Origin of the sequence: Colwellia sp. Bg11-12, assembly GCF_014076955.1 — a bacterium.
Classification (GTDB): domain Bacteria; phylum Pseudomonadota; class Gammaproteobacteria; order Enterobacterales; family Alteromonadaceae; genus Colwellia_A.
This window is the reverse complement of sequence record NZ_JACGUZ010000086.1, coordinates 115,343-173,013: the sequence shown is the minus strand read 5'-3', so window position 1 is coordinate 173,013 and position 57,671 is coordinate 115,343. Positions and strand designations below refer to the sequence as shown.

General features: G+C 37.0%; 58 protein-coding genes (2 of these 58 running past the window's edge). 17 read left to right on the top strand and 41 right to left on the bottom strand.

The annotated features are described in order from the left end of the window. Positions 1-434, bottom strand: partial view of an ATP-dependent zinc metalloprotease FtsH gene (ftsH, locus tag H4J39_RS18790; protein WP_182229848.1) — the beginning only. Its footprint begins 1,528 nt before the window's first position; 434 of the gene's 1,962 nt are visible here — the first part of the coding sequence; it begins with the start codon at positions 432-434; its stop codon lies off the left edge, out of view. A gap of 132 nt (positions 435-566) precedes the next feature. Next, positions 567-1,193 carry a 23S rRNA (uridine(2552)-2'-O)-methyltransferase RlmE gene (gene rlmE, locus H4J39_RS18785; RefSeq protein WP_182229847.1) on the bottom strand — a complete coding sequence of 209 codons (627 nt, stop codon included), beginning with the start codon at positions 1,191-1,193 and terminating at the stop codon, positions 567-569. Positions 1,194-1,310: 117 nt separating this feature from the next. On the opposite strand from rlmE, the gene yhbY reads away from it, so the two are divergent. Together yhbY and H4J39_RS18775 are read left to right on the top strand one after the other, a co-directional pair. Beyond that, entirely contained in the window at positions 1,311-1,607 is a 297-nt protein-coding gene (yhbY, locus tag H4J39_RS18780; protein ID WP_182181342.1) for a ribosome assembly RNA-binding protein YhbY, read from the top strand. Positions 1,608-1,790: 183 nt separating this feature from the next. After that, positions 1,791-2,141, top strand: a complete 351-nt coding sequence (locus H4J39_RS18775; RefSeq protein ID WP_182181343.1) for a rhodanese-like domain-containing protein — start codon at positions 1,791-1,793, stop codon at positions 2,139-2,141. 88 nt (positions 2,142-2,229) lie between these two features. On the opposite strand, the gene H4J39_RS18770 is transcribed toward H4J39_RS18775, so the two are convergent. The 11 genes from H4J39_RS18770 to H4J39_RS18720 all read right to left on the bottom strand — a co-directional run bounded on the left by H4J39_RS18770 (position 2,230) and on the right by H4J39_RS18720 (position 14,200). After that, positions 2,230-2,535, bottom strand: a complete 306-nt coding sequence (locus H4J39_RS18770) for a helix-hairpin-helix domain-containing protein (protein WP_182181344.1) — start codon at positions 2,533-2,535, stop codon at positions 2,230-2,232. 128 nt (positions 2,536-2,663) lie between these two features. After that, on the bottom strand, positions 2,664-3,365 hold the full coding sequence (gene pyrF / locus H4J39_RS18765; protein WP_182181345.1) for an orotidine-5'-phosphate decarboxylase: 702 nt from the start codon (positions 3,363-3,365) through the stop codon (positions 2,664-2,666). A gap of 151 nt (positions 3,366-3,516) precedes the next feature. Then, a complete protein-coding gene (lapB, locus tag H4J39_RS18760) occupies positions 3,517-4,686 on the bottom strand; it encodes a lipopolysaccharide assembly protein LapB (protein WP_182229846.1) in 1,170 nt (389 codons plus the stop codon). Between the two features lie 6 nt (positions 4,687-4,692). Beyond that, positions 4,693-4,935: a lipopolysaccharide assembly protein LapA domain-containing protein gene (locus H4J39_RS18755; RefSeq protein WP_182229845.1), complete on the bottom strand. Its 243-nt coding sequence runs from the start codon at positions 4,933-4,935 to the stop codon at positions 4,693-4,695. 80 nt (positions 4,936-5,015) lie between these two features. Then, positions 5,016-5,321: an integration host factor subunit beta gene (gene ihfB, locus H4J39_RS18750; RefSeq protein WP_310649775.1), complete on the bottom strand. Its 306-nt coding sequence runs from the start codon at positions 5,319-5,321 to the stop codon at positions 5,016-5,018. Between the two features lie 84 nt (positions 5,322-5,405). Next, positions 5,406-7,067: a 30S ribosomal protein S1 gene (rpsA, locus tag H4J39_RS18745; RefSeq protein ID WP_182181349.1), complete on the bottom strand. Its 1,662-nt coding sequence runs from the start codon at positions 7,065-7,067 to the stop codon at positions 5,406-5,408. Positions 7,068-7,189: 122 nt separating this feature from the next. Further along, positions 7,190-7,870: a (d)CMP kinase gene (gene cmk, locus H4J39_RS18740; RefSeq protein ID WP_182229843.1), complete on the bottom strand. Its 681-nt coding sequence runs from the start codon at positions 7,868-7,870 to the stop codon at positions 7,190-7,192. Between the two features lie 47 nt (positions 7,871-7,917). After that, the gene (gene aroA / locus H4J39_RS18735; RefSeq protein WP_259368886.1) at positions 7,918-9,261 is read right to left on the bottom strand and encodes a 3-phosphoshikimate 1-carboxyvinyltransferase; all 1,344 of its coding nucleotides are present in this window, start codon (positions 9,259-9,261) and stop codon (positions 7,918-7,920) included. Between the two features lie 56 nt (positions 9,262-9,317). Continuing rightward, a complete protein-coding gene (serC, locus tag H4J39_RS18730) occupies positions 9,318-10,406 on the bottom strand; it encodes a 3-phosphoserine/phosphohydroxythreonine transaminase (RefSeq protein ID WP_182229841.1) in 1,089 nt (362 codons plus the stop codon). A gap of 323 nt (positions 10,407-10,729) precedes the next feature. Next, positions 10,730-13,444 (bottom strand): DNA topoisomerase (ATP-hydrolyzing) subunit A, encoded by a 2,715-nt coding sequence (gyrA, locus tag H4J39_RS18725; RefSeq protein WP_182229840.1) that lies wholly within the window; start codon positions 13,442-13,444, stop codon positions 10,730-10,732. A gap of 201 nt (positions 13,445-13,645) precedes the next feature. Continuing rightward, a complete protein-coding gene (locus H4J39_RS18720; RefSeq protein ID WP_182229839.1) occupies positions 13,646-14,200 on the bottom strand; it encodes a DUF962 domain-containing protein in 555 nt (184 codons plus the stop codon). Between the two features lie 511 nt (positions 14,201-14,711). Between H4J39_RS18720 and ubiG the strand changes: the two genes are divergently transcribed. Both ubiG and H4J39_RS18710 read left to right on the top strand, forming a co-directional pair. Beyond that, positions 14,712-15,434, top strand: a complete 723-nt coding sequence (ubiG, locus tag H4J39_RS18715) for a bifunctional 2-polyprenyl-6-hydroxyphenol methylase/3-demethylubiquinol 3-O-methyltransferase UbiG (protein ID WP_182229838.1) — start codon at positions 14,712-14,714, stop codon at positions 15,432-15,434. A gap of 16 nt (positions 15,435-15,450) precedes the next feature. Then, the gene (locus tag H4J39_RS18710) at positions 15,451-16,110 is read left to right on the top strand and encodes an HAD family hydrolase (RefSeq protein ID WP_182229837.1); all 660 of its coding nucleotides are present in this window, start codon (positions 15,451-15,453) and stop codon (positions 16,108-16,110) included. A 147-nt stretch (positions 16,111-16,257) separates the two neighbouring features. On the opposite strand, the gene H4J39_RS18705 is transcribed toward H4J39_RS18710, so the two are convergent. From H4J39_RS18705 to H4J39_RS18695, 3 genes are all read right to left on the bottom strand, one after another. Beyond that, positions 16,258-17,301 carry an NADP-dependent oxidoreductase gene (locus H4J39_RS18705; protein ID WP_182229836.1) on the bottom strand — a complete coding sequence of 348 codons (1,044 nt, stop codon included), beginning with the start codon at positions 17,299-17,301 and terminating at the stop codon, positions 16,258-16,260. Positions 17,302-17,433: 132 nt separating this feature from the next. Next, positions 17,434-18,591: an iron-containing alcohol dehydrogenase gene (locus H4J39_RS18700; protein WP_182229835.1), complete on the bottom strand. Its 1,158-nt coding sequence runs from the start codon at positions 18,589-18,591 to the stop codon at positions 17,434-17,436. A 76-nt stretch (positions 18,592-18,667) separates the two neighbouring features. Then, positions 18,668-19,354 carry a type 1 glutamine amidotransferase domain-containing protein gene (locus H4J39_RS18695; protein WP_182223807.1) on the bottom strand — a complete coding sequence of 229 codons (687 nt, stop codon included), beginning with the start codon at positions 19,352-19,354 and terminating at the stop codon, positions 18,668-18,670. A 185-nt stretch (positions 19,355-19,539) separates the two neighbouring features. Here H4J39_RS18695 and H4J39_RS18690 point away from each other — a divergent pair, with 185 nt between their 5' ends. From H4J39_RS18690 to yfaE, 4 genes are all read left to right on the top strand, one after another. After that, the gene (locus H4J39_RS18690) at positions 19,540-20,451 is read left to right on the top strand and encodes a LysR family transcriptional regulator (RefSeq protein WP_182229834.1); all 912 of its coding nucleotides are present in this window, start codon (positions 19,540-19,542) and stop codon (positions 20,449-20,451) included. Positions 20,452-21,067: 616 nt separating this feature from the next. Beyond that, the gene (gene nrdA, locus H4J39_RS18685; protein WP_182229833.1) at positions 21,068-23,338 is read left to right on the top strand and encodes a class 1a ribonucleoside-diphosphate reductase subunit alpha; all 2,271 of its coding nucleotides are present in this window, start codon (positions 21,068-21,070) and stop codon (positions 23,336-23,338) included. A 135-nt stretch (positions 23,339-23,473) separates the two neighbouring features. Next, entirely contained in the window at positions 23,474-24,604 is a 1,131-nt protein-coding gene (nrdB, locus tag H4J39_RS18680) for a class Ia ribonucleoside-diphosphate reductase subunit beta (protein ID WP_182229832.1), read from the top strand. 83 nt (positions 24,605-24,687) lie between these two features. Then, entirely contained in the window at positions 24,688-24,999 is a 312-nt protein-coding gene (gene yfaE / locus H4J39_RS18675; protein ID WP_182229831.1) for a class I ribonucleotide reductase maintenance protein YfaE, read from the top strand. An 89-nt stretch (positions 25,000-25,088) separates the two neighbouring features. Here yfaE and H4J39_RS18670 read toward each other — a convergent pair whose 3' ends face one another. From H4J39_RS18670 to H4J39_RS18595, 16 genes are all read right to left on the bottom strand, one after another. Next, the gene (locus H4J39_RS18670) at positions 25,089-26,402 is read right to left on the bottom strand and encodes a diguanylate cyclase (RefSeq protein WP_182229830.1); all 1,314 of its coding nucleotides are present in this window, start codon (positions 26,400-26,402) and stop codon (positions 25,089-25,091) included. 354 nt (positions 26,403-26,756) lie between these two features. Further along, positions 26,757-29,342, bottom strand: coding sequence for an ATP-binding protein (locus tag H4J39_RS18665; protein ID WP_182229829.1), 2,586 nt, complete (start codon positions 29,340-29,342; stop codon positions 26,757-26,759). Next, positions 29,339-30,499 (bottom strand): response regulator, encoded by a 1,161-nt coding sequence (locus H4J39_RS18660; RefSeq protein ID WP_182229828.1) that lies wholly within the window; start codon positions 30,497-30,499, stop codon positions 29,339-29,341. The genes H4J39_RS18665 and H4J39_RS18660 overlap by 4 nt, the downstream gene beginning before the upstream one ends. 45 nt (positions 30,500-30,544) lie before the next feature. After that, positions 30,545-31,468, bottom strand: a complete 924-nt coding sequence (locus H4J39_RS18655) for a diguanylate cyclase (RefSeq protein WP_182229827.1) — start codon at positions 31,466-31,468, stop codon at positions 30,545-30,547. Between the two features lie 58 nt (positions 31,469-31,526). After that, a complete protein-coding gene (locus H4J39_RS18650) occupies positions 31,527-33,254 on the bottom strand; it encodes a SpoIIE family protein phosphatase (protein WP_310649774.1) in 1,728 nt (575 codons plus the stop codon). Positions 33,255-33,263: 9 nt separating this feature from the next. Then, entirely contained in the window at positions 33,264-33,572 is a 309-nt protein-coding gene (locus H4J39_RS18645; protein ID WP_182229825.1) for an STAS domain-containing protein, read from the bottom strand. Between the two features lie 23 nt (positions 33,573-33,595). Beyond that, positions 33,596-34,783, bottom strand: coding sequence for a methyl-accepting chemotaxis protein (locus tag H4J39_RS18640; protein ID WP_182229824.1), 1,188 nt, complete (start codon positions 34,781-34,783; stop codon positions 33,596-33,598). Next, the gene (locus tag H4J39_RS18635; protein ID WP_182229823.1) at positions 34,773-35,858 is read right to left on the bottom strand and encodes a chemotaxis response regulator protein-glutamate methylesterase; all 1,086 of its coding nucleotides are present in this window, start codon (positions 35,856-35,858) and stop codon (positions 34,773-34,775) included. The genes H4J39_RS18640 and H4J39_RS18635 overlap by 11 nt, the downstream gene beginning before the upstream one ends. A 31-nt stretch (positions 35,859-35,889) precedes the next feature. Continuing rightward, positions 35,890-36,555: a chemoreceptor glutamine deamidase CheD gene (gene cheD, locus H4J39_RS18630; protein WP_182229822.1), complete on the bottom strand. Its 666-nt coding sequence runs from the start codon at positions 36,553-36,555 to the stop codon at positions 35,890-35,892. 27 nt (positions 36,556-36,582) lie between these two features. Continuing rightward, the gene (locus H4J39_RS18625) at positions 36,583-37,425 is read right to left on the bottom strand and encodes a protein-glutamate O-methyltransferase CheR (RefSeq protein WP_182229821.1); all 843 of its coding nucleotides are present in this window, start codon (positions 37,423-37,425) and stop codon (positions 36,583-36,585) included. A gap of 15 nt (positions 37,426-37,440) precedes the next feature. Then, the gene (locus H4J39_RS18620; RefSeq protein WP_182229820.1) at positions 37,441-40,083 is read right to left on the bottom strand and encodes a methyl-accepting chemotaxis protein; all 2,643 of its coding nucleotides are present in this window, start codon (positions 40,081-40,083) and stop codon (positions 37,441-37,443) included. A 114-nt stretch (positions 40,084-40,197) separates the two neighbouring features. Then, the gene (locus H4J39_RS18615; RefSeq protein ID WP_182229819.1) at positions 40,198-40,674 is read right to left on the bottom strand and encodes a chemotaxis protein CheW; all 477 of its coding nucleotides are present in this window, start codon (positions 40,672-40,674) and stop codon (positions 40,198-40,200) included. Positions 40,675-40,689: 15 nt separating this feature from the next. Continuing rightward, positions 40,690-41,214, bottom strand: coding sequence for a chemotaxis protein CheW (locus H4J39_RS18610; RefSeq protein ID WP_182229818.1), 525 nt, complete (start codon positions 41,212-41,214; stop codon positions 40,690-40,692). After that, positions 41,214-43,343 carry a chemotaxis protein CheA gene (locus tag H4J39_RS18605; protein WP_182229817.1) on the bottom strand — a complete coding sequence of 710 codons (2,130 nt, stop codon included), beginning with the start codon at positions 43,341-43,343 and terminating at the stop codon, positions 41,214-41,216. Before H4J39_RS18605 ends, H4J39_RS18610 begins: the two co-directional genes overlap by 1 nt. A gap of 5 nt (positions 43,344-43,348) precedes the next feature. After that, a complete protein-coding gene (locus H4J39_RS18600) occupies positions 43,349-43,711 on the bottom strand; it encodes a response regulator (protein WP_182229816.1) in 363 nt (120 codons plus the stop codon). Positions 43,712-43,789: 78 nt separating this feature from the next. After that, positions 43,790-44,065 (bottom strand): lipid asymmetry maintenance protein MlaB, encoded by a 276-nt coding sequence (locus H4J39_RS18595; protein ID WP_182229815.1) that lies wholly within the window; start codon positions 44,063-44,065, stop codon positions 43,790-43,792. A 220-nt stretch (positions 44,066-44,285) separates the two neighbouring features. On the opposite strand from H4J39_RS18595, the gene H4J39_RS18590 reads away from it, so the two are divergent. From H4J39_RS18590 to H4J39_RS18570, 5 genes are all read left to right on the top strand, one after another. Beyond that, positions 44,286-45,137 (top strand): tetratricopeptide repeat protein, encoded by an 852-nt coding sequence (locus H4J39_RS18590; protein WP_182229814.1) that lies wholly within the window; start codon positions 44,286-44,288, stop codon positions 45,135-45,137. Between the two features lie 133 nt (positions 45,138-45,270). After that, the gene (locus H4J39_RS18585) at positions 45,271-46,503 is read left to right on the top strand and encodes a Xaa-Pro peptidase family protein (RefSeq protein ID WP_182229875.1); all 1,233 of its coding nucleotides are present in this window, start codon (positions 45,271-45,273) and stop codon (positions 46,501-46,503) included. Between the two features lie 162 nt (positions 46,504-46,665). Further along, entirely contained in the window at positions 46,666-47,256 is a 591-nt protein-coding gene (locus H4J39_RS18580; protein ID WP_182229813.1) for a septation protein A, read from the top strand. A gap of 29 nt (positions 47,257-47,285) precedes the next feature. After that, complete coding sequence (locus H4J39_RS18575) at positions 47,286-47,588, top strand: YciI family protein (RefSeq protein WP_182229812.1); 303 nt, start codon at positions 47,286-47,288, stop codon at positions 47,586-47,588. A 72-nt stretch (positions 47,589-47,660) separates the two neighbouring features. After that, positions 47,661-48,065, top strand: coding sequence for a lysozyme inhibitor LprI family protein (locus H4J39_RS18570; protein ID WP_182229811.1), 405 nt, complete (start codon positions 47,661-47,663; stop codon positions 48,063-48,065). Positions 48,066-48,117: 52 nt separating this feature from the next. Here the strand turns inward: H4J39_RS18570 and H4J39_RS18565 are convergent, their stop codons facing one another. Genes H4J39_RS18565 through H4J39_RS18535 form a run of 7 tightly spaced genes read right to left on the bottom strand, consistent with a single transcriptional unit; the run spans position 48,118 to position 53,265 of the window. Continuing rightward, positions 48,118-48,510, bottom strand: a complete 393-nt coding sequence (locus H4J39_RS18565; RefSeq protein WP_182229810.1) for an OsmC family protein — start codon at positions 48,508-48,510, stop codon at positions 48,118-48,120. 41 nt (positions 48,511-48,551) lie between these two features. Next, positions 48,552-49,295 (bottom strand): DUF1461 domain-containing protein, encoded by a 744-nt coding sequence (locus H4J39_RS18560; protein ID WP_182229809.1) that lies wholly within the window; start codon positions 49,293-49,295, stop codon positions 48,552-48,554. Further along, positions 49,295-49,999: a hypothetical protein gene (locus tag H4J39_RS18555; protein ID WP_182229808.1), complete on the bottom strand. Its 705-nt coding sequence runs from the start codon at positions 49,997-49,999 to the stop codon at positions 49,295-49,297. Before H4J39_RS18555 ends, H4J39_RS18560 begins: the two co-directional genes overlap by 1 nt. Further along, positions 49,996-50,793: a hypothetical protein gene (locus H4J39_RS18550; RefSeq protein ID WP_182229807.1), complete on the bottom strand. Its 798-nt coding sequence runs from the start codon at positions 50,791-50,793 to the stop codon at positions 49,996-49,998. The genes H4J39_RS18555 and H4J39_RS18550 overlap by 4 nt, the downstream gene beginning before the upstream one ends. Continuing rightward, positions 50,793-51,152 (bottom strand): cupredoxin domain-containing protein, encoded by a 360-nt coding sequence (locus H4J39_RS18545; RefSeq protein ID WP_182229874.1) that lies wholly within the window; start codon positions 51,150-51,152, stop codon positions 50,793-50,795. Before H4J39_RS18545 ends, H4J39_RS18550 begins: the two co-directional genes overlap by 1 nt. Positions 51,153-51,199: 47 nt before the next feature. Next, positions 51,200-52,606, bottom strand: a complete 1,407-nt coding sequence (locus H4J39_RS18540) for an ATP-binding protein (protein ID WP_182229806.1) — start codon at positions 52,604-52,606, stop codon at positions 51,200-51,202. Beyond that, on the bottom strand, positions 52,606-53,265 hold the full coding sequence (locus H4J39_RS18535) for a response regulator transcription factor (RefSeq protein ID WP_182229805.1): 660 nt from the start codon (positions 53,263-53,265) through the stop codon (positions 52,606-52,608). The genes H4J39_RS18540 and H4J39_RS18535 overlap by 1 nt, the downstream gene beginning before the upstream one ends. Positions 53,266-53,792: 527 nt before the next feature. On the opposite strand from H4J39_RS18535, the gene H4J39_RS18530 reads away from it, so the two are divergent. Together H4J39_RS18530 and H4J39_RS18525 are read left to right on the top strand one after the other, a co-directional pair. Further along, positions 53,793-54,284, top strand: coding sequence for a hypothetical protein (locus tag H4J39_RS18530; protein WP_182229804.1), 492 nt, complete (start codon positions 53,793-53,795; stop codon positions 54,282-54,284). A gap of 95 nt (positions 54,285-54,379) precedes the next feature. Next, the gene (locus tag H4J39_RS18525; RefSeq protein WP_182229803.1) at positions 54,380-54,889 is read left to right on the top strand and encodes a YchJ family protein; all 510 of its coding nucleotides are present in this window, start codon (positions 54,380-54,382) and stop codon (positions 54,887-54,889) included. A 2-nt stretch (positions 54,890-54,891) separates the two neighbouring features. Here H4J39_RS18525 and H4J39_RS18520 read toward each other — a convergent pair whose 3' ends face one another. Beyond that, the gene (locus H4J39_RS18520; protein ID WP_182229802.1) at positions 54,892-55,437 is read right to left on the bottom strand and encodes a VC2046/SO_2500 family protein; all 546 of its coding nucleotides are present in this window, start codon (positions 55,435-55,437) and stop codon (positions 54,892-54,894) included. Positions 55,438-55,642: 205 nt separating this feature from the next. On the opposite strand from H4J39_RS18520, the gene xthA reads away from it, so the two are divergent. Further along, entirely contained in the window at positions 55,643-56,449 is an 807-nt protein-coding gene (gene xthA, locus H4J39_RS18515) for an exodeoxyribonuclease III (protein ID WP_182229801.1), read from the top strand. Between the two features lie 5 nt (positions 56,450-56,454). Next, on the top strand, positions 56,455-57,270 hold the full coding sequence (rlmA, locus tag H4J39_RS18510; RefSeq protein ID WP_182229800.1) for a 23S rRNA (guanine(745)-N(1))-methyltransferase: 816 nt from the start codon (positions 56,455-56,457) through the stop codon (positions 57,268-57,270). Between the two features lie 22 nt (positions 57,271-57,292). Here the strand turns inward: rlmA and yfbV are convergent, their stop codons facing one another. Next, positions 57,293-57,671 carry the 3' portion of a terminus macrodomain insulation protein YfbV gene (yfbV, locus tag H4J39_RS18505; RefSeq protein ID WP_259368891.1) on the bottom strand. It continues 47 nt past the right edge of the window, so 379 of the gene's 426 nt are visible here — the last part of the coding sequence; its start codon lies beyond the right edge, outside the window; it ends in the stop codon at positions 57,293-57,295.

The following is a 57,671-nucleotide window of genomic DNA, read 5'->3' as shown; positions in this document are numbered from 1 at the left end:
TTAGCTTTAGATTTTCCAAAAGACATCGCGCCTTTACCGCCACCACCTTGCATTTGGCGCATAAAGAATATCCACACTCCAATTAACAAAATCATTGGAAACCAAGAGACAAATATAGTAGTTAGAAAGCTAGTTTCTTCAGGTAATTCACCAGAAGCATTAACACCTTGTTTAACTAGGTCGTTAATTAAATCACGATCGAATCCGCCAGGAATAACAGTAACAAAGGCTTCGCCACTACGTTTTGTACCTTTGATAACACCGTTACGATCAACTTTAGCGTCACGAATCTGTCCTTGACGAACTTCAGTAATGAAACGTGTATAATCAATTTTTTGATCTGTATTGGTACTTGGAGTGAATCCTTGGAATACCGACATTAACACAACCGCTATTACCAACCATAAAATAAGATTTTTTGCCATATCGCTCAACTTAATGACCTCTTGTAACTTTGAATGAACTTTTACTTAACCATTAACTAGCACAGATAAATGGTTAGTTCTGAAATCAACCTAAAAATTTAAGCTGATATGATGTAATTTACTATAATTTATCGCTAGGAGCTATTTAAATCCGGTAGCAACTAAATAAACTTCTCGCGAACGTGCACGCGATGAATCTGGCTTGCGAGTTTTTACTGTCTTAAATGCACCTCGTAAATCTTGTATAAACTGCTCAAATCCAGCGCCTTGAAAGACTTTAACAACAAAAACGCCATTTTTCTTTAATACCTGGTTACACATATCTAATGCCAATTCGACAAGATACATACTTCTTGCTGCATCAGCACTTTCATTGCCTGTAAAGTTTGCAGCCATATCAGACATCACAACATCGATATCTTTGCCACCAATACGTGTTAGTAATGCATCAAGTACTGGCTCCTCTCTAAAATCACCTTGCAAGAAATCAACACCTGCAATGGGATCCATTGAAAGAATATCACAAGCGATGATTTGTCCGTTGTCACCTACTGCTTTAACAGCAAATTCAGACCAACCACCAGGTGCTGCACCTAAGTCGACAACTTTCATCCCTTTTTTGATCAACTTATCTTTATTGTTTATTTCTTCAATTTTAAAGTATGCCCTAGAGCGCACTCCGAGTTTTTGAGCCTTTTTTACGTACTCATCATCAAAATGCTCTTGCATCCAACGGGTACTACTATTACTTAATTTCTTTTTACTCATTAATATAACTTAATTAATTTGTTAATAATGCAAAACGATTTAACGTTTTATTAGTATTACAGACTAGATGGAGGTAAAATAGTATTAATTCAAGCTAACTTGTAACGAAAATTGTTAATGAGCCTAAATAAAAAACAAATACAGTATTTAAAAGGTCTTGCGCACCCATTGAAACCAGTGGTTTTATTGGGTAACAACGGCTTAACAGAGGCAGTAGTTGCCGAAATTGATTATTCTTTAAATCATCATGAATTAATCAAAATTAAAATCCCGACTGATGATCGCGATAGTAAAGCATTAATTGTTGAAGCTATTTGTCGTGAAACTGCATCGATTAAAGTTCAAGTTATTGGTAAAACGTTAATTATTTATCGCCAATCACCTGAAAAGAAAATAAGAGTACCGAAAATTTAATCGCTACATTCTTATATCAAAGAGCTTCGGCTCTTTTTTTATGTCTAAAATTTATCTTAATCAATTTTGGCTACAGGTACTACATTATTGACATCTAAATTAGCGAAGCCTAATATGGTGATTATCAAGGCCAGATGTTAAAAATACATAATTATGGCTATTTTAATCATTAAGGTTGATTACATGTTAAAAACGATACCGGAACTCATATCGGAAGTCCGACGCAGTATTCAAACGACTACTGCAAAAGATGCTTATTTATTACCACAAAAAAGCAGCTTATTCATTGATGTGCGTGAACCCCAAGAAGTTACCGATAGCCCTGTTCTAAATTCAATCAATGTACCACGTGGTATTCTAGAGATGAGTATTACAAACCACACCACTGACGAAAATCAGCACATTTATCTCCACTGTGCCACCGGTGGTCGTGCAAGCCTTGCTGCAGAGCAATTAACACGTTTAGGTTATAAAAATGTTTGGGCTATTATTTGCCCGCATAATGATGTGTGTACAGCACAAAAGAAAAGTTAACTCAGCAAAACTAACGATATTGCATTACCCAAAATAAAAAGGCGAGATAAAATTAATTATCTCGCCTTTTGCCCTTTATTAAAGGTAATTATATTGTCAGTTTTGCTTTATTTAACACTAAGATTTGTTCGCCAATACCACTGACATTTAACAAGTCTTCTACTGACATAAATTTTCCATTTTCATCTCGGTACTTGATGATTGCTTCAGCTTTTTTGACACCTATACCCTTCAATAAAGATAAGGTTTCAATGTCTGCATGGTTGATATCAATACGCTCATCAACTTGTTTCATATTTAGACTGAGATCGTTACTACGCGTATTTTCAGCAACACTTAATGAAGAAAAAATAAATATTAAGCAGGTCAGCAAAACTTTTGAAATTTTTATCATGATCCTTTCCTTTTGTTATCGTTTCCATTACGCCTCGAAAAATAAAAGTTAATATTTCATTAATGAGACGTTAATAGTTTTAGGATCGAATCTTGGTTTTGTCAATTAATCACAGTAAAAACTTTATGCTAACCCAGTGATGCGTTTATAGACTGTAAAACCTGCTGCGGATTCTCAGCTTGAGTAATCGGTCTGCCAATCACTAAATAATCAACGCCAACAGCAACCGCTTGCTCTGGTGTCATAATACGTTTTTGATCATCAGAGGCAGCACCTACAGGTCTTATTCCTGGTGTGACAAGTTTAAAATCCTGACCTAATGCTGATTTAAGAATTTTTGCTTCTTGTGCTGAGCAGACAACACCATCAAGGCCAGCTTCTTTTGTCAATTTTGCTAGCAGCATCACTTGCTCGGCTGGTGTTCGCGTAATACCTAAGCCGAGTAAGTCTTCTTTACTCATACTGGTTAAAACAGTGACAGCAATAAGTAATGGGGCTTTTTCACCATATTTTTCTAATGCTTGTTTAGCTTTACTCATCATTTCAAGACCACCGCTGGCATGAACATTAACCATCCACACCCCCATCTCTGCAGCAGCGGTTACCGCTTTTGCTACGGTGTTAGGAATATCATGAAACTTTAAATCTAAAAAGACATCGAAGCCACGACCCGTCAATTCTTTAACAAACGCAGGTCCAAAATGAGTAAACATTTCTTTGCCTACTTTCAACCGACAGTCGCTTGGATTAATTTTATCAACAAATGCTAATGCATCTTCTTTATTATCAAAGTCTAGGGCAACAACTACTTTTGCGTCATTCATACTCATTCCTTAATTCTTAATTCTTAATTCTTAATTCTTTAATAATTTTTGAGTTCAAAGTCCTAAGGTTCAAGAGCAAACAAAAAGCACGGAGCTGACGAAAGTCAGTGAGTACTTTTGAAGACGCTATTGAGTCTTAGGGCGAAGAAATATGAAATTATTCTCCTTCAAGGCCCCGCACTGGTTTTAACTGTTCCCAGTCATGACATGAGGGACAAGCCCAGTAATGTTTACTGCTATTAAAACCACAGGTTCTGCAACTATATCGAGGCTTTAAATTCAAATAGGCAGCGATTAATTCTTTAATCATATCTAAATTTTCAGTGTTATCTTTTTCGGTAGAGTTAACCATCTGCATTTTGATAAAGTGCTTAAAACCTTTAATGGTTGGGCGTTTTTTCAACGCAAGTAAAATAAATTCTTTCGCTTTTTCATTACCGTACTTAGCTTCAATATGACTCAAGTACTTAATTAGTGCACTTGAACCACCGGTTTCATCATAAACTTTTCTAATAAATTTAAAATATTCATCGTCAGCATCTAACTGATGATAACAATGTTGCATTTCATTAATAACATCAGGAAAAAATTCTTTATCTTGAAGGTAGATGTCTTGATAGCAACGACAGGCTTCATTATATTGTTGATGCTTTTCGTAAATTCGAGCTAATAACCAATTTGCACGACAAGAATTAGCATCATAAGCTAAAGCCAGTTCTAGTAGCTCAATCACCTCAATAAAGTTGTCTTCTTCTAAAGCTATTGTCGCCAATTCACAATAAAAATTGGCCAAATTATGAAGAAGTTTTTTATCTTTTGTTTTTACTATCGCTTTTTTATGACTAATACCTTTTGTCCAATCTTTCGTTGATTGATAAATTCGCATTAAATAATCAAGGGATTTTAAGCCATAGTGTTTTGATTTAAGGAGTTTTTCAAACATGGTTTCAGCGCGATCGTATAAACCGGCACTAAAAAAATCTTTACCTAACTCATAAGCAGCCTGTTGCTTGTCTTTAGCGGGTAAATGTTTTTGTCTGACTAAGTGCTCATGCACTTTTAAAGCACGGTCGAGCTCACCACGGCGGCGAAATAAATTAGCCATAGCAAAATGTGCTTCAACGGTATCATCCTCAACTTTAAGTGCCTCGAGTAAATAATCAATAGCTTTATCTTGTTGATTTGATAATAAATAATTTAAACCTGTAGAGTATTTTATCGATAAAGCTTGTTTAGCTGAATGATCATTTTGCTTAACACTATTACGGCCCATGAACCAACCATAGCCCATTGCAACAGGAAGTAATAAGAACAATAGTTCTAACATATAATTTTACACTGATTCTTTAGAAGATGACTTTTTAGGTTTTATCATTCGAACAAACTTCCATAATAATGCAAAGAGTAATCCAAGTACAAAGCCTAAAGTGGTAAATAAACTTACAGCCGCAGCAACTGATAATTCAGTTCGGGCGATGAGATAATTCAACGTTAACGTCTGCTCATTTTGACTACCAAAAATAAAAGCGATGACTAATAAGATGAAAAGTAAAAACGCTGTAATATAAATACGCACAATAAGTTACCTATGATGAAAATTAGATTAAAAAAAACGGCATACCATTATAGCATGCCGTTTTATTGATAATTTATCAATTACGCGATTGAAAGATTTACTCTTTCACGTAACTCTTTACCGGGTTTAAAATGAGGAACGTATTTACCTGCCAACTCAACGGATTCGCCAGTTTTAGGGTTACGTCCAACACGAGGAGCACGAAAGTGTAATGAAAAACTACCAAAACCACGAATTTCAATACGTTCACCTTTTGACAAGGTTTGCGCCATCATTTCTAAGATTTCTTTAATAGATTGTTCAACATCTTTCGCTGATAAATGACTTAATTTATCGGCTAATCTTTCAATAAGTTCAGACTTGGTCATTTGACCTCCTGTGTTCACTGGTTTGAAGTAGCTTCTTACCAATGGATTTTAAACGAAGAGAAGTGATATATTTCAAACACTTCTCACCTTCAAGTGACTAAATTAGTTTTTAGCGTTTTTAAACGCTGCAGCCATTGCACTTAAACCTGTTTCTTCAACTTGGTTTAGGTTATCCATAGCTTCACGCTCTTCTGCTTGGTCTTTAGCTTTGATTGATAAGCTAATAGCACGGTTCTTACGATCCACACCCATAAACTTAGTTTCAACACTATCACCAACTGATAATTCAGTTGACGCATCTTCGATACGCTCACTAGAAATATCAGATACACGTAAGTATCCTTCAACGCCTTCGGCTAATTCAATTTTAGCGCCTTTAGCATCTACTTCGATAACCTTACCTGTAACAATAGCACCTTTCTTAGTATCTGCAAGGTACTGATTAAACGGATCATCTTCAGTTTGTTTAACACCTAAAGAAATACGTTCGCGCTCTGGGTCAACTTGTAATACAACAGCTGAGATTTCATCGCCTTTCTTATATTCACGAACAGCTTCTTCGCCGCCAGCCCATGAAATATCAGATAAGTGAACAAGACCATCAATACCGCCGTCAAGACCAATAAAGATACCAAAGTCAGTAATTGACTTGATCTTACCTGATACTTTGTCGCCTTTGTTGAAGTTCTTAGCAAACTCTTCCCAAGGATTAGCGATACACTGTTTAAGGCCTAAAGAAATACGACGACGTTCTTCGTCAATTTCTAATACCATAACTTCAACCGTGTCACCTAAATTAACAACTTTAGATGGGTGGATGTTCTTGTTAGTCCAATCCATTTCAGAAACGTGAACTAAACCTTCAACGCCTTCTTGAATTTCAACAAAACAACCGTAGTCAGTTAAGTTAGTTACACGACCAGTAAGTTTAGCGCCTTCAGGGTAACGCTTAGCGATTGCTACCCATGGATCTTCACCTAACTGCTTCATGCCTAGAGATACACGAGTGCGCTCACGGTCAAATTTCAATACTTTAACTTGTATTTCATCACCAACATTTACGATTTCACTTGGGTGCTTAACACGCTTCCAAGCCATATCTGTAATGTGTAGTAAACCATCAATGCCGCCTAAGTCTACGAATGCGCCGTAGTCAGTAAGGTTCTTAACGATACCTTTAACTTCTAGGCCTTCAGCTAATGACTCTAACAATGCATCGCGTTCTACGCTGCTTTCAGATTCGATAACGGCACGACGAGAAACAACAACGTTATTACGCTTTTGATCAAGCTTAATAACTTTAAATTCTAATTCTTTGCCTTCAAGGTGAGTTGTATCGCGAATTGGGCGAACATCTACTAATGAACCCGGTAAGAAAGCACGAATATCGCTAACTTCAACCGTGAAACCACCTTTAACTTTACCGTTGATAACACCGATAACAGTTTCTTTTTCTTCGTATGCTTTTTCAAGCACTTGCCATGCTTCGTGACGTTTTGCGTCATCACGAGAAAGAATCGTTTCACCGAAACCGTCATCTGTAGCTTTAAGAGAAACGTCAACTTCATCACCAACGTTAACATCAACTTCGCCAGCGTTGTTTTTAAACTGGTTAATGTCAATAACACTTTCAGATTTAAGGCCAGCATCAACAATTACATTGTCTTTGTTTATGGCTACGATAGTACCCTTGATGATTGAACCAGGGCGTGTTTCGATTTCTTTTAAACTTTCTTCAAATAGTTGTGCGAAATTTTCAGTCATAACTTGCATATAAACTCAGTTATTAATCCAGTCAACATCATTGTTTCATGGGGTTATTAAATAGTTGCCCAGTGCATCCTTACAGTAGGCTATAGGTTGATTTTGAAGCTAATTAGCTTCGTTTACGTTAACTTACCATTGGCAAATGTTAAAATTTTAGTAACCACTTCATCAATAGAAAGGTCAGTAGAATCAACAATTAACGCACCTTCTGCTGGGATAAGTGGAGCGACCGTACGGGTCTCATCACGCTCATCACGCTGACGTATGTCATCCAGAAGGCGCCCGATTTTAACATCAAAGCCTTTGTCTTTCAACTGATTAAATCGTCGTTGTGCGCGTTCTTCGGCAGAAGCAGTTAAAAATATTTTAACTGGCGCATTGCTAAACACGACCGTACCCATGTCTCGTCCGTCAGCGACAAGCCCAGGCGCTACTTTAAAAGCACGTTGACGACGTAAAAGCGCTTCACGAACGCGAGGAAAAGCGGCTATTTTTGAAGCAATAGCGCCAACTTCTTCTGTACGTATACTGTTGCTAACATCTTCGCCTTCTAAAATGACTTTTCCATCACCTTTACTGGTTATTTCAAATTGCACATCTAAATGAGCAGCAATAGGGATCAGTGATTCTTCGTCTTCAAGCGTTAAATGATGATGCAACGTTGCGACTGCAAGCACACGATAAATAGCTCCGCTGTCAAGTAAGTGCCAGCCAAGTTGCTCTGCAACTAATCGTGCAACTGTGCCCTTACCTGCACCACTAGGTCCATCTATAGTTATTACCGGTATTTGTTCTATCATATTTTTATCTACACTAAAGCAAGTTAAAATTAAGTGAGTAACTTAATTTACGCTTGATTGAGTGTTAGTCCCACTTGGTTTGCTAAGGTGACAAAATTAGGGAACGAAGTCGCTACGTTGTCACACTCTAGAATTTTAATTTCACCAGTAGCTCGTAATGAGCTAATAGCAAAAGACATGGCAATACGGTGGTCATCATGACTATGAATAGTCCCTGATGTTAATTGCCCACCCACAATATCTATACCGTCGTCAAAAACGGTACAGTCAATCGTTAATTCTTTTAAGCCATCAGCCATAGCTTGGATGCGATCGCTTTCTTTTACTCTTAATTCTTCTGCGCCACGTAAACGTGTTGTACCTTTGGCACAGGCGGCAGCAATAAATATTGCAGGAAACTCATCGATAGCAAGAGGAACATCGCGTTCATTAATATCAATGCCTTTTAATTGTGATGATTTAACCACAACATCGGCGACAGGCTCTCCGCCAGCCATACGTTCATTGATGATACTCAAATCGCCATTCATTTGTTGCAAAATATTAATGGCACCTATGCGGGTTGGATTCATGCCGACATTGCGAATAATTAACTGTCCTTCTTTAGCAATTAAACCCGCCACCATAAAAAAGGTTGCCGATGAGATATCACCCGGTACTTGAATATCACAAGCCGTTAATTTATGTCCGCCTTCAATAGAGACTTTTTTACCTATAGCCGTATCTTCAACCGTCACTGGGTAACCAAAGGCGGTTAACATACGTTCAGTATGATCACGCGTAATACCTGGCTCTGTTACAGACGTGATACCGTCAGCATAAATACCAGCAAGAAGTACGCATGACTTGACTTGTGCGCTCGCCATGGGTAAGTCGTAATGAATCGCTTTTAAGGTTTGTCCTTCGCCAACACCTTGAGAAATAACTGGTGGCGTACCATTTTCTGCCGCAGAAATATCAGCCCCCATTAATTTTAATGGATCGACCACACGCCCCATTGGACGTTTATTTAAGGAGCTGTCACCCGACATTTGCCAAGCAAAATTTTGCCCAGCGAGCAACCCAGACATTAATCGTATTGTAGTACCTGAATTGCCAATATTTAATGCTTCATTTGGCGCAGTTAAACCACGTAAACCTTTACCATGAATAACAACATTTTGATTTTCGTCAGGACCTTCAATTTTTATGCCCATCGCTTTAAACGCATTCATCGTCGCTAAACAATCATCTCCGGGTAAAAAACCTGAAACATGCGTGATACCTTCAGCTAAAGAGCCGAACATAATAGAGCGATGCGAACATGACTTGTCACCCGGTACAATGATATCTCCGGATACTTTTCCGGCAAGGCCTGTGGTGATAGTTAATGTTTTTTTTGCTTGTGACATTTTTTTTCCATTAATTAATTTTTGTTTTATGGGTAAGGACATAACCTTACTTATTATTACTTGCTATTTTTAGCGGAAAAATCTTTCATAAAAGCAACCAAGGCTATTATACCCGCTAGCGGCATAGCGTTATAAATACTCGCACGCATGCCTCCTACTATACGATGGCCTTTTAATGCCATTAATCCTTGTGCTTCAGCTTGCTTGAGAAACTCACTATTTAACGTTTCATCCGTTAACCAAAACGGCACATTCATCAAACTGCGAAATTCTGCTTCAATATGATTTTGATAAAATTCACTATTATCGATATAACTATAGAGAAGCTCAGCTTTTTGTTTATTAATTTTTGAAATTTCTTTAACACCACCACGGCTTTTTAACCATTCAAAAACTAAACCCGCTAAATACCATGCATAAGTTGGTGGTGTGTTATGCATTGAGTTATTTTTAGCTAACAGATCATAATTCATAATTGAGGGGGTTGTTAATTGAGCATTACCTAATAAATCATTACGGACAATAACGATAGTTAGACCTGATGGACCAATGTTTTTTTGCGCGCCGGCATAAATAAGCCCAAATTTTCTCACATCAACTTCATGAGACAAAATGGTTGATGACATATCAGCAACAAGCGGCACACCATGAGTTTCTGGTATATCAAACATTTCGATACCATCAACTGTTTCATTTGGACAATAATGTACAAATGCAGCATTGGGGTTTAAACCCCATTCATCACTAGATAAAACATGCGTTTCGCCATTAACTTGACTCACAACATCAATACGGTTTATATCACCATAGTGTTCAGCTTCTGTTGCCGCAGACTTCGACCAAGAACCAGAAATAATATAATCAGCTGACTTACCTTCAGGTAATAAATTAAAAGGTACCGCAGAAAATTGGCCTCTACCGCCACCGTGACAAAACAGTACACTATAATTTTCAGGTATTGCCATTAAATCGCGTAAGTCAGCTTCGGCTTTTGCTGCCACCGCCATAAATTCTTTACTACGATGACTCAGTTCCATGACAGAACTACCCGTACCTTGCCAGTTGACGAATTCTGCTTGTGCCTTTTTCATAACCTCTACAGGTAACATGGCAGGACCAGCACAAAAGTTAAATATTTGAGACATATAACACAACACCTTCTATCAAAATTTTAAAAACGCTTGTCGATGCACTTGGTCAAACTATTTTAATTATTTTTATTGGCAACATCAATTTGGTCAGCATTCTTATTAGGCAAACTAAGACCGCTCATCAAATGGAAGTAACTCCTGCATTTACTTAATACCGTTCATCCTGAACATAACAGCAAATATGCTCCTGCATTTGCTTAATACCGTTCATCCTGAACATAACAGCAAATATGCTCCTGCATTTGCTTAATACCGTTCATCCTGAACATAAAAAGGGCGGTGATTAACCGCCCTTTAAACTCAGTCTTTAGCAGTAACTATTCGTTATCGCCTTCATTGAGCTCTTCATCATCAGCTTCTGTCGGCACTTCTGTCGAAGTACTTAACGTTTCTGTTGACTCAGAAGGCTCTTGTGCATTTTCATCTAAATCTTCTGGAACGTCTTCAATTTCATCAATACGTTGCAATGCAACGACATGCTCATCTTCAACGGTTCGAATAATACGAACGCCTTGGGTATTACGACCAATAACACTCACTTCATTAACACGGGTACGTACTAATGTACCGTTGTCAGTAATAAGCATAATTTCATCTAAGTCTTCAACTTGAACAGCACCAACTACAGGGCCATTTCGGTCGCTAACCTTGATAGAAACAACGCCTTTAGTGGCGCGACTTTTCGCTGGGTATTCGGTTAACGCCGTACGTTTACCAAAGCCATTTTCAGTTATCGTTAATATTGGTCCATCATTTACTGGCACAATAAGCGAAACAACTTTTTGATCGCCTTCTAACTTAATACCACGTACACCAGTACCGGTTCGCCCGATAGGTTTTAATGCCCAGCGTTCTTCACCTGTTTCAGGATCTAACTTGATTTCACCTGTTTCGCTATCACGAAGTTTTTCATTAAAACGAACAACTTTGCCCGCATCTGAAAACAACATAATATCATTGTAGCCATCGGTAATAGCAACACCAATTAAGGTATCGTCGTCACGTAAGTTAAGGGCTATGATACCGTTTGCACGTTGGTTTTTGTAAGCCGTTAGTGCTGTTTTCTTCACAGTACCTGATGCCGTTGCCATAATGATAAACTTGTCTTCTTCGTATTCACGTACCGGCAAAATTGCTGTAATACGTTCACCCGTATCAAGTGGTAAAATATTAACAATTGGACGTCCACGCGCAGTACGACTTGCTAATGGTAACTGGAATACTTTCAACCAATAAAGTTTACCGCGATCTGAGAAACACAAAATAGTATCGTGGGTATTAGCAATTAATAAACGTTCAATGAAATCTTCTTCTTTCATCTTAGTTGCTGCTTTGCCTTTACCACCACGGCGTTGTGCTTGATAGTCAGTTAGTACTTGATATTTAACGTAACCTTCATGTGATAAGGTTACGACTACATCTTCTTCTGTGATCAAGTCTTCCATCGATAAGTCATGCGAAGCGTTAGTAATTTCAGTGCGACGCGCATCACCAAACTCATCACGAATAGCTTCCAATTCTTCACGAATAATTTCCATTAAACGCTCAGGAGAACCTAGAATATGTAATAACTCAGCAATAATATCGAGTAATGCTTTGTATTCTGATAAGATTTTTTCGTGTTCTAAGCCCGTTAACTTATGCAAACGAAGATCTAATATTGCTTGCGCTTGTTGCATGGTTAAGAAGTATTGACCGTCTTGAATACCAAAACCTTCTTCAACCCATTCAGGACGTGCAGCGTCATCACCAGCAGCACTAAGCATTTCAGCAACATTGCCCAAATCCCAACCACGAGCAAGTAATTTTTCTTTTGCTTCGCTAGGTGTTGGTGAGTTTTTAATGAGCTCAATAATCGGGTCAATGTTGGCTAAAGCAATCGATAAACCTTCAAGTAAATGTGCGCGTTCTCGTGCTTTACGTAATTCAAAGATAGTACGACGAGTAACAACTTCACGACGGTGAAGTATAAACTCTTCAAGCATCTCTTTAATATTGAATAGTTTTGGTTGGCCATTCGTTAACGCCACCATATTCAAACCAAAAGAAACTTGCATTTGGGTGAGTTTGTACAAGTTATTTAAAACAACTTCGCCCACTTCACCACGTTTGATTTCAATAACCATACGCATGCCGTCTTTATCAGACTCGTCGCGAAGGGCTGAAATACCTTCAAGGCGTTTCTCTTTAACCAGCTCGGCCATTTTTTCAATTAAACGAGCTTTGTTCACTTGATAAGGTAATTCATGAACAACGATGGTTTCTTTACCGGTAGTTTCATGAACTTCAATATCAGCACGGGCGCGAATTTTAATTTTGCCACGGCCAGTGCGGTAAGCTTCTTCAATACCCGCGCGACCGCTGATAATACCTGCGGTAGGAAAATCAGGACCAGGTATGTATTCTAATATTTCTTCAAAGGTCAAATCACTATTTTCAATCAGCGCTAAACAACCGTTTATCACTTCTGTTAAATTGTGAGGAGGAATATTTGTTGCCATACCTACTGCGATACCTGAAGTACCATTCACTAATAAATTAGGAATACGCGTTGGCATAACAACCGGTATATGTTCTGTACCATCATAGTTAGGTACAAAATCTACAGTTTCTTTATCAAGATCGGCTAAAATAGCGTGCGCAATTTTAGACATTCTGATTTCGGTATAACGCATTGCAGCTGCAGAATCACCGTCAACCGAACCAAAGTTACCCTGACCATCAACGAGCATATAGCGTAATGAGAATGGCTGCGCCATACGTACGATAGTATCGTAAACAGCAGTGTCACCATGTGGGTGGTATTTACCTATTACATCACCAACAACACGTGCTGATTTTTTGTAAGGTTTATTGAAGTCATTACCGAGTACATTCATTGCGAATAATACGCGGCGATGAACAGGTTTTAAGCCGTCTCGTACATCTGGTAATGCACGGCCTACAATTACGCTCATGGCGTAATCTAGATAAGAATTTTTTAGCTCATCTTCAATATTGACGGGTACAACATTGTTTGACAAATCGGTCATAAGTCGATGGTATCCCTTAACTTAGCAAGAATTTTGAAAGTTTTTTCGAAATTATAATTATTAATTAACACAGCATACTATCATATTTTTAATGAGATGCCATACCGCTTTATTATCTTAAAAGTACTTAAAATGGTAGCACTGAAAAGTCATTAATTTCCAAGTGGTTATTTATTGTTCACCATTTTAACTCAACAGATATTATTGTGCTTTTTTTTGTTCAAATATACGGCGTTTTTCAATGGCTTTTTCAGTGATTGTTTTATCTAATATTCCCCCTTGTCCTAATAAAAAATAAATTTCCGCAATTACAAATAATGGTCCAATAAATAATTGGTTAATATCATCAAAAAATGCCGGTTTTGCTTTTTCGTAATGATGACCAATAAATTGAATCACCCAGCCAATAATAAAGACACTTATTGCAATAATAAGATGATGTTCTACTTTTACAACTTCATGAACACTCCACATTAACGGGCCAAACAAAATGAACGCCAATAACGCAAGAGGTAACGACAATATTAAATAATAAATAAACACAGCAATTGAAAGTATGGCGGCTAAAGTAAAGTTAACTTGTGCAACGCCTAAGTAGTTATTGATAAATAACGATTCTACTTCAAAGGATACACTGGCAAGTAATAAGGCAATTGACCAAATGATCATTGGCACACCAATAAAGTGCGTATGAATATTTTTTCTGTTTAAGTGAACGCTTTTATAGCTAGACAGTTGTTCTATTACTGATTTCATAATGACCTTTTAGGGTTTGTCGCATCGTATCTCTTAAGTGATAATTTATCTTTATAGCTCTTAAACTTCAAGATGCAATTACAGCCAATTTGGCGCCAAGTAACTATATCATCTTGCTTTTTACAACAGAACTAACGAAAAACCCTGCCAAAGCAGGGTTTTATTTGTCAACATAAAGTGAACGGGTTACCCCTTTCTTTAGATTATTTGGGTGTAGCTTGTAGATTTAACGTTAAGCCTGAGACTGCTGAATAACCATTTCCAGCCGTCAGCTCAGTTTTAACTTGATCATTTTTAAGGAGAATATCAGCTGATAAAATCAGTAATGGGTAAGGTAACCGCTATAGAAAAGGTATTGGTACGGCCTGTTTTGTCCACATTGAGTTATCCGCAAAAGCCTATAAATTAAGCGCTTTTGACTTGTGTAACTAACTGAGCTTTCAACACTAGGCGTAGCATTGGCTTTAGTTTAGAATTGCAGATAATAATTGATTAATATGATGAAAAATTAATGTCGACAACCATCAACGATAAAGCTGTTAACGTAAATGAAGAAGAAATCGCAAAATTTGAAAAGGTCGCCAGTCAGTGGTGGGATCTTGAGGGTGATTTCAAGCCATTACATCAAATAAACCCGCTTCGACGACAATTTATTTGTCAGCATGTCGGTGACATTTTTGGCAAAAAAATCATTGACGTTGGCTGTGGTGGCGGAATTTTAGCGGAGAGTTTAGCTAAGCTTGGTGGTGATGTTACCGGTATTGATCTCGGTGAAGAGCCATTAAATATAGCGAGACTACACGCATTGGAAAGTGGTTTAAACGTTGATTATCAAAAAATTCCTGCTGAAGAAAAAGCGAATCAACAACCTCAAACATACGATATTGTTACCTGTATGGAAATGCTTGAGCATGTGCCTGACCCTGCTTCAATCATTGGCGCTTGTGCACAAATGGTAAAACCAGGTGGTTATGTCTTCTTTTCTACACTCAATAAGTCAATAAAGTCTTATTTGCTTGCTATCGTTGCCGCAGAAAAAATACTTAAGATAGTGCCTAATGGTACACACGACCATAACAGTTTTATTCGCCCTGCTACATTAATAGGATGGGCTGAATCATTTGACCTTAAGTGTATTGATGCCGCGGGGATTCATTACAACCCGCTTACCCAAAACCATAAGCTTATTTCATCTCTTGATGTAAATTACATTCTTTGTTGTCAAAAAATTTAAGTAAAGGTATTCGTTGATGCACAATAAAATTTCAGGCGTATTATTTGATTTAGATGGAACATTATTAGACACCGCTAATGATTTAGGCGCAGCACTTAACTATGTTCTTCGAAAGTATAACTTAGCGGAAGTAGCTCGTGAAGATTATCGCCCAATCGCTTCTGATGGTGCTTTAGGGTTATTAACACTAGGTTTTGCTGATGATTTAGATGCCTATGATTACGAGCAGTTGCGAGCAGAGTTTTTAGCTTTTTACGAAGACAATATTGCTGTTCATACTTGCCTTTACCCTGGGGTTACTGAATTGCTTTCAACGCTAAACGAACAGAAGATCCCTTGGGGGGTTGTAACAAACAAGCCAGAAGGTTTAACACGAAAGTTATTACCCCACTACCCTGAGTTCGAAAAATGCTTATCACTTATTGGCGGCGACACTTTTGTCAATAGAAAACCACACCCAGAGCCAATCCTTAAAGCCTGTGAAGAAATATGCGTTCCCAGCGAACAGTGTTTATATGTAGGTGACGCTTTACGTGATATTGAAGCAGGAAATAGCGCAAACACAACCACGGTTATCGCAAAGTGGGGTTATATCTTAGCGGGTGAGGATTGTAAAAACTGGCAAGCAGACTATCATGCTGAAACGCCATTAGCCGTATTATCGTTTATTAAATAACATATCGATGGAATTAACCGTATAACCAGTAAATTATCAAGTGAGTTACCGATACATTAATAAAAAGCCACTGTTAAAGTGGCTTTTTATTCGGTTCAGCTACATTAACGTATTGATAACGTAATGAGCTTGGCAGCGTAAAGTTTGTTAATCAAGATTATCTGGACCAACACGTACCACCAACTTGCCAAAGTTCTCGCCTTTCAATAAGCCAATAAAAGCACTTACCGTGTTTTCAAGCCCTTCAACTCGGTGTTCTTTATGCTTTATCTCGCCAGCTATTAACCATTTCACCATTTGCTCACTAAACTCGTTGTAACGATGGCCATAATCATCAAAAACGATAAAACCTTGCATTTTAATACGCTTAACAAGAAGTGTGCCCATTAATAACGAAAGTCTGTCGGGTCCACTAGGTAATTCAGTTGCATTGTACTGAGAAATCAAACCACACACAGGCACGCGTGCACAACTATTTAATAGTGGCATAACTGCGTCGAAGACTTTTCCGCCAACATTTTCAAAATAAACGTCAATACCTGATGAACAAGCGGTTGCTAATTGCTCGGCTAGGTCATCGCTTTTATGATCTAAACAATCATCAAAGCCTAACGTTTCAATCGCATATTTACACTTAGTCTCGCCACCCGCAATACCTATAACTTTACAGCCTTTTAATTTGGCAATTTGGCCTACTAAGCTGCCTACAGCACCTGTTGCTGCAGCAACAACGACCGTATCGCCTGCTTTTGGCTGACCAATATCAAGTAAGCCCATATAAGCAGTTAGCCCTGGCATGCCTAGCACACCTAAGGCATGTGAAGGAGCAGCCATATTGTTATCAAGTTTAAGTAATTCACTGCCATTTATAACACTATAATCTTGCCAACCACCAAAAGCGACAACCCAATCACCTTTTTTGTAATCGTTATGGTTTGATTCCTCTACTCGACAAACACTACCACCAACCATTACGTCATTTAATCCGACAGGGTCTGCATAAGACTTAGCATCACTCATTCGCCCGCGCATATAAGGGTCAAGTGAAAGAAACACAGTACGAAGCAATACTTCACCTGCGTTAGGTGTAGGTTTTTCGCTGCGCACAAGGCTAAAATTTTCAGCTGTAGGTGCGCCAAAAGGACGCGATGCCAAAGTCATTTGGCGATTGATATCCGTTGTTTGAGTCATATTAATTCCTATTATAAATGGGCAAAGAAGCGATAAAGAAAGTGTGGTTAAAACAGGCTAAATCTGAAGTTAGCCTGTTTGATAGATAAAGCGGTGCGTGGATATTTTTAATTAAACAACGCACCGTTATACTTACAGTGCTTGAGTTAAAATTTCGCGGCTTATGTCTAAGGTAATATCGCCTTTTTCACCCAGTGCTGTCATACCATGTTGTTCTAATCGTTCAACCAGTAAATCAAGATCACTGCTACCAAGGTTTACGTCGGATAAACGCGTTGGTACTTGCATTTTCTCAAAAAACTGTTCAGTTAAACGAATAGCTTGATCAATACGCGTATTATCATCGCCTTCATTTATCTGCCAAACGCGTGATGCATATTGAAGTAATTTTTCACGTTTTTGCTCACGACGGACTTTCATTACGGCAGGTAACACGATAGACAAGGTACGTGCGTGGTCAATACCAAAGGCTCCCGTTAATTCATGGCCTATCATATGTGTCGACCAATCTTGTGGAACACCCGCGCCGATCAGCCCATTTAACGCCATAGTAGCCGACCACATGATATTAGCTCTAACATCTAGGTCATCTTTAGTTTCTGGAGCTAGTGCTTTGGGTCCCTCTTCAATCAAGGTTTGTAATAAACCTTCACTAAAACGGTCTTGCACTTTGCCATTAACATTATAAGTTAAGTATTGCTCAATGGTATGAACAAAAGCGTCAACAACACCATTACCAATTTGACGATCAGATAATGACAATGTCACACCGGGATCGAGTACAGCGAACAAAGGGCGGACCAAAGGACTAGAGAAAGGTAGCTTGTTGCCATCACGTGTTACTACAGAATTACCATTACTCTCAGAGCCTGTAGCAGGTAAGGTTAATACTGCGCCAATAGGTAGTGCTTTAGTGAACGTTTGCTGTTTAGCGAGAATGTCCCAAGGGTCATCACCCTCAAATAATGCAGCTGCAGCAATAAATTTAGCGCCATCAACTACAGATCCACCACCAACGGCAAGTAAATAATCAATTTTTTCCGCTTTAATAATAGTTTGCGCTTTCATTAAAGTATCGTAGGTGGGGTTAGGTTCAATGCCTGAAAATTCAAAGTAAGTATGTTCTTTAAGCGCATCAATGACTTGTTGATAAACACCATTGCCTTTAATTGAACCACCACCGTAAACAATCAATACTCTTGCGTCTAATGGTATTTCTTTTGAAATTGTTTGAATTTCTGCTGGGCCAAAATTAATTTTGGTTGGGTTTTGAAAATTAAAATTTAACATTTATATGTCCTTAAGCGTAAAGAATTAAGTCGATTAGCTAAACAGGTTAGCTAATCGAGTTGTCTATTCTAAGAATCTATGCGGTAAGATGAGCCAGTAATTTCTCAGCCGCTAATGCAGAGCTTGCTGGGTTTTGACCGGTAATGATAAGGCCATCTTGTACTGCAAAGGCATGCCAGTCTTGCGCCTTTTGGTATTCGCCGCCACGCTTAATGAGTTCGTCTTCAAGTAAGAAAGGTACAACTTCTGTTAATTGAACGGCTTCTTCTTCGCTGTTAGTAAAACCAGTCACTGCTTTACCTTTTATGGCAAAATCACCTGAGGCTTCTTTAACATTCAATAAAGCTGCACTGGCGTGACAAACAGTAGCAACGGCTTTATCTGCTTTGAGAAAACTCTCAATCAAATTGATTGAGTCAGTATTATCAGTAAGATCCCATAATGGACCATGACCACCCGGATAAAAAACAGCATCAAAGTCAGCTTCATTAATTGAAGACAATTTTACTGTTGCAGCAATTTTAGCTTGCGCTTCATTGTCTGCGTCATAACGGTCTGTAGCCGATGTTTGAAAATCTTCAAGTGTACTTGTTGGGTCAATAGGTGCTTGACCACCTTTAGGGGTCGCCAGTGTTACTTCAACACCCGCATCGATAAAAGCGTAATATGGCGCTGCAAATTCTTCAACCCAAAAACCTGTTTTTTGGCCTGTATTACCAAGTTCATCGTGTGAAGTAAGTACCATCAATATTTTTTTAGTCATTATCATTCATCCATTTATAAGTAAGTGAGTATAAGTTGAGTGTGTTTTTATTTTCTATGCAGCTAGTATATGCCTAAGAACCAATATGAACAATGCAGATAAAACTGACATCATTGTATTAATTATTGATACAATGATAATTAAGTAAGCGATTAGCCATGTGTTTTTAATTAATAGGTCATATTATGGATATTTCATTTGAACAGCTCAAAAGTATGGTTGTTTTTGCGCAAGTCATAGAGCAAGGTAGTCTAAGTGCTGCAGCTAAACATTTAGGCTTATCTCGAGCAGTAGTGAGTTATCATCTTAAAAAGCTCGAAGCACAGCTCGAGGTAAAGCTACTTAATCGCTCTACACGTTCTATTAATCTTACTGAAGCAGGCCAAGCTTATTATGAACGCTGTCGCGTTATTGCCGAGCAAGCCAGCGCCGCAAACCAACAAATTGAAAACTTCAAAAATGAACCCATTGGACTCCTTAAAATAACGTGCCCAGTAAACGTTGGTTTACAAACGGTTGTTCCGGCACTCAACGAGTTTAAGAAAATTTATCCTAAAATTGCCCTTGATGTCATGCTAACTGATGAAGTCGTTAATATTATGAAAGAAGGTATCGATTTGGCCATTCGGGGTGCACCCTTACCTGACTCTGGTTTGCAAGCCAGTAAGCTTGCAACATTAGAAACTTGCCTTTGTGGCGCTCCTGAATACTTCCTTCAATTTGGCCGGCCCACTAAACCTGCAGATTTAAGTGACCATCAATGGGTTATTTACAAATTAACGTCTGGGGTATTAACCTTAACGAAGGGCAGCCGTTCGTTCAGTGTTACCATGAAGGGAAGTATAAGTACCAATAATGCGGCAGCACGTACTGCTTTTGTTGAGGCAGGACATGGTTTAGGCCGTATTCCAACTTACGACGCGTGGCCAAAAATAAAAGCAGGCACCTTAGAAACGGTACTGGATGACTATGCCCTAAGCGATATCAATGTTTATGGTGTATTCCCACCTGGCACAGCAAACTCTAAAAAACTCAGATTACTCCTTAATTTTTTGAAAGAATATTTCACCAGCCAAAACAAAACCAAGAAACAATAAATACACTGACTAAACGAGAATATCGCCCTGCCTACTTGCCTTTATTATAAAGTAGCTAAAAGGTGAACAATTTTACCTCAACGTTTTTATTGGTGTATTCATTAACGTGTAAAGATTATACAACCTGTTATGGGAATATTATGAAAAACCATAACAGCAGCGATATCGTTCATTTAGTACCCTTCTTGTTCAAAAAAAAGCAACCTACTGTTTTTATTGAAAATTAACTTTTAGCTTACAAATTTAGTGAGCAGAGATGAAATTTATTTTAAAAAAACTTTATCAGCAAAAATTAATTAAAATAAACGTTGCGTTTTTGTAATATCAAAAATAAAAAGCACTACTAAGTTAGTCGTTACTAACTGAACTTTTACTCTAAAGAAAGTTATTAAAAACTCTGCTTTTTATCACTTGCAAAAACATCAAAACCTCATTATCTTGTGATCAGTTTTTAGAAAACCCCTACATATAGTGTATTTGTTGTTCAGACGATTTTTTGTGCTGATTTATGCTTTTAGGGAAATATAATAATGATAAGTGTTCACTTAACGTGTTTCTAATTAACAACGTTAGGTAAATAAAGCGACCAGCATAATTAATAAATTACAGGTTTTTCATGACTAATAATCTTTTTGTAAGTAAGCGTAATGGCAAAAAAGAACTCATCGATTTAGAAAAAATTCATAAAGTTATCACTTGGGCTGCTGAAGGCCTTGATAACGTGTCAGTGTCACAGGTTGAATTAAAGTCTCATATTCAATTCTACGACGGCATTAAAACTGCTGATATTCATGAAACGATTATTAAAGCTGCCGCTGACCTTATCTCAGAAGAAACACCTGATTATCAGTATTTATCAGCACGTTTAGCTATTTTTCACTTACGTAAGAAAGCCTACGGCCAATTTGAACCCCCTAAACTATTTTCACATGTTGTTAGTATGGTAGAAAAGGGGAAATACGATGAGCATCTTTTAGCTGATTATAGTGAAGAAGAATTTGAACAGATGGAACGATTCCTTGTTCACTCACGTGATTTAGACTTCAGCTACGCAGCGGTAAAACAATTGGAAGGTAAATACCTTGTTCAAAACCGTGTCACGGGTGAAATTTATGAAAGTGCCCAGTTTTTATATATTTTAGTCGCAGCTTGTTTATTTGCTAAATACCCTGTTGAAACGCGTTTAAAATATGTTGAAGGTTTTTATAACGCTATTTCAACTTTCAAAATATCGTTACCAACACCGATTATGGCAGGAGTACGTACACCTACTCGTCAATTTTCATCGTGTGTATTAATTGAATGTGGTGACAGTTTAGATTCAATAAACGCCGCTTCTAGCTCAATTGTTAAATATGTTTCTCAGCGAGCAGGTATTGGCATTAATGCGGGCCGTATTCGTGCTTTAGGTAGTTCAATACGTAACGGTGAAGCATTTCATACTGGTTGTATCCCGTTTTTCAAACATTTTCAAACCGCTGTTAAAAGTTGTTCACAAGGCGGAGTTCGAGGTGGAGCAGCAACATTATTCTACCCACTTTGGCATTTAGAAGTTGAAAGCTTACTGGTCCTTAAAAATAACCGTGGTGTTGAAGAAAATCGTGTTCGTCATTTAGATTACGGAGTGCAGTTCAATAAGCTTATGTACACTCGTTTGATTAAAGGTGAGTCTATTACTCTCTTTAGTCCGAGCGATGTTCCTGGCCTTTACGATGCATTTTTTGAAGACCAAGATAAATTTGAAGCTTTGTATGTAAAATATGAAGCTGATGACTCAATTCGTAAAAAATGTATCAAAGCCATTGAATTATTTACTTTGTTTGCTCAAGAGCGCGCCAGCACGGGTCGAATTTATTTACAAAATGTTGACCACTGTAATACGCATAGCCCCTTTGATCCTAAACAAGCGCCTATTCGTCAAAGCAACTTGTGTTTAGAAATCGCGCTGCCAACACAGCCAATGAATGACATCAATGATCCAAACGGCGAAATAGCACTTTGTACTTTGTCTGCCTTTAACTTAGGTGCAATAGAAAGTTTAGATGAATTAGAAGGATTGTCAGATTTAGCTGTTCGAGCACTCGATAGCTTACTTGATTATCAAAACTATCCAATGCCAGCCGCATATAATGCCACTATAGGTCGCAGAACATTAGGTATAGGCGTAATAAACTATGCTTATTACTTAGCTAAAAACGGCGTCTTTTATTCAAACGGTAGTGCAAACAATTTGACTCACCGTACTTTTGAAGCGATACAATTTAATTTGTTGAAAGCTTCGAATGAATTAGCGAAAGAAAAAGGGGCTTGTCCTAAGTTTAATGAGACACGCTTATCGCAAGGTATTTTACCGATTGATACTTATAAAAAGACCATCGACGACATTACCGGCGAACCTCTTCACCTTGACTGGGAAGGCTTACGTGAGAGCATTAAAAAGCATGGTGTAAGAAACTCAACTGTTTCAGCGTTAATGCCATCAGAAACCTCTTCACAAATTTCAAATGCAACAAACGGTATTGAACCACCACGTGGTTTGATCAGCATCAAAGCGAGTAAAGATGGTGTTTTAAAACAAGTGGTACCTGAGTACCAAAGATTAAAGCATAACTATGAATTACTTTGGAACATTCCAAGCAATGAAGGCTATTTACAATTAGTAGGCATCATGCAGAAATTTATTGATCAAACAATTTCTGCAAATACTAATTACGACCCTGCCCGATTTGAAGGTGGAAAAGTGCCCGTTAAGCAAATTCTAAAAGATATTTTGACCGCTTATAAGTTAGGCGTTAAAACCATGTATTACCATAACACACGTGATGGTGCCTCTGAGGATATGCTTGGATTAGAAGAAGACTGTGAAGGCGGCGCGTGTAAAATATAATTACGTGCACAAAAAGCAAGCTTCATTGCTTATTTAGCAATGGGGCTGCTGGCATGTTCAGTGATAAAAATCATTTTAAAAAGTAAATTTCGATAGCAGGCCGCGACCATCATGCGTGTTATCAAGGAGAAATAGATGTCCTACACTACGTTTAACCAAGTCCCTAATAATGCGCTACTCGAGCCAATGTTTTTAGGGAACAGTGTCAATGTGTCACGATATGATCAGCAACGTTTTATTGCTTTTGAAAAGCTTATTGAAAAACAGTTATCATTTTTTTGGCGTCCTGAAGAAATAGATGTCTCAAAAGACCGCTCTGATTGGCAGAGTTTAACGCCATCAGAAAAGCATATCTTTATTTCAAACCTAAAATATCAAACATTGCTTGATTCTATGGCTGCTCGCTCAGTAAACGCTGTTTTTTTACCTCTTGTTTCTTTACCCGAAGTAGAAACTTGGATAGAAACATGGGCGTTCAGTGAGACGATTCATTCGCGCTCGTATACACATATTTTACGGAATCTGTTTTCAGATCCGAGTGAAATATTTGATGACATCGTTGTTAACCCAGCCATATTAAAGCGTGCGTCAAGTATTTCTAAATACTTTGATGCCGTGATAATCACCACACAGCTGCTCCAGTCACAAGGAGAAGGTTCGTATGAAGTCGATGGTGAAATGATTGAAGTATCAACGCGTAAGCTTAAAGAACGCTTATATCTTGCTGTTTGTTCGGTTAATGCTTTAGAAGCTATTCGCTTTTATGTTAGCTTTGCCTGTTCGTTTGCTTTTGCCGAGCGTGAATTATTAGAAGGTAATGCTAAAATCATCAAACTTATTGCCCGTGATGAAGCGTTGCATTTAACCGGTACCCAGCATATTTTAAACAACTGGCTGTCTGGTAGAGATGATCCTGAAATGCAAGTTATTGCACAAGAAATGAAAGAGCAAGGATTACAGATATTTCTTGATGTGGTAGAGCAAGAGAAAGAATGGGCACAGTATCTATTCAAAGATGGTTCAATGATTGGCTTAAATGCAGCAATCTTAAATCAATATATTGAATACATCAGTAATCAACGTCTAACGGCTATTGGTTTTGATGCTCCATTTGACATTAAGAGCAACCCACTACCATGGATGAATGCATATTTGGTATCAGACAATGTTCAGGTCGCTCCACAAGAAACTGAGATATCAAGTTACTTAGTCGGTCAGGTTGACTCTTCTGTTTCCAGTGATGACTTTGACGGATTTGATCTTTAATGACTTTCATATTTAAGTAAAGAACTTACTATCATGCTTTCTTATAACATCATTAGCACATTGAGTGCTTAAGTCTTTTAAAAATGAAAAGTGCTAATGATTGTTCAGTTTCACAGAACAAAAATACCACAGATAAAACACTTCACAATATCAGTGTCGATAATAAAACTATTATATTTCAAGCAAATGACAAAAGTTTACTTGAATGCTTAGAGAATGCCAATGTAGAAGTGCATTATCATTGTCGTGATGGATTTTGTGGTGCTTGTCGAGTCACGTTAGTTGAAGGCGAGATATCATACCCCCAAGGTGAACCCTTAGCTTTTATTGGCGAAGGCGAAGTACTCTCTTGTTGTTGCGTACCCAAGAGTAATATTAAACTTATTGTCGAGTAATTAAAACGGCGACGAGTAACAATATTCGATAGTACCTTCATCAAAAAAGATTTAATTTGAGAATGCAGGTACTTCTATCGTTTCAAAGATTAAAGTTTATCTGCTAATTTAGCCTCAATCCCCGCGACTATTTTAACTAATTCCAAAGCAACAGGTTGATAAAGTTGCTGATAGCTAGCTTTGTCTTCTACAGTTATTGCACCGTCTAATGCTTTGGTCAACTCAAACAGCCGCATAGCCCCTACAGAACATGAAACCCCTTTTAAAGTATGCACTAAATGTTTACAGGCAGATTGATCTTCATTGCTGATCGCCTGTTGAATCTTTTCACTATCATTAGAATGGTCTTCATAAAACATCACTAATATTTCAGCGAAAAGGTCTTCATCACCCAAAACATTACCAACACCCACCTGAAAATCTATACCTGGATATTTATCTTCAGTAGTATTTTGTAAGTCTTCACTATAATCGTCAGGCATTACAGTATTTATCTCCTCATGAATTTGAGTTTGATTACGGCCATTTTTCTTCGCTTGATATAAGCTAAGATCAGACTGCTTTAACAACTCTTCTAAGCTCATTTCAGCGTCTTGTCCCAATGATAAACCAATACTTACGGTTACAGAGATTTTTTCATCATTGGTATCATCAATAGATATTTGAGTATTTTGTATCGAAAGTCTAAAACGTTCGCAGGCAGCAATAGCATTTTCTATCGTAGTATTTGGCATACAAATCGCAAATTCTTCACCACCAACTCGGCCAATAATGTCGTAATCTCGAAAGCATTCACAAAGAGTACTGGCAAATTGAATTAATACTTTATCGCCAGCATCATGACCATAATTGTCATTAACAGCCTTAAAAAAATCAATGTCAAGCATCACCATAACAAGCGGCAGGTTGGTACGCTTTGCTTGGCTAATCGCTTTACTGGCTAAATCTTCAAAAGCGCCTCTATTATTAATCCCCGTTAGGAAATCTGTTTTAGCAAGAGACTCTAACTCGAGGGTTTTTTCTAAAAGCCGGATAGAGGTTCTGATCCTAGCTAACAAAACTTTTGGAATGTAGGGTTTAGTTACGTAGTCGTCAGCGCCAGATTCTAATGCGTCAACAATTTTATCTTCATCATCTGAAGCAGATAGCATGATAACGGGTGTTTTCATAAATAAAGGATGAGTCTTTACTTTCTTCAGTACCGCTAATCCTGAAATACCAGGCATATACATATCTAATAAAATAAGGTCAATGGCTTGTTCTTCTAAAACAGCCAAGGCGAGTTCACCCGATTCGGCGGTAAATACTTGATAACCGACTTCTGCTAAATCAAACTCTAAAAGCATGAGTGTATCTTTAGCATCATCCACAGCGAGAATGTTATATTTTTTCTTCAAATTCATCGTTTATCCTCAGAGTGAAGGTTCATGAGTTATCTTTAGGGCGTAAAGCTTTTGTAACGTTTATATGAGCCAACGGTTCAACATACCGCCTTATTGTGGTGATAGTAATTCCACAACGACTTTTAAACACCCATAAATTTATGAACTATAACAATAATATCATTATAAAAAAAATTTTCCATCGCTTTAATTAACTCATTTATAAGCCCAGCTATAATATAGGACTAAAATTTATTGGGTAACTTTAACCAATAAAAGCGCAATGGCGTTTACAAAGGTGCTAATAGCCGTTCATTAATAACCGCTATCACAATGATTTAAAAGTGGAGTAAAGGCAATAAACTAGGATAAAATTCAATTATTATCAATTAAAAAACTTGCCAACTCTTTAGAATTAAAAGGCTTTCTGAGTACCGGATAATGCCACTGTTTATCTTCCTCTGCGATATAACCACTGATTGAAAAAACACGAATATAGGGGAACTTAGCTTTCACAAGCTCAACAGCTTCTCGACCCGAAATGTCGGGCAAAATCATATCTGTAATAAAAATATCAAAAATGTGTTCAGTGGATAATATTTTCATTAAGCCAACTTTATTATTGGTATGTTGAGTTTTAACGCCTTCGTTTTCTAAGTACAAAGCTACAAATTCAGCAATACTAATTTCATCATCTAAAATTAGAACCTTTTTTCCCTGCATATCTAGTGGGCTTTTAATCGCTAGAGGCGTTTTTATTGTTGGGTTTGTTAATACTCGGCACTTAAATATTAAAGTAAAGTGCGCACCACCTAAGTAGCCATACCCTTCGACTTTAATATGACCATTATGTTTGTATATCGTACTGTAGACATTAGCTAAGCCAATACCGTTACCTTTATTAACTGATTTACTGCTGTAGAAGGGATCAAATACCTTTGTCAAATTACTTTGCTCAATGCCTATACCGCTGTCTTGTACATGAATTTCTAAATTTTTCTCCTTATTAATGTTCGCAGATATTTCAATTTTCCCAATGAGGCCTTTTTCGCGGATCGCATCTTGAGAGTTCAGTACGAGATTGAGTAAAATATTAATAAATTCACCCTGAGGAAAATTTATTTCACAGCAGACTTCATGAGTATTGATGCTAAAATCAATGGTTGACAGTAATAATTGTTTAAAAAGATACTGGTTATCAATAATATCTTGCATGGGGTCAAATTTGACCACCTTAATGGTTGGTTTTCGAGTAAAAGCTAATAAGCGCTCTGTTACACTTTTACCTTTGTCGATAGCATTTTTTACCCGCTCAATATACGTTGAAATATCTCGCTCGCCTTGCGCAAACTTAATTTCTAACATTTCGGTCGCGCCTAAGGCTACGCCGAGCACATTATTGATGTCATGAGAAACATTACCGAAAGTATTACCCAGTAAGGCAAGTCGATTACTAATAAGTTGTTGCTGGTCTTTGCGAAATTGATCTGTAACATTTTCAACAATCCAAATAAATATCCCTTCATCGGCCTCATAAGTTACTGATAAGTCAAAAATAGTATTGTACTGATCAAAGCTAATATTCGTTTCTTTGAATTGGCCACACTTTTTCGCTTTACGTTTGAAAGCAAGGTAATCCGTGATACTGAAATTAATGTAATTAAAAAGCACTGAGCTACTATGAGCAGTTTTTGGTGTAAGATCTTGATAAACCACATTGTCTTTGTCGTTAATAAAAAACACAGGTACTTTAATTGTGTAATTCACCATTGCTAACAATTTTAATTTTTCAAAAATATCTTCAGATTTAGTAATATCTTTAAAAACCCCAAAGACACCAACCACCTCACCCGCCATATTCAATTCTACCTCGCCAAAACATTCCACTTTAACTTTTCTGCCGCTTTTATGTTTTATGGCACTTTTAAAGTAAAATCCTTGTTTATCAATCATCGCTTTATCTAAATGATTTCGTACCTTATCTTGTTCCTCTTCCAGATAAAAATCTAACGCAGTATCTACATTTGGAACATAACTTGTGGGATATACACCATGGATTTTATAGAGTTCTGTTGACCAATATAAAGTTTTCTTAAGGCAATCTAAGCGCCAATGTCCTGATTTATTTAAACGTTCCGCGAGTAATAAGTAATTATTTCTCTCTTTTAGCTTTTCAACTAACTGGTGCTGATCCGAAATGTCTTTAACTGAACCAAACATTTTATATGCTCGGTCGTCACTATATTCCATAATCTTACCAAAAATAGTGATCCATTTAGTTATTCCAAGTTCAGTCGTAATTGACAGTGTTAGATTAATGCAGGGTGTTTCACCGATAAAGTGTGCTTTAGCTTGTCGATTGAGGCTGGCTAAATCTTCTGGCTTTAAGTGTTTTTCGTAAAAAGACAGCGGACCTAAAAATGATTTTGTGTCATAACCCAGCATAGCCATCACTTGAGCCGAATAAAGTATGGTTCCTTGGGCAATATTCCATTCCCAAAAGGCTTCTTCTATACCATTTAATATTTTATGAGTATGCGTTGACAACGTTAACGACGTGATTTTACGAGGTGAGTTAGTTTCCACATGATCAGGTTTATCCTTGCTCGTATCACTTAAAAATGAATCGGTAAGGTAGGCTATATAACCATCAGCTACTTCACTGACTTTTATTGTACAATTAAGCATTTTTTTCGATTTACTTAACAAATACACAGCGCTACTCTTTAACATTTCCCCTGAAGGTTGCAGACCGTCATCAATTAGTTCTACAAGGGAGTCAACCGTTTTGCCGGGCAATAGCATGTCTAAATTTTGTCCTTTTACCTCTAGCGTTAAATAGCCAGAAAGCCTTTCTGCCCAGATATTACAGCCCGTGATCGTACCTTGATGCGCTATTTGAATAACCGGGAAAGGAATACTATTTAGCGCTACTGCTAAATCATCAGAGACCTGTTTCAAAACAATTCATCCTCTTCATCAATATCAACAATTTCCTCTTCTTGCTGCTGATTAAGGACTTCAAGTTCATCAACACTGGCTAAGGCACCATCAAGTAATTGTGTAACTTCAAGAAAATTTATATCGTCTTGTGAGTGTTTTTTCAAGGACGTATGAACCAAGTTTGTTAAATATTCTTCTTGCTCATCAGACATTTCTAGTACATGAAAGCTCATCCCTATATTTGTGACAATCTCATTCATAACTTCTTGTTGATGATGCTTGGAAATAGCAATCATTTGCTTGGTCGCAGAAACAGCTTGTTGTATTTTACTTTGTACATGTACCAATGAATTTTTATAGGTAATAAAGGCAATGCGAGCACCAACACATTCAATGACAGATGCTAAAGCGTCTATATATATATCGGTATCAATAGCCCCTTCCTCTAAATTGAGAATGAGTATTGAACAAAGAGGATGATTAAAAATAGTTCTAGAGCTAAAGCGATATAACCTAGGTTTCACTTTTAGTAGCTTCATTACATCGATTTCAACAGGAGAACAAAAGCCGTTTTTAGCACTAAAGAAAAGTGGCTTTTCATTAATAGGGTAAAAAGCGATGCAGCCTTGTAAATTCATCGAATATAGAAACGAAAACATTTCATCTCTAATTTTTTCTAAGGTAAAACAATGATTAAGACGAGATGTTAGCTGCATACAGCTTCCATATTTAGAGGCTTGTGCCATTGAAATATTGATCACTCTATCTTTTGAACAAATTTCTGTTTCAAAACTATGAATTTTATCTTGGTAAGAAATAAGCTTTTTAAGTTTGTTATTCAATGCGAGTAAAGAAATAGGTTTCGCAAGGAAGTCATCCGCGCCACACTCTAGGCCTTTAAGTACGGCGTCTTCGTTTGCTAATCCAGAATACAACACAAATGAAGTTGCTACCGTGTGATGCTCTACTTGGCTTTTTATCCACTTTGAACCTTTATCATCACCAATGTTCTCATCAACTAAAGCAATATCAAAAAGTTCATTGTTACTGACAAATTTATCGGCGTCTTTGAGGTTGCTCGCACACGTTACGTCAAAATTTTCGGCTAATGCTTCATGAAGTAATTCAAGGTAATCTTTGTCATCATCAATAATGAGTAAACGTGGCTTTTGCATAATAATTCCTTTTTTTTATGAGATTTTAGCTTTTAAAAATAAATGTTAGGCATCTTTTTGAAAGACTTGGCAGCAGTTGCGCCCTTGCTCTTTTGCTTGGTACAAAGCAATATCAGCTTGTTTTATTAATTCATCAGCATTAGCTAGGTGATCTGTAGCTGTCGATGTAGCAATACCTATACTCACGGTCACATAAGGAAATACTGATGAATATTGGTGTTTTATTTTTTTACTTCGCAGTGCGAGGCTTAATTCTTTTGCTTTAAATCTTGCACCATCAACAGGCGTAAAAGGAAGAACAACCATGAACTCCTCTCCCCCATAACGTGCTAATGAATCAGTTGACCGATTAAGTGTTTCATTGAACGTATCGGCAACCTGCACTAAACACTTGTCACCTTGTGGATGACCATAGTTATCGTTATAGGGCTTGAAAAAATCAATATCTATCATCAATATTGATAATTCTCCCTGTTGACGTTCATTATTTTGCCAAGCACTTGCTAACACTTCCTCTAAACCTCTTCTATTAAGAATATGTGTTAATGGGTCAATACTACTCAGAATTTCTAATTGTTTATTGGCTCGTTCAAGTGCCCCTTTCATTTTGGCAATACGTTCCATCGCTCTTATTTTAGCGCTTAAAATAACTTGTTTTATTGGTTTCGTTAAATAGTCATCAGCACCAGCGTCGATACCTTTAGTTAAATAGTCTTCGCTGTCATTAGAGCTAAGGAAAATAATGGGGAACCATTGAGGATATTCCTTTCTCATCATCTTGGTTAAAGCGAAGCCATCAACTTCTGGCATTTCTATATCCATAAGCACCAAGTCTATGCTTTCTTTTTTTAGCGCCGCCATGGCTTGCTCATGTCCATTCGCGGTAACCGCAACATGGCCACTGTCAATGATCATTGCACTAACGACTTCTCTAATAAATTTATTGTCATCTACAACTAAAATATTCAAATTAATACCTTATTCATTGATACTTAATCATTGATACTTAATCAAAGTATTCATGCGATTAGGATGCCCAAACATAAGATGCTTCGACAACTTCTCCCTTTTCTTGAAAGTGTAAACTGTCACAAAGTTGCTCTACAAGTTCAATACCCCGCCCACTAAGCTGTAGTTTATTTTCTCGCTTATTTACTCTATTCTCATAGTATTTTTTGATATCAAATCCTTGACCACTATCATGTATTTTAATCATGATCCGCCCCCCATTTGGAAAAGGATAATGACTTATTTGTAACTCAATAAAGCCATGTTCTAAATTTGTCAAACGTAGTTCTCGTTCTTTATAATATTGAGAAAAACCTTCTGCACTGGCTTTTAATTTAGAGCTTAAACCTAAGACACCATGGTCAAGGGCATTAATAAATAATTCAGTGAGTATGCTATATAAACTTTGCCAATGCTCTGCATGCCCTTCTATTTCATTTATTTGATTCATTGCCATAGGAATAGGATTTATAGAGGCTAAGCGCTTACCACTCAATGTTAACTGCCAATGCCACGCGGGATCTGTTGCTAAGTAAATATCGTCAAGCTGCTGGGCTGAAATGTTACTAATCCCTTGACTGGCAACAAGTACTTGCTGCCAACCGCCACAAGGAATATCAATCAATGATATGTCATCTTCTTGTGGCATGGTTTGGCAAAAATCATTAACCGCTTTGAGTACACATTCACTAACGTTATGCGTCATTACTCCCTGTATTGCCGCCTGCTCAAATCGCTCAAAATCAAACATTTCACCCTGCTCATTCCTCGCTTCGACAATACCGTCACTGATCAAAATAATTCGATCGGTTTCTTCAATACTATAAATAGTTAATTGGCTATCAGGTAAGAGCTTAGGAAGAACACCTAATGGTGGATGACTTGATGATATTTTATGTTTAATTGTTCCTTGTTCAGAAAATAAATAGGCATCGGGTAAACCGGCATTAAAAGCATAAACTGATGCATCGTGACTAGAAATACTTGCAAAGCCAGCCGCTAAAAATAAATCTGCAGGGAGTAAATCATAAAGTTGATGGTTAATTTGATTAATAATTTCAAATAACAAAAAACCTTTCTTGGTCATTGCCCGGAATGTTTCAGCTAAAGGAATAGCGCCAATAGATGAGCGTAAACCGTGACCTGTAAAATCCCCTAGCATGACATTAACATCGCCATTGGGTGCTAAAGCGGTAAGTTGTATATCCCCACTAAATAACGCGGCGGGTTGTTTAATAATGCCAATTCGGTCAAGCGAAAAATTTCTTGCTTCAATCACACCTGACATTAATTGCTCAGCAAGTTCAGCGTCTTTTTGTTGCTCTTGTTGCAAAATTTTAACTTGGGCGTACAAGTCACTAATACGTTGAATTGATTTTATTTTCGCTTTAAAAACATCAGGTGAAAATGGCCGCACCAAAATGCCATCTCCCCCTGCATCTATACACTCAATAAAGGCTTTATCTGTATCCATACTCGTAATAAAAATAAGCGGGCAGAGACTATTATCTTGAGATAAGCCTTTAATTTTCCTTGCTGCTTCATAGCCATCCATAACAGGCATATTAATGTCCATTAATACTAAGTCAGGCTTGTATTTAACATACATTTCAACACCTCGAGCACCGTCATTAGCTGTAAAAACGCGATAACCTTCTTCTTTTAATAAGACACTTAATACCTTGCATTGCATGGCAGAGTCATCAACGACTAACGCTAATTTAATATCACTTTTTTCAGCTAACACTGTCATACCCTAGAGTTCTATTGACAATAAACGGTGGAATTGGGCTATCTCTAAAATCTTATTAACGGCTTCGCTGGGTTTACTAATAACCACTTTTCCTGAATAGTTTTCTGCATGATCTTTAAGTAATAAAATCATGCCCAAAGCTGAGCTGTCCATGTAAGTCGTATTTAATAGACATATTGTGAACACCGCATTTTTTTCTTTACAATTTATATAGGCATCGCGAAAATTTTGATGTAATGAAAAATCAAACCTGCCATCGATACTAATTTCTATATTTTTTTTATCTTCGGATACTTTCTTTTTAACATTCATAGTTGTTCCTAGTATTTAAAAAATCAAAATAACTCAACATCACCTTCATCCATAGATGACTGGGATACACTTCTTCGCTTATTGTCGTATTGAGATTGCTCAATAAACGCTTGGCATTGATGCTGTAAAGCTTGTAATTCTTGGTAAGTATTACCTTTACTGATTTCAAATCCTACAAGAGTTTGGTTAAGTGCTGAAATAGTTCGAGTATTACTTTTTAGTGATAAAAGGGCTTGACGAGTTAAATCTTCAAACTGCAATGAACGTACACCTATAGCGACTGTTTCAGCAATTTTGGGAGATAGTCCAGCGAGTTCTTTAATAATAGCATTGGTTTTACTATTAGATTCACCCACGTGTTCAACCATCGTGCTCACTCTACTTTTAGCTTCAAGTGTTGCTGTCATATCTGCCGAAGCCATTACCTGAACTGAATTTTTGAGTTTTTCAATAATAGTTTGCGCAGACGATATCTCTTCACGAATATCATTATTAAGCTCTGTAGAATTAAACGACAATGCCCTAACTTCACTCGCTACAACAGCAAAGCCTCGTCCTGCATCCCCGGCTCTCGCGGCTTCTATAGCGGCATTAAGCGCCAATAAGTTTGTTTGGCTTGCTAAACTTTCAACTTGTCCTAATAAGCTAAAAATACCTTCAAGCTGCTTACTCATATCTTCAGTAAATGACATCGCCTCTAAACTTTGTTTACTCGTGGTTATAATAACCTGTACAAAAGTATCTAAGGTCTCACTTGAATCATGAACAAAAGACTCGATGGTGGTTCCTTCCTCATCCAAAGTTCCCTGGCGATTACCAATCGCCGCATTAAGCATGTCTTGTTGTTCATCACTTAAACTTTTTAAATATTTAAAGCTATCTGAGATTCCCGTAGTAGCCTCTTCTATTAAGACACTTGCTCTATCAACTTCGGTATCAACAATTTCCATTTGTTGGGAGAGTAAATTTGCTATTTTTGTTAAGGTGAGTTTAATTTCTTTGTCATGCGTTTGTTGACTATCATCAAGACAACTTTCGCCAGAGGTAATTTCTGAAAGTATAGAGTAGCGATATAATAAAATTAAAATAATTGACAGTAATAATGTCAGGGTCGTTGATAAATAACTTATCTGAAAAAACAAAAGGTCTATAAGTACTAAGCCAACAATAAGCAGCCCAGCTCTCAACAATTGCATTTGCTTACTTATCATACAACACCTCTTTCATACTGTTTCTATCAAGTGCGGCGTAATCTAATATTGCCTTGGGTATATTTAAGAGTGAACACTCTTTTACCTGTGCATTTAACGCATGAGCACTTCCTGGCATCCCCCAAATTAAACTACTCGCTTTATCTTGAATTATAGTCATTGCACCCGAATTTTTTAAATTTAATAACCCTTTTGCCCCATCTTGCCCCATTCCCGTTAATAAAATGGCTTGTACATTGTTAGCAATAGGCACTAACGCGTTAAATAAAACGTCAACGGCAGGTTTATGTCTATTCACATGAGGAGAATCTTCTAGGATACAAAATAATGCCCCCCCTTTACTTTCTACTTTAAGGTGCATATTTCCAGGTGAAATATAAACATTTCCCTCTTTAATTTTTTGTCCATGCCTTGCTTCTTGAACATTAACAGCACAGCAACCATTCATACGTTCAGCATATCTCGCACTGAATGTTTCAGGGATATGTAAAGTAATAACGATAGGGGGCGAATTGCTGGGTAAAGCCGTTATAATCGCTTTTATTGCTTCAGTACCGCCCGTTGAAGCGCCAATGGCCACTAAATGGTTTGCACGTTGACTCCCTTTAAAAGGTGCAACGCTAGCATGTGAAGATTTTGATATGGCACTGTTGAGCTGATATGTCTTGTTATTAACCGTAGCGGCAAATTTTATTTTTCTTAATAACGTTTCTTTGAAGTTAGATTTACTTGTAATAAGTTCTTCAAAACTCGGTTTTGCAATAAAATCAATAGCGCCTAGTTCTAGGGCTTCTAATGTTATATCCGCACCTTTGGTGGTTAGTGTTGATAACATCACTACTGGCATGGGATGCAGTCGCATTAAATTTTTTAAAAAAGTAATACCGTCCATCTTTGGCATTTCAATATCTAAAGTCAGTACATCAGGTTTTAACTTTTTAATTAGCTCTCGGGCAATAATAGGATCTTTAGCTTCTCCGACAACTTCAATTTCAGGATCATCTTTTAAAACCTCATTAATAACCGCACGAATAACGGAAGAATCATCAATAATGAGTACTTTAATTGTTTTCATTTAGCTAAACTCCAAAAACCCATCGTTATGATCAAAATAACTCGACATCACCTTCAACCGGTGATTGGTCAATAAGACTACGATAAGCAATCTCTCTACGTACAATCGTATCGTTATGTAAATTATCAATCGTTTTCACAAAAGCTCGGCCACTGATAGGTTCAAATAAAATTTTTCGTGGATAAAAAGAACCTAAGTCTGAACTTTCTACGGGGATGCCCTCATCAGCTAAATATTTTAAAACAAAGCTAATATTTTTCTCCCCTACATCAGACATTTTCTTTAATACTTTACCTCCACCAAACACTTTTGCTCGTAAATTTATTTTTCGGCCCCCATTTTTTAAAATCATATTGATAAGATGTTCCATCGCAAAGTTGCCATAACGAGTAGCATCCGATGCCATACCTCGTTGCCCCCAATCGACCTCATGTGCTTCTTTGTCGGTAAGCGGTAGCATAAAATGATTCATCCCACCGATCCCGCTTTGTTCATCCCAGATGCAGGCTGAAATACAAGAGCCTAAAGTTGTTGCAATAGCGACATTATCTCGGGTCATATAAAACTCGCCAGGAAGAATTTTAGCAATCACTTGTTTTCTGTTCTTATCCCAGTAATGATTTACATGAGCAAATTCTGGTAAGCAATTTTGTAAACATTGCTCAACATGACTGTTGTTCTGTCGATTTAACACCATAGTTTTTTATTCACTTGTATAGAGCGACTAAAATGCTTTTCTAAAAATGGTACGTCCGACACTTTCAAAATGTGCTTGGTATTTACCTAAATTTTCACTGTGTCCTAAAATAAGTAAACCACCTGGCGCTAACATTTCATAATAACGGGCAAATAATTCTTGTTGCGTTTTTTTATCAAAATAGATAATAACGTTGCGACAAAAAATAATATCGAATGGCCCTTTCATTGGCCAATCGTGTAATAAATTCAATTTTTTAAAGGTAATAAGTGCTTGTAACTGTTTTGCTACTTTTACTTTATTTTCATTAATTCCAATACCTTTATTAAAATACTTTTCTTTAAATTTTCTTGGTATATCTTCAACACGTCGCTCGTCATAAGTACCTTTTTTACCCGTTTCTAAGACATTACTATCAATGTCTGTCGCGAGTATCTTTACATCCCATTGACTTAAATGACTTTTCATTGCTTCAAGTACGGTAATAGCAATACTGTAAGGCTCTTCACCCGTAGAGCTTGCCGACGACCAAATACGGAGTCGTTTAAGGCCCGGTGAATTATTTCGCATCAACGTTGGTAGCTCATGTTGAGACATATAATCAAAATGATGTTGTTCTCGAAAAAAACTGGTTAAATTTGTGGTGATTGCATTGATAAAGTAGTCTTTCTCTTTTTCAATATTTGCCTTTAACAATTCGCAATAAGCCGTAAAAGATGAAATTTTACGTTCGCGAATAATGCGAGTCAGCCGTCGATAAACCATTTCTTTTTTGCTGGCATTGAGCACAATACCAGCAGTGTCATATACAAATTGACAAAGAAAATTAAAGTTATCGTTACTTAATTGAAACGCTTTATCGCGTTGCATCACTTAGAATATACCCTAGAACTCTTCCCATTCTTGATCAGATGCTGTTTTTGGTCGGACAGTGCTTGCTCTAGGTGCTGGTCTTGTGGGTTGTCTACTCGACGGTTGTCTGCTTGTTTGCCTTCTACTTGCTGGCGATGAACGACGCACAGGCGTTTTAATTTCTGGCTCGTCATCTTCACCCGTATTAAAGAAAGCAACTTGGTCAAGAAGCGCTTGAGACTGTTCTTCCATTGACTTACTCGAAGCGGCGGCCTCTTCTACTAATGCAGCATTTTGTTGCGTCATTTCATCCATCTGGCTAACCGCTGCACTGACTTCGCCAATACCCGCTGATTGTTCTTTACCGGCACTGTCAATATCGCCAATCATTTTACTGACTTCTTCGATAGCATTCACAAGCTCTGTAAAAGTTTGCCCTGTTTCATCAACGAGCTTAGTACCTTGTCCTACTGCTTCTACGCTGTCGTTTATCAAGCCTTTAATTTCTTTAGCTGCGCCTGCTGAACGTTGTGCTAAGTTACGAACCTCTGCGGCAACCACTGCAAAACCACGACCTTGCTCGCCCGCTCTCGCAGCTTCTACCGCGGCATTGAGTGCTAACAGATTGGTTTGAAAGGCAATTTCATCAATAACACTAATAATATCAGCAATTTTTTTGCTCGACTTATTAATATCACTCATCGCGGTGATAGCATTTTTAACAACAGCGCCACCATTACTCGCTTTGTCCATAACAGAGGCTGACAATTTACTTGCTTCTGATGCATTTTCTGCATTTTGTTGTACGGTACTGGTTAATTCTTCCATAGCTGAAGCGGTTTCTTCAAGGCTAGAAGCTTGTGATTCTGTTCTGTGGCTCAGTTCATTATTTCCTTCAGCAAGCTCACGCGCTGAATCAAAAACATGCGTTGATGCGCTACGTATATCCCCAACCATATTACTCAACACATCAATAAACTCATTAATAGATGTGCCAATAATACTAAATTCACCGACTAACTCTGTTTCAATATATTGCGTTAAGTCACCTTCAGATAAGGTCATCAAGGTTTCTTTAATTTGAGCAATAGCTTGTTTTCGCCCGGTAATGTCTGATGCATACTTAACCACTTTCATGGTATTACCATTTAAATCTAAAATCGGATTATAAGACGCTTGGATCCAAACTTCTTTACCCCCTTTACCTATACGCAGATATTCGCCACTGTCGAATTCACCACGATTAAGTTTTTGCCAAAATTGCTGATATTCAATACTCGATTTATGGGCAGCTTCAACAAATAAGCTATGGTGTTGCCCTTGTATTTCACTAAGCGTGTAGCCTAACGCTGACAAAAAATTGTCATTGGCAGTGATAATGGTGCCGTCCATATTAAATTCAATCACCGCTTGTGACTTACTAATGGCAGATATTTGTCCAGAAAAGTCGGCATTTATTAATTTTTGAGCGGTTACGTCAGTGGCAAATTTTACAACTTTAAAGGGTTTACCATTTAAATCTAAAATAGGATTATAAGACGCTTGTATCCAAACCTCTTTCCCCCCTTTTCCTAAACGCTTATATTCTTTTGATTCATACTCACCACGATTTAAACTTTCCCAAAATAGTCGATATTCCACACTTGCTTTAAAATCAGGTTCGACAAACATGCTGTGGTGCTGACCTTGCACTTCTTCTAAATTGTAACCTAACGTTGATAAAAAGTTTTCATTGGCGGTAATAATAGTACCATCCATATTAAATTCGATAACGGCTTGTGCTTTATTAATCGCTTCGATTTGTCCTGAAAAATCTGCGTTTTTTAGTTTTTGAGCCGTTATATCGGTTGCAAACTTAATGACTTTATAGGGTTTACCCTCGGCATCAAGAATTGGATTATAAGACGCTTGTATCCAAACTTCTTTGCCACCTTTTCCTAAGCGTTTATATTCTTTAGATTCAAACTCTCCACGATTTAAGTTTTCCCAAAAAGCCCGATATTCTGCGCTTATTTTAAATTCATGGTCGACAAACATACTGTGGTGCTGACCCTGAACTTCTTCTAAGCTGTAACCTAAGGTCGATAAAAAGTTTTCATTAGCGGTAATAATAGTACCGTCCATATTAAATTCAATCAGTGCTTGAACTCTATTAATCGCTTCTATCTGAGCCAGCATATCTGAGAACTGCAATTCTTTAGTTTGCTCAACTGAAATTTCGGTATCTTTATCCATGGTCGTATCATTCCCTATCGATTTAATTTTATCTTTTGTTGTTATACGATTAAGCACTAACTCAATAATAATGCTCTCTGCTAAACCTTTAATTACTGATATCCAAGCTCTTTTGAGCGTTATTTTTAATGCTTTATCGAGTACTCGTGTTAATGTTTGCAACAGTGCAGTTTCAACATCTTCTCGGTAATCTTTTGCTGCACTTGTCTTTATTAGTGGTTGTGATTTTTCTTTTGTTGCACTCATTGGTTTTAATAAACTGATTTCACGGTCTAATAAACAGATAAAGTTTTGGTTGTCTTTCTTTGTCTCTTTAAACAACGTGGCTATTTCAGGTCTTAATGCAAATAACTGCTGATAAAACAAAGAGCCTACATTAGGTGAAAGCGTCACTACGTTTGGCCAACTTTGTTGAACTAAACTGATCTGTTTCGCCGTCATCGTTATTACTCTCTTAGTTATCTGACTATGATCTACTCTAAAAATATTTTAGTTGTCTCTTAATAACTTTATTCAATATTTACCTTTGTTTTCATTGAATAAAATCATAAACAATCAAGCCTCTTCAGCTTTATTTTCTACGTGATACAACTCGTTTTGATCTAATAAACTATGGCTGTCTAATAAAATAATAAGCCTATCCTCAATTGAGGCTAAACCTTGTAAAAAACAGCGGTCAATTTTATTACCAAAGGTAGGAGGTGTTCGTATAGATTTTTTATCGAACTTATACACTTCTGAAACAGCATCTACCACAATACCCACCACCATTGTTTTTTGACTATTTTGATTACGCAAAATAATGGTGACAGTTTGCTCGTTATAGGCGAGTGGCTCTTGCCCAAAACGCTGACGTAAATCAATTATCGGCACAATAATGCCGCGTAAGTTAATCACACCCTTTATATAATTTGGCTTGTTTGGCAGTTCGGTAACAGAACTCCAAACGCGTATTTCTTGTACACACAAAATGTCGACACCATATTCTTCGCCATTTAAAATAAAGGTGAGATACTCTTGTTCTTGTTCCATGTTATCTTCCTTTATTTAAATTAACTGATGTTTTTCAATTTCTTGTAAGGTATTTACATTAAGTAAGGTGACCACGTTTTCACCAACATTGACTAAACCGTCAAGATAATTTTGTGGTACACAACCACCAAAAGCAGGTGCAGGTTTTATTTCATTGGCTTCAACATTAAGCACGTCAGAGACGGCATCAACAACAAAACCTATCGTTCTGGTTTTATTTTCAGTCTCTACTGTTAAAACAATCACCACTGTTGTTTCGCAATAACTCGCTTCACCAATATTGAATTTCATCCGTAAATCAACAATAGGCACAATAATACCGCGCATGTTGATCACACCTTTTATGTAACAAGGTGAATTAGGGATACGCGTTGGGTTTTCCCAACTACGAATTTCTTCAACACATAAGATATCAACCGCGTATTGCTCATCAGCTAATAAAAAAGTGAGGTATTGTTCACCACTGGTTATAAAGTCAATACCTTCTAGGGAGTACTCCCCTTCAACAGGTACTTCATCTGCTAACATTTGAATATCCATTAAGAGATCACTCCTGCAGATATTGACGGGGTAACATGAGGCTGGACACTCGACTGGTGTTGTTGATTACTTTGAGCTCTTGATAGTGCCATAGCAATAATACCTGGCACGTCAAGTATCATCGCAACAGAACCATCACCAAGAATTGTTGCACCAGAAACACCTTCAACCTGCTGATAATTATCATTTAAACTTTTAATAACAACTTGCTGCTGGGCGAGTAAGTCATCGACCATCAAACCAATTTTTTGTCCATCAGCTTCTACAACAACCAGTAAACAACGTTCAATGTGTTCAAATTCACAAGGAATGTTAAATAACTGATAAATAGGGATAACGGGAACGTTGTCTTCCCTAAGTCGGTAAAGTAACATGTCACCTGAAACACGATTAATGAGTGCTTTTTGTGGCTGTAAAGATTCTACAATCGTGATTAATGGAATAATATAAACTTCCCTGCCAACCCGGACTAGCTGGCCATCAAGAATGGCCAACGTAAGTGGTAAATTCACGCGAAAAGTACTGCCTTTTCCTTGCTCAGACTCAACTTGTATTCGCCCCCCTAGCGATTGAATGTTCTTTTTAACGACATCCATACCGACGCCACGGCCTGAGATATCACTGAGTTCTTTTGCAGTAGAGAAACCAGGTTCGAAGATCAAATCAAAAACTTGACTATCAGTTAACGTCGTACTTTCATCAACCAGACCTTTTTCAAGTGCTTTATTAAAAACAGCTTGGCGGTCAATGCCACCACCATCGTCACTGATTTCAATAACAATACTGCCACCTTGATGATAGGCATCAAGTATAATTGTGCCCTTTTCAGGCTTACCGTTCGCTAATCGAACTTGTGCAGATTCAATACCATGATCAACAGCATTACGTACTAAGTGTACAAGGGGATCGCCAATTTGTTCCATCACAGTTTTATCGAGTTCTGTTTGCTCACCTTTAAGAATAAGCTCAATTTCTTTTCCTGTTTTTTTAGATAAGTCATGAACAAGTCTTGGAAAACGATTAAAAGCAAAACTAATAGGCAACATACGAATACGCATGACACTTTCTTGTAATTCTTTTGTATTTTGCAGGAGTTGCTCTAAACCCGCGTTAAGGCGTTCAACTTTTGATAAGTCAAAATCATTACCTAACTCAGACAACATCGATTGAGTAATGACAAGTTCACCTACTAAGTTGATTAAACTATCAACTTTATCAACACCTACTCGAATAGAACCTAAGTCATTTTTAGACTTGCCTGCAGGCTTATCTACATTATTTTTTTGTGAAGGTTCGGGAGTATTTGTTTCTACTTTTGATGAAGAGACACAAAGCTCACTTGCGGTTGATTCGTCACACACATCTTCAGTACTTGATACATCAGCACTTATTTCGCTGAGTTTCATTTTATCTTCTTTAGTCAGAATAAGTTCACATTCGTCTTCAACCCATTCAAAGACTTCTTTAATATCATCTTCACTCGCGTTTGAACGCAGCGTTAAATGCCAACTTAAATAAAGTTCTTCTGCATCAATATCATTAAGTGCGGGTAGTTCTTTAGCATTTGCTACGACAGTAATTTCACCTAAATCAGCTAAAGCATTGAAAAGTAATAACGGGTCATTACCTGTTTGTACTAAGTGATGCTCAGGAATGAACTTGATTTGCCACGTTGTCATATCATTATTATTTTCAGTCGCCGTATCATCAGCATTTATTGTTACCGCTTCACTAATGACACTTCCACTTGACGCTAATGTTTGCTGTAATAACCGAGAGTTTTCAGCTATTTTTTCACTGTTGCACTCGCTTTCATCTCTGATGGCTTCAATCAACAAGCGCATGCAATCAACTGACTCTAAAAGTAATTCAACATCATCGGCGTCTATTTTGCGACGACCATCACGCATTTCATCAAGCAGAGTTTCCACTAAATGCGTGAATTCTGTTACCTGATTAAAACCAAACGTCCCCGCCCCGCCTTTGATTGAGTGGGCAGCACGAAAGATTGAATTAATTGTTTCATCATCACCTTGCTCTAAATTGAGCAAGCTCGATTCCATTAATTCGAGGCCTTCAAAACTTTCTTCTAAAAAACTGGGAATAAATTGCGAGAGATCAACGCTCATAATAGCTACCTAACAACCCGTTTAATGGTTGCTAATAATTTTTCAGGGTTAAAAGGTTTGACTAACCAACCAGTGGCGCCAGCAGCTTTGCCGCGCATTTTCATATCACCCGAGCTTTCTGTGGTTAACATTAAAATCGGGGTGAATTTAAAGGTAGGTAACTTGCGCAACTCTTGGCAGAGTGTAATACCGTCCATGATGGGCATATTTACATCTGAAATAACAAGGTCAAACGTTCCACTTTGCGCTTTATTGAGGCCATCTTGACCATCTTTTGCTTCAACGGTTTCATAACCTGCACTTTTCAATGTGAAACTAACCATATCGCGAATAGAGTTAGAGTCGTCAACAACCAACACTTGGGTCATAGGTCTTTCCTTTTTAGGGTAAATATAAACGGCAAAGGCTTAATCAATATCTTATGGTAGGTCATTAAAAAGTTAAGATTAAGCATTAATATATTGATTTAAAATAGCTTCGTTAAGCCCTAGCTGCTTAACGCTTTCTTGGATAACAGAAGAAGTGGAACGCCAGTTAAGCGCTTTGTTTTGTGAAGCAATATAAGTCACTGCAGCTAACAGTAGCTGAACGCCTACTGTATCGATATGAGTGACCTCACTGTCATCAAAATTGATCTCATCATTTTGATCAATTTCTAACAGTAGCTGGGTTTTACAATCATCAACTTGAGCAATAGTTAACTGAGCGGGTAATTTGAACATTTAATCCCTTATAATGTTAAACAAAATAGATAACCTAAGAATAAAGATAAGACAAAAAAAATTAACTGCAAGTTTATTTTGATAATAAATTCACTATTTTTTAGGTGTTTACAACCTATTTTAGAATTGAATTTAAAATTCACATAAATAAAGTAAGGTTTTTTAATGAATATATTGCTTTCCCTGTTTACAATTATTATGGTTAAAAAAAGGATATATTTTGAGAACGTTAATGCCAGAAGATAATCAAAAAGTGCCTAGCCAAATTTTTCGCTGGTTTGAAAAAATGAAAAACAACTACGAGCAGAACGTTCAAAGCGTCTTACAACGATTCGAAGAATATAGCCACAGCCAACAATTAAGAATTGACCAAGCCAATCAATCGACGATTGATAACCTTAAGTCGTCTCATCAAAAGCATCTCGACCAACAAAACACACAAATTAAGCAATTAACTGATGACGTAAGTTATTACAAAGCGCAAATGGCGAAGCAGCAACAAACAATAGAGCAGCTTAACAGTCGATATGATGCGGTAATGAGCTGTTTGCTAACAGAAAAAAGAAAAGATATTGATATTAAAGATATTTTTTCTGATGAAGACATACAAAGCGATGAAAAAAATGAATTTATTGAAGGTTTGCATCTCTCGTCAAATAACAGCGAACTTAATCGTCATTTTCAACAGACCAACCAAAAGACTGTAAAGACTCATATCAATGAGAGGGGAGGAAGCATTCAAGAAGGAGTCCCTTCAGCATTGGAGCAATGTGATGACAACTTGTTCGACCAAGCCATTTTAAAAAGACAATCGGGTGATGTTAAGCAAGCATTCCAATTATTTGAACAAGCAGCAAAACTCGGTCATGCAAAATCAATGGGAGCAATGGGGCGATCATTTTTCTTAGGTGAAGGGATAGAAGAAGATCAAACAATGGGTTTAGCATGGCTTATTCATGCAGCCAATCAAGCACTACCGCAGGCAGTTGCTCGCGTGAAGTATTTTCAAGAAAATAATAATGAATTTTACCAACAGGCTTACACCGTATCGAAGCAATTATCTATTTCATAGCATAGTCATTCATGTGATTTTTAAAAGATAAATTTGTTAGCTAACCTAAACCCAATATGTATATTGTATAAAGTAACCGTGTCATAATACACACATACATACACGACTTTTGGAACATTAAATGACGCAAAAAATGACGATAGGTGTAGGTGGCTCTGATGCAGCAACTGAACTAGCTAAACTTAACAATATGACAGCTGATGTTCAGCCTATATCTTCAAACGAGTTTAAAGCACGTATTGCTAAAGCCCAACAATTAATGAAAGCTAATAATATTGAGGCGACTTACTTAGATGCGGGTACTAACCTCTATTATTTTACGGGTACTAAATGGTATGCCAGTGAGCGCATGGTGGGAGCAATAATTCCACAACAAGGCGAAATCCAGTACATTACCCCCTACTTTGAAGTAAATACCTTAAATCAGTATATGACCATAAAAGGTAAAATTAATGGTTGGCAAGAACATGAAAGTCCTTACCAATTATTTATTGAAACCTTAAAAAATATGGGCATTAACTCAGGAACCATTGCGCTTGACGAATCAACGGCATTTTTTATTGCTGACGGCATAAAACAATGCGCTGACAATAGTAATAATAATTATCAACTTATTGATGCAAAAGCAGTTACTGCTGGATGTCGTAGTGAAAAGTCTTCATTTGAAATAGCCTTATTACAAAACGCTAAAAATATGACGATGGAAGTTCATAAAGCGGTGGCAAGAATATTAACTCCAGGGATAAGTACTCAAGAAGTCACTGACTTTATTAACCAAGCACATATAAAGGTGGGTGCCCCAGCTGGTTCATACTTTTGTATCGTTTTATTTGGTGAAGATTCATCCTACCCACACGGCGTAAAAAGCCCTAAAACTTTAGAACTCAATGACATCGTGTTAATTGATACCGGTTGCCATGTAGAAGGGTATAACTCAGATATCACCAGAACCTATGTTTTTGGTGAAGCGAGCCCCCGTCAACGTGAAATGTGGCTACTTGAAAAGAATGCACAAAAAAGTGCTTTTGATGCAGCAAAGCTTGGCGTTCCTTGTGGCGATGTTGATATTGCAGCCCGTGACTATTTAGCAAGCCAAGAAATGGGTCCCGATTATCAAACACCAGGTTGTCCTCACAGAACCGGCCATGGTGTAGGTTTAGACATTCATGAATGGCCTTACTTAGTGCGTAGTGATAAAACGCCGCTTACTATTGGAATGTGTTTCTCGAATGAACCCATGTTGGTATTACCGAACGAATTTGGCATTCGCCTTGAAGATCATTTTTATATGAGTGAGCACGGCGCCAAGTGGTTTACAGAGCCTTCATATTCAATTGATGATCCGTTTGGGTTAGTCAAAGGTTAGTTATCATTAAACAGGATGAGTCATCATATTTGTTGTTGACTCATTCTGTTTTTCCTTATCTTTAGAGTAATATTGTCGCATTAGCCAAATAATTGTTTGGCTAATGGTTAAGCATTGCGTAGAATTAGTTTACTTTTAAGCCTAGGTTGAAAATTTATTACTATGCATGCTTTGTTTGAATATCTTCCTCTGGTTGTTTTTTTTATTGTTTATAAGTTTGTTGATATCTATTGGGCGACAGGTTCTCTAATCATCCTTGCTGGTGCGCAAATAATTTACTATTTAATTAAAAAAGAAACCATTCCAAAGCGTACTTTAATATTTTTTGTGCTTATTGCCGTATTTGGTGGTTTAACTATATTTTTGCACGACGATACTTTTCTTAAATGGAAAGTTACCATCATCAATTTATTTTTTGCTATTGCTCTCCTCGTTAGTGATAAAATCTTCAAAAAAAACATCATCAAAGACTTCCTCGACGAGGCATTATCTTTACCTGACAATATTTGGGGAAAACTGAATTTAGCTTGGGCTTTATTTTTTGCATTGTGCGCCGTATTAAATTTATACGTCGCCTTTAATTTTGACCAAGATACTTGGGTAAACTTTAAAGTGTTTGGTTTAACCGCTTTAATGTTCGTGTTCTCTATTGGTTCAGTTTTATTATTGTCAAAGCATTTACCCGATGATGAAGACAAGCCTAACAGTGAATGTGATAAGACAATTGAAGAAGAAAATAATCACGTAAAGTAACTATCACCCCCTAATTTGTGGAAAAAAAAATGTTTTATCTTATATATTCAGAAGACGTAGAAAATAGCTTATCATTAAGAATGTCGGTACGTGAGCAGCACTTAACACGTTTAAGAGAATTACAAGACCAAGGTCGCTTATTAATTGCTGGCCCTTGTCCAGCTATAGATAATGAAAACCCAGGAGAGGCAGGCTTTACCGGCTCTCTCATTGTTGCTGAATTTAAGAGTTTAATAGCAGCACAAGCATGGGCCGATGAAGACCCTTATATTGCAGCAGGCGTATATAAAAAGGTAACCGTAAAACCTTACAAAAAAGTACTGCCTGCATAAACTAAGTTATTTATTATAACGTTATATATAATTCCATCATTTAAGAAAGTATGTAGAAATTTAATGAAGAGTATGATGAACAAAATTTTCACTTACAGCTTAACATTAGCATTTTGCTTTTTTTCGACAGTTAGCTACGCAAAAAAGTCGATTGAACACTGTGAAGCAACACAAAATACCACATCAGGATTATCAAGCTGTTTAGATGTAGTCAAAGAAGCGGTAGACAGAGAATTACAAACTTGGATAAACAACCAAGTTTTTATTCTTGAAGAATTTGCATTGGCAACAGGGCGACGAGCTGCATTAGATATGTTTAAGCGTTCTCAACGTAATTTTATCACTTTTAGAGAAAATGACTGCCGATGGCAATACCTTGCTATTTCACCTGGCACAGGTGCAGCTTCAGCCTACAAAAAATGTTATATATTAGTGAGTAAAAGTCGTATTAAAGAGCTAGAGGTCATTAACCCCTAACGCTATTATTTCAGTCTAGTACACGGCTATGTTAACCGTTACTTGGCTGAAATTATGGGACAATCGAAATATTGAATTCTGGCATTGCTTGTATAACTTTTTTCACCGTACAAGTATTTGCTGAAGCCATTAATGCTTTTTTATATTTTTCTGGGAAGTTATCGGGTAACTGAACACGTATAGAGAATTTTTTTTGATATTTATTTTCACCAATAGGGGTATCATCTTGAAAAACTTTAATGCCGTCAGTACTGATGTCACGCTGTTGACAAAACTTACGAATATAAAAAGCGGCACACAGAGGCATACTAGCAAGAAAATAATCTAAAGGCTCTGGATGATTAGCTTGACCTCCAGCGGTAATACTTTGATCACTTATAATTTCATGCTCGCCAAAAATTGCTTTAAGCTCTTGTCCCTCAAGCATGTTGACTTCAATTCTCATATTTAATATTCCTTTGAATAATGTAAGTTAATGATTAAGAATTAACGTTTAAAAATTTTTATTATTAATAATTGATAAATAACCCAATAAATAATACCAGCTATAACACCAAGAGACAGCGCAATCGCAGCAAATAGGTCAGGCGCTTTCATTAAGCTACTCATTAACGACTCTTGGTAATAAAAAAACCATTGGTGATCATCAGGAAATACCACGGTATGTAAATAATAAAAGATATCTGTGAAGCCAAAGAGCCCAAAGATAGCGAATATCACAACGGTTGGTATAATTACAGCGGTGTATTTTTGCTTTTTACCGGGCTCGGGAGATTTTACGTAGTAAATGACCCCAATCGTAATAAGCAGTAGGCAAATATTAATAACGGATACCAAGCGTAATTGGCTAACCAAATGACTAACATCTTGTAAATGCACCACCTCTGCTATTGTTAATAAAGTTTTATAGTCGTTATCTTTATTTAAATAATTTAGCGTTGCTAAGTGCTTACCGTTACTGTTAATTTCATCAACTATTTCGTTAAAACTTTGTATATGTTGTTGAGTGCTAGTGCTGGCAAAATCTTGTTTACCTTTGGTATTTTGCGGCGTATAGGTTTTTATTGTTTGTTCAATATTAAGTTGTTGATACCAAAACCCATAAAAGAAGTTAACGCTTTTATTCACTTGCCAACTTAACCCTAGTGAAAAGATTAATAAGAACAAGCAGCAGCTCAGCCATAAAATAACAGCCAGCCCCCTCTTACTTGTCAGTGAACGATTATTCATTAAAATTCATATTCAATAGCCGCACGTAAAATATGATCTTTGCTTTTACCATTAAGGCCAGTAATAAAGCCTAATTCCCACTTTAATTGTTTTTGCCCATCAAAGCGTTGTATTCCCATGAATGCCGGACCAATACCAACGTAATCTTCGCCTGAATATAATTCAATTGCTGGTTGGAACTGTGGTAACCAACGATAACGATATTGAGCACGAAATTCCATTTCTATTTCATTTTGAATGTCATTACCCCATTCATAAATCAAAAATGCATTGATACTTAAACTGGTACGGCCTATTTCTTTTTCAAACAGTAAACCTGAAGTTACTTCCCAGCTGTCTTTATTATGCTCTTTTTCAAATTCAAAAAGCATGCCCCAATCAGCCCAATATTCACCTTGTTCTGTTAACATCCAACGCGTTTCAATTTCGTAAGCAGACACACCAAAATTGCCATCGACATCACGTTCACCCACGATATAGAATTCTACCATCATATCGTCAAGTACCGACTGTCCATAAGCAAAGCGCTGAGCTAAATCATTGGTGTTATCCGTTTGGTGAGATAATAGCCGCCACTCAACTTCCTTTTCATTAGGTAAAACATAAGGATGATAAACTTTGTCGACTACAACACCATCAGCGAAGGTGAAACTGCTATAGAAACAATTAAACAGTAATGCTAAAGCATAAAGTGCTTTTTTCATGATATAACTTCCTTAAAGCGAAATAGTCGCCAAGGTTTGCTGGGGAGTTGACACCAAAAAAGTGCCGTTAGCAAAGCAGTAAAATAAAGGCCAATTTGCAGTAATGTGGGACTTGCATCGTAACCCAATAAAGCTTTCAAAAAATGTCCTAATTCAGACTTTTCTCTGACAATAAAGTTGAGATCAAAAATCATCCGGCTACTCGGTAAAAAATCAATTTGTAATAATAAATCACTCGTCTTATTCAATAATCCGCAAGCAAAAAGGATGAAAATAAGTTCAGTACTTCGAGCATAGAAACGTTCATTGAGAAACAAGCAGAAAAAATACAATAAAATACTAATGCTAATACAAATACCTACACCTAACACAACACCAATAAAAAGAGTATTAACGACATTGGCTTGCGACCAATACCCGATAAAATAAATAAGGAAAGTAGTGCCTTGAAGCATAATAAGAAATGCCAGAATAGCTGCAGCATATAAAGAGTTTTTACATTCGCTAGGGCTATCTTCAATTTTATTTGAGGTATTAATAAAGCCCAAAATCAATATATACACAAGTACATGCGTACTGGCATAAAACCATTCAAGCCCTGTATCATCAAATAATTGGCTGATCACATCGATGTAGAACCAAAGTAATAACATCAGAAAAACACCAGTGACTGCGCCACTAAATAGCGTAAAACTAGACAAGTGAAACTTACTTTTAATCGACAATAATAATGCCAGTACTATAAAAACAACGAGGCTATTACTCAAAAACAAAAGGACGGTATTAATCAACATTAAGCACCTCCAGGTTTATTTTCTGCCAGAGGTTTTACTCTTTCATTACGCTCTGGACTCGGTGTAACCACAATAGTCCCTTTCGCACTATTAGGGTTAAATTCACCAAAGAACTGATATTTTCCTTCGGGTAATGGACCAATAAAAATAACCGCTTTCTTGTTTGGAAAAATAACCTTTTCTCGATTTAAATCAAAGCTGTCAAACTCTTCAGGCGTTGTATCGCGATTATAAATAATGAGTTTAATTTTTTCATTAGGAGGAATTTTTATCACGGCAGGAAAAAACAAGTGATCTTTTAACTCTACAATGTATTCAGCACGCTTAGCCCATACATTAAGACTCAAGATTAAAGACATAAAAAGGCTAATAATACTGATTTTTTGTATAAAAACAGAACGCAATTTCACGTATTATCCTCTTGTTTTTGTTCACACTGATTTAATTTCATATTACTGAACTGAGCCTTTTGAGGAAAGGTTACTGACACTTTAAGCCCATTTAATTGTGTTGATTTTGCTAAAGTTATTTTCCCTTGATGTAATTTAACAATATGCTGAACAATGGCTAAACCTAAACCACACCCTACCACAGTTGATTGGTGGCTATCACCACCAACACGATAAAAACGGTCAAAAACCCTGTCGTATTCACTCTGTTCAATACCAGGACCAGAGTCTTCGACGATTAGCGTAAAGCTTTGTTCATTAACCCGTGTTTTCACCAATATTTGTCCACCATTGGGTGTATATTTGCAGGCATTACCAATTAAGTTTTTAACTAACGTGAGTAGAGCAAATTCATTTGCGTAAATTGTAGAAACTTGGCTTTCAAGTGAAATGTCGTGCTGATGTTTCATTATTTCAGGGTATAAATCGCTGATCACCTGTTGTAGTAAAGCCTGTAACTCAAGTTGAGTAACGGCCATAGTGAGTTGATCAGGGTTGGTACGATTAAGCGTTAATATTTGATCAACAACATGTGCCATTCGGTCAACACTTTGACCTAATTGCATAAGAGAAACTTGCCCGTCTTTGTCGAGTTTTTCACTTTGGGTCATTTGTAAATTGTGCACATTAATTTTAAGCACACTTAATGGAGTTCTAAGCTCATGCGCTGCATCTGAGGCAAAATGACGTTCACGGGTAAAAGCAGATGATAAACGCTCAAATAATAAATTAAGTGTGTGAATAACGGGTTGTAATTCTTTTGTTGATGTTTGACTTGAAAGCTTTGACAAGTCATTTATTTTTTTTTCTGAGAGTTCTCTTCGTAAAACAGTCAAGGGCTTTAAAGCCTGACGAATTGCCATGAAAATAAATAACGCAATAACGGGAATAACCAAAATAATAGGTGTCACCGCAGACAAAATGACGTCTTGTGCTAACGAAAATCTTTGTTCAAGCGGTTGAGCAACAAGCACCCTTTTATGAGGTTGTTGTTCTTTGGCTGTTTCAATAAATACTCGCCAACGCTGCCCTAGAAAATTCAGGTCAGTAAACCCCGAAGGTAAATCAGTTAATATCATCTGAGGCGCGTTATTAGTCCGTAATAATAAGGTTTCATTACTGAATAATTGATAAGCTATATGGTCAGAACGTATAACGGTTGCTTTACTTGCTGGGCTTTCAAAGGCACTTTTATTATAAGTTGCCGATGTCGCGAGTAACGTTTTCCCTATAATTTGTAATTGTTCATCAAATAAATCATTTGCCTGACTCATACTCGCCTTATAACCTTGTATAGCAGCAAGAAATGTTACCAACGTGATAATTGACAATAGTATAAGGACTAAATAACGGCGAATCGACATTAAGTTTTGTTCACCGTATAACCTACGCCTCTCACTGTTTTTATAAATTGATCAGGCAGTTTTTTTCGTAAGTTATGAATATGAACTTCTACAGCATTGCTTGCCACTTCCTCACCCCATTCATATAATCGCGATTCAATTTGTTCCCTTGATTGAATTCTACCTGCATTTTCCATTAATGCTTTTAGCACCATATATTCTTTTTTCGACGCTTTGAGTTCATCCTCTCCAATAAAAATTTTATGTGCAGTAGTGTCAATAGTCACATGTGAACAAATAATCAATGCTGATTTAGCAGTTCCCAAACGACGCTCAATCACTCTGAGACGGGCTAACAGCTCACTAATCTCAAAAGGTTTAACCAAATAATCGTCTGCGCCAAAATCTAAGCCTTTGATTTTATCTTCAAGTGAGTCTCTTGCCGTAAGAATGATCACAGGAATGCCAAGCTTGCGATCACGAGTACGCTTAAGTATTTCTAAACCGTCAATATCAGGCAAGCCTAGATCAAGAATCACTAAATCTTGATCAGGGACAGCCAGCGCTGAAATTGCCGCATTGCCATTATCAACATGATTAACAACAAAACCTTCATGGCGAAGTGACTGCTGCAACCCTAAAGCTAATGGCATGTCGTCTTCAACTAACAATATACGCATGTGTTTCCTTGAATGATTAAAACCTACAACTATTATTTATATTGATTAAAGACCACATAGATGAATTTTCGATATTTTATGAAAAATTATTTTTCTCTTCTCGCTATCTTTAAGACAAGTTTATTGCACAAAAAAAACAGTGGCCCTGCTTATATTCTCGCTCATCAGACAAAGTTTCTCCATAAAAATAAATAATGCCAAACTTAGTTATCTAACAGGTGATATATGCCAGCGCAGGATTCTCTTCGATTAAGGGGGCTGGAAAACAAAATAACAAAACTTTCTTAGGTAAAGCTTAAGGAAAAATTATTATCATCCTAGATAACAATAGCGTCAACTGTCTGTCCTTATGACTTCATTCATTGATAACACAGAGCAAAGCGTATACACCGCTTCATTCATACCTTTGTATGCCGCAAAAGTGTATGTCTCTCAATATAGCTAACATATAAATTATCAAAAAAGTGCTTGAATAAACACCACAAACGATATACTGTACGTTTATACAGTATATCGAGGTTCGAGAAATGAATTTATTAAATCACTTTAATACCAATGCGTTACCTATAAAAAATAAAAGTTTAGCTATTGAAAAACCCAATTGGTGTGATGTAAGAGTTATTGCAAATACCGTTGAAGTTTCTCAGCAGTATACTGATATATTCCAAAAACATGATCTAGATAACAAGTGGATCTTAATGATAAATCCTGAAGAAAAGCCGCTTCAACAATTATCTACCCAAGGAAAAATAGATCCTAAAAAAATTCTAAAAGTTAGTATTCATCAACGGAACATCTCACTAAAAACCATCAAAAATGCCTTAGAAAAAGGTCATTGCTCGGCGGTTATTTTATGTAATGCCACATTAGATAAATCTCAATTAACTCAATTAACTCAATTCGCTGAGAAAGGACAAACCAAATGCATTATTTTAACGAAGCAAACACAAAAACGTTTAAACCAAAACCGACTAGCAAATTACGTAACTATTTCGGACTCTTCTTTGTTATTACATTAATTTCGTTTGAAAATATTTTTCCGTTGATAAAAGAGAAAATAAAATTTTGCTCTGATAAAATAGATGAACTGCTTTTTTAGGAATATGCTTGTTTTATGCAATGCCCATGTGGTTCGAATATTAGTTTCAAACAGTGTTGTTTTTTATTCATAAATCAACAAGCGCAGGCGCGCTCACCCGAGCAATTGATGCGTTCACGTTATAGTGCTTATGCAAAAAAGTCTGCTGATTATATTTATAATACTTACGCCGAATCTAGCAGAGCACATCAGTCATTGACTGATATTCTTGCATGGGCAAAAGACACTAAATGGTTAAAACTCACCATAAATTCAGCAAGTGAATATGCTGATATTAATATTAAAAAATCAATAAACTCTGATAAAAAGGAGGATAGGTCGAACACAGTGTGTTTTTCTGCTTATTACCAACACCAAGGTACATATTTTATAATGAAAGAAACTTCACGTTTTATTGTCGAAGATAGCCAATGGCGTTATCTAGATGGTGAGGTCAGTATCAACGAAGAGTTACCTACCCCAAAAAGAAATGAATTATGTTTTTGTTATAGCAATAAAAAATTTAAACAATGCTGTGGTTCATAAAGTCAGGCAATAGCATCAAGTAAAGGAGCCTTTACTATCGTGTTATGAACAGCGTTAAGCCAACCTGTCGCGTCAAATGATAATCTTGAAGTATCTGAGTTCAACAACGTGTTATTTTTTTGCTGATCAAATTTTTTCTGACAATAAAGTGATGTATTACTTAAGACTAGCTGTGCTACATGCTTTTTATCATCACGAAAGGCGAGTGGTCTAGGTGATAATGCATTCGATAAACGTAATTCTGCTAAGTTATTTTGTTGAATAAGCTCGGCTTGATCAAACATGGCTATCGTGTGTTTTTTATCTAAGGATAAAGGCGCTTTCTCAGGAAGTTCAAAGTCTCTACGTAAACTTAAATCATTAGTCGTTTTGATATCAGCGACAGTTTTTGGCAAAGAAAATTGACTATGGCTACGTACATCGTCAGTTAACATCGCCAATAATAGAGAAAAGTCTGCACGTCGGGCACTGTGTACACTTTCATTAAGTTGTTCACCTAATTGTAATTCGTGTACCAGAATTTGACTGTCAACTGACTCTGTAAGCAATGATCTTCAACTTTATTGTTTTATATAAAGTTTATATCGACAGAATATTCATTTTAATGAGCTTAATTTTCATTTATTTACAAATTTTGCTGTTGATTAGTATTGGGGGTTAAATAAGTGTCTAATTCTCTTCACTCGCAATTAATAATAACCTTCGATGATAACTTCTGGTAGCATGTGAAAAAAATTAATACTGAGTGTTTTTATGAAAATCATTAGCTTTAACATTAATGGCCTCCGCGCGCGTTTACATCAACTTCAAGCCATAATAGATAAACATCAACCTGATATTATTGGCTTACAAGAAATCAAAGTTCATAATGATGCATTTCCTATAGAAGCTGTTGAAGCGATGGGCTATCACGTTTATTTTCATGGTCAAAAAGCACATTATGGTGTTGCTATGTTATGTAAAAAAGAACCTAGTATTATAAAGATGGGGTTCCCGAGCGATACAGACGATGCTCAAAAGCGCATGATCATGGTTGAAACTACCAATGAGCAAGGTGAAAAAGTAACGATACTTAACGGTTACTTTCCACAAGGGGATAATATTGCCCATGAAACTAAGTACCCTTACAAGCGCCAGTTTTATAAAGATTTAATGACTTATTTAAATGAAAATCACACACCTGAAGAGCACGTGGTTATTATGGGAGACATTAATATTTCCCCAATTGATTTAGATATTGGTATTGGTGAACCCAACCAAAAACGTTGGTTAAAAACAGGAAAGTGTAGCTTTCAACCAGAAGAACGAGAATGGCTTGCCACCTTAATGAATTGGGGCTTTAAAGATACCTTCAGAGATTTACACCCGACGAAAACAGAACGTTACTCGTGGTTTGATTATCGCTCAAAAGGCTTTGTTGATAACCGTGGTTTACGTATTGATGTCGTATTAGCGACTCATAAAATGGCAGCAACGTGTATCGAAGCTGATGTTGACTACGAATTACGTGGTATTGAAAAACCTTCAGATCATGCCCCTATTTGGTCAACTTTTAAGTAAATATTATGTTCCCTGCCCAATATATTTGTCCAATTTGCAAAAAGTCATTAACGTTGAAAAGCAAAAGCTATCGTTGTGAAAACAATCATAGCTTTGATGAGGCTAAAGAAGGTTATGTAAACTTATTGCCTGTTCAATATAAACATTCAAAAGATCCTGGTGACAATAAAGCCATGGTTAATGCTCGCCGTGCATTTTTAGATAAAGGCTTTTATCAACCTCTTGCTAACGAATTACAGTCGCTTTATCAACAATATGGTGATTTAACAGAGCCTGTATTTGATGCTGGCTGCGGTGAAGGGTTTTACACTCAGCAGTATGTAAAGCCAACAAATAATGTTTACGGTATTGATATTGCTAAAAATGCCGTTAAAAATGCCGCTAAAAAATACCAAGATTGTCAATTTAGCGTCGGCACATTGTCACAGTTACCTTTTAGTGAAAATTACTTTTCTTGGATTAACTCTATTTATGCGCCTATTCTCGAACAAGAGTTCACGAGAGTATTAGCAGACAAAGGCTATTTAGTCACAGTAACGCCAGCAAAAAATCATTTAATTGAGTTGAAGGCATTAATATACAGAGATGCTAAGCAGCATGATATCAGTAAAAGTCCTATTGAACATTTAACATTAATTGAGCAAAAAGAAGTAAATTATGTGATGGAGTTTACCCAAGGTGAAGACATCATTAACTTGTTGGCTATGACCCCTTTTGCCTTTAAAACAAGTGAAAGTTTGCTTGACGACTTAAAAGCGAGAGATAACTTTACTTGCCAAGCAGACTTTTTAATACGTCTTTATCAAAATACGGTTCACTAATTTTAACGGGACAATGAAGTAATCAAAATGTAGAGTTTTGAGATTGGTGGCTAATATTAAGTAGCTTTGCTAAATCAATAAAACGTGGTTTATGCACTGATAACTTTATTGAACCACCCGCTTCATTAACTTTAGCGACACTTTCTTTATACCAAGAAGCCAGAGCTACAGGTAAAAACTTATCAGCTTTAAGACCTAGCATTAACAATGCCTGTACCGGAATACTTAAAATAAATAAACTATAAACTAAAGCTTGGGGCAATAAAGTCATTGAACCAAAATAAAGTTGCATGATAAACGAAAATAGCGCAATTCCCGGTAAATAACGGAAAACCAAACGGCTAATTTGTATGGCTTGATATTCGGCAAAATAATTACCTAATTCAGCTCGCTGAGGCCAA

Coding starts and splice junctions, on each gene's coding strand:
- rlmE (WP_182229847.1), bottom strand. CDS start 1,193: ATGAGTAAAAAGAAATTAAGTAATAGTAGTACCCGTTGGATGCAAGAG.
- yhbY (WP_182181342.1), top strand. CDS start 1,311: ATGAGCCTAAATAAAAAACAAATACAGTATTTAAAAGGTCTTGCGCAC.
- H4J39_RS18775 (WP_182181343.1), top strand. CDS start 1,791: ATGTTAAAAACGATACCGGAACTCATATCGGAAGTCCGACGCAGTATT.
- H4J39_RS18770 (WP_182181344.1), bottom strand. CDS start 2,535: ATGATAAAAATTTCAAAAGTTTTGCTGACCTGCTTAATATTTATTTTT.
- pyrF (WP_182181345.1), bottom strand. CDS start 3,365: ATGAGTATGAATGACGCAAAAGTAGTTGTTGCCCTAGACTTTGATAAT.
- lapB (WP_182229846.1), bottom strand. CDS start 4,686: ATGTTAGAACTATTGTTCTTATTACTTCCTGTTGCAATGGGCTATGGT.
- rpsA (WP_182181349.1), bottom strand. CDS start 7,067: ATGACTGAAAATTTCGCACAACTATTTGAAGAAAGTTTAAAAGAAATC.
- cmk (WP_182229843.1), bottom strand. CDS start 7,870: ATGATAGAACAAATACCGGTAATAACTATAGATGGACCTAGTGGTGCA.
- aroA (WP_259368886.1), bottom strand. CDS start 9,261: ATGTCACAAGCAAAAAAAACATTAACTATCACCACAGGCCTTGCCGGA.
- serC (WP_182229841.1), bottom strand. CDS start 10,406: ATGTCTCAAATATTTAACTTTTGTGCTGGTCCTGCCATGTTACCTGTA.
- gyrA (WP_182229840.1), bottom strand. CDS start 13,444: ATGACCGATTTGTCAAACAATGTTGTACCCGTCAATATTGAAGATGAG.
- H4J39_RS18720 (WP_182229839.1), bottom strand. CDS start 14,200: ATGAAATCAGTAATAGAACAACTGTCTAGCTATAAAAGCGTTCACTTA.
- ubiG (WP_182229838.1), top strand. CDS start 14,712: ATGTCGACAACCATCAACGATAAAGCTGTTAACGTAAATGAAGAAGAA.
- H4J39_RS18710 (WP_182229837.1), top strand. CDS start 15,451: ATGCACAATAAAATTTCAGGCGTATTATTTGATTTAGATGGAACATTA.
- H4J39_RS18705 (WP_182229836.1), bottom strand. CDS start 17,301: ATGACTCAAACAACGGATATCAATCGCCAAATGACTTTGGCATCGCGT.
- H4J39_RS18700 (WP_182229835.1), bottom strand. CDS start 18,591: ATGTTAAATTTTAATTTTCAAAACCCAACCAAAATTAATTTTGGCCCA.
- H4J39_RS18695 (WP_182223807.1), bottom strand. CDS start 19,354: ATGACTAAAAAAATATTGATGGTACTTACTTCACACGATGAACTTGGT.
- H4J39_RS18690 (WP_182229834.1), top strand. CDS start 19,540: ATGGATATTTCATTTGAACAGCTCAAAAGTATGGTTGTTTTTGCGCAA.
- nrdA (WP_182229833.1), top strand. CDS start 21,068: ATGACTAATAATCTTTTTGTAAGTAAGCGTAATGGCAAAAAAGAACTC.
- nrdB (WP_182229832.1), top strand. CDS start 23,474: ATGTCCTACACTACGTTTAACCAAGTCCCTAATAATGCGCTACTCGAG.
- yfaE (WP_182229831.1), top strand. CDS start 24,688: ATGAAAAGTGCTAATGATTGTTCAGTTTCACAGAACAAAAATACCACA.
- H4J39_RS18670 (WP_182229830.1), bottom strand. CDS start 26,402: ATGAATTTGAAGAAAAAATATAACATTCTCGCTGTGGATGATGCTAAA.
- H4J39_RS18660 (WP_182229828.1), bottom strand. CDS start 30,499: ATGCAAAAGCCACGTTTACTCATTATTGATGATGACAAAGATTACCTT.
- H4J39_RS18645 (WP_182229825.1), bottom strand. CDS start 33,572: ATGAATGTTAAAAAGAAAGTATCCGAAGATAAAAAAAATATAGAAATT.
- H4J39_RS18640 (WP_182229824.1), bottom strand. CDS start 34,783: ATGATAAGTAAGCAAATGCAATTGTTGAGAGCTGGGCTGCTTATTGTT.
- H4J39_RS18635 (WP_182229823.1), bottom strand. CDS start 35,858: ATGAAAACAATTAAAGTACTCATTATTGATGATTCTTCCGTTATTCGT.
- cheD (WP_182229822.1), bottom strand. CDS start 36,555: ATGGTGTTAAATCGACAGAACAACAGTCATGTTGAGCAATGTTTACAA.
- H4J39_RS18625 (WP_182229821.1), bottom strand. CDS start 37,425: ATGCAACGCGATAAAGCGTTTCAATTAAGTAACGATAACTTTAATTTT.
- H4J39_RS18620 (WP_182229820.1), bottom strand. CDS start 40,083: ATGACGGCGAAACAGATCAGTTTAGTTCAACAAAGTTGGCCAAACGTA.
- H4J39_RS18615 (WP_182229819.1), bottom strand. CDS start 40,674: ATGGAACAAGAACAAGAGTATCTCACCTTTATTTTAAATGGCGAAGAA.
- H4J39_RS18610 (WP_182229818.1), bottom strand. CDS start 41,214: ATGGATATTCAAATGTTAGCAGATGAAGTACCTGTTGAAGGGGAGTAC.
- H4J39_RS18605 (WP_182229817.1), bottom strand. CDS start 43,343: ATGAGCGTTGATCTCTCGCAATTTATTCCCAGTTTTTTAGAAGAAAGT.
- H4J39_RS18600 (WP_182229816.1), bottom strand. CDS start 43,711: ATGACCCAAGTGTTGGTTGTTGACGACTCTAACTCTATTCGCGATATG.
- H4J39_RS18595 (WP_182229815.1), bottom strand. CDS start 44,065: ATGTTCAAATTACCCGCTCAGTTAACTATTGCTCAAGTTGATGATTGT.
- H4J39_RS18585 (WP_182229875.1), top strand. CDS start 45,271: ATGACGATAGGTGTAGGTGGCTCTGATGCAGCAACTGAACTAGCTAAA.
- H4J39_RS18580 (WP_182229813.1), top strand. CDS start 46,666: ATGCATGCTTTGTTTGAATATCTTCCTCTGGTTGTTTTTTTTATTGTT.
- H4J39_RS18575 (WP_182229812.1), top strand. CDS start 47,286: ATGTTTTATCTTATATATTCAGAAGACGTAGAAAATAGCTTATCATTA.
- H4J39_RS18570 (WP_182229811.1), top strand. CDS start 47,661: ATGATGAACAAAATTTTCACTTACAGCTTAACATTAGCATTTTGCTTT.
- H4J39_RS18565 (WP_182229810.1), bottom strand. CDS start 48,510: ATGAGAATTGAAGTCAACATGCTTGAGGGACAAGAGCTTAAAGCAATT.
- H4J39_RS18560 (WP_182229809.1), bottom strand. CDS start 49,295: ATGAATAATCGTTCACTGACAAGTAAGAGGGGGCTGGCTGTTATTTTA.
- H4J39_RS18555 (WP_182229808.1), bottom strand. CDS start 49,999: ATGAAAAAAGCACTTTATGCTTTAGCATTACTGTTTAATTGTTTCTAT.
- H4J39_RS18550 (WP_182229807.1), bottom strand. CDS start 50,793: ATGTTGATTAATACCGTCCTTTTGTTTTTGAGTAATAGCCTCGTTGTT.
- H4J39_RS18545 (WP_182229874.1), bottom strand. CDS start 51,152: ATGTCTTTAATCTTGAGTCTTAATGTATGGGCTAAGCGTGCTGAATAC.
- H4J39_RS18540 (WP_182229806.1), bottom strand. CDS start 52,606: ATGTCGATTCGCCGTTATTTAGTCCTTATACTATTGTCAATTATCACG.
- H4J39_RS18535 (WP_182229805.1), bottom strand. CDS start 53,265: ATGCGTATATTGTTAGTTGAAGACGACATGCCATTAGCTTTAGGGTTG.
- H4J39_RS18530 (WP_182229804.1), top strand. CDS start 53,793: ATGAATTTATTAAATCACTTTAATACCAATGCGTTACCTATAAAAAAT.
- H4J39_RS18525 (WP_182229803.1), top strand. CDS start 54,380: ATGCAATGCCCATGTGGTTCGAATATTAGTTTCAAACAGTGTTGTTTT.
- xthA (WP_182229801.1), top strand. CDS start 55,643: ATGAAAATCATTAGCTTTAACATTAATGGCCTCCGCGCGCGTTTACAT.
- rlmA (WP_182229800.1), top strand. CDS start 56,455: ATGTTCCCTGCCCAATATATTTGTCCAATTTGCAAAAAGTCATTAACG.